Below are 57671 nucleotides of genomic sequence, written 5' to 3' on the forward strand. Positions count from 1 at the left end.
TTAACGAGTTGCCAATGCAAGTAAATTATGCATTTTCTGGAAAATCTTCGTTTTACTTCTATGCGATTTTACATCGTAAATTCAAACAGTTTTCAATTGTCGTTCAGACACTAATTAAAGAAACTTTCAATGGCATTGAACTGGTGAGTGGCCAGGCGTATCACAGAATCAAAACAGCTCGGTGAAATGCCGAGGCGGCCAAACGCCTGGTGGTCAAAATTTGGAACAAATCTTTCCCCACTGGTTCCAATTTCCAGGCTGTGGGCAATAATATCCGCCAGGTGAACAATGGTCGCATGTGCCTGGTTATTTGCACCTGAGGGATTGTGATGATAGAATACATTGTTTCCAATGGAAAGGGGAATCTTCCATTTTTTTAATAAATCTTTGCCGATATCTGTGTGTTTGCAGCCAAGGCCTTTCTTTTCTTGCGTATGAAGAAGTTCTTTTGAACTTTCAGCTCTGAATAATATTTGTTTAAACGGTTCAGGGTAATATTTATAAAGTACCAGCCTGCCAATATCATGCAGGAGTCCTGATACAAACAACTGTTCTGTTTGAGTTATATTTTTATATGCACATAAAACTCTGGAAATGATCGCGCATATCAGACTGTGTTTTAAAAAAAGATGCATGTCAATCATGTCTTGAGGAATATCTTTAAAAATAGAAATAACGCTGATTCCTAATGCAAGACCCGATATTTCCTGGGTCCCGATGAGTGTTACCGCCCGCGAAATGGTATCTACTCGGGTGGGAAAGGCATAGACTGGCGAATTGACTATTTTCAGCAGGATTGCTGTCAGGCTGGGGCTTTTGCTAACGACCCGGGCAATGTCGTCGGCAGAGGCCAAAGGGTTTGCAATAATTTCATTTAGCTCAAATACTGTTGAGGGGATCTCTGGAAGTTTAATTTTTTGGTAAGCAATATTATTACGCAGGTCAGTTATTAATTTTTCTTTAGCATCCGCTATTATCCCCATTTTTTTCTTTTCGGATATATAGGTATCTTGCTGAATCTTATATAAAACAGATAAGCGGAAAAGTTCTTGCATGGCCGGATGTTGAAGATCGACATGGCGGAATAGATGTTGTGTCCTTTTTTTTAATGTGTCCAGTGCTTCCGAGTCAATTTCCTTTGCGGGGGTCTCTGCAAAATCCGGTTCATCTGCCACTACCTTTACCTCGGCGATTCCCCACATTTTTAATATTCTAACATGCTTTGATTGTATTTTCAGGTTTTTTGCCAAAAGAAGTCTTGTGTTCAGATCTCTAACATCTTCTGCCAGCACCATATTTTCTTTTAAGCGATTTACGGGAATGGTACCCATTTTTTTACCTTAAGTATGATCGATTGATTAATAGAATAGAACAGCTGCCTTTCCTCTTACTGCATGCAAGTTTCATACCGAGCAAACTGATAACATAACCTGCTGATATGACATATAATAATCAACTAAAAAGAGTCATTTGTCAAAAATAGTGGCAGTTCGATCAGCCAAACGTCAAGAAATTGTCGTTTTTGGATGTTTTAAAACGCTTTGCTGCCGTACGTTCATTTCCAGATAAGATGGTCAATTCGGGTACCGGGCAAACAGGCCATTTCCCGGACGAACCTCAGGTTTCATGCATTGTTGTGCCCAGTCGGGCATTAAAATTTATAAAAGGCGATATAAACAATTATTGAAAAAGAAGAAGTGATTGAAAATGATAACGCAGAATATGACACCATAGACAGTCGGTGATTCATTGTTTTTGCTTTTTAAGCATTTTCATATGCTTTTCAGTGGTAAGCTTCATGGTATCATTCTTGACATAGTGGTTGGTATGGATATCCTCTTTTTTGGCAGTTTGAATTTCAAGCGCGTGTTTCCCAATAATAATAATATCGTTATTCTTTAAATCCTTTTTGGTAATCCTGACTTTATTAAGGTAGGTGCCGTTGGTACTGTTTAAATCTTCAATATAATATGCACCGCTCTGTTCAACAATCCTTGCATGAAGCTTGGAAACCGCCAAATTTTCAATAACGATATCATTTTCTGCACTTCTGCCGATCGTTATTTCATTTTTTTCGGACTCAATGGTCTTGAGAACTTTTTCATTAAATTTTAGCGATATTGACAGCATGACGTACCTCCTGATGTATGGTGATTATTTTAACCCAGTCCAGATAGAATTGTCAATCCAAACCGCATACAAGCCGCTCAATACCCATTTCTTTTACAAAAAAATAAACTGATCGGGGAATTTTAAAACGTTTAATCACATGAATCCATTGGCCTGACGAAAATATCTGACCGATAAGCCAAGAGCTTGAAATGGGGGTGGACAGTGACAGAATTCAGGGGTACAACACCTGAGTAGTAATAAAAAAGTGGCTGGTTATGATGGAGATGTCAGGCCCTTTCCTGCACGAGATTAAAATGGCTTCGGGCAGGAAAGGGGGTTTTTCAATATATATGAATTTATTTTGAACGGGAAAGGATGATTTCTATTCTTCTATTCTGGCTGCGTCCCTCTTCATCATCATTAGACGCTACAGGTTTAAAGTAACTGAAGCCGATGGCTGACAGTCTTTCAGGCGCTATACTGCCTTTTTCCTGAAGGAAACGTACCACGGTTGAAGCTCTGGCAGTTGACAATTCCCAGTTGCTGGGAAATTTACTCTTAAGCGCCGCTCCCACCCCGACATTATCCGTGTGACCTTCAACCAGTATATTATGATCCTCATCTTCTACGATTGATTCGGCAAAAGTAAGCAGAATTTCTTTTCCCTTTTGGTTGATTTTGGTGCTTCCGGAGTTGAAAAGTATCTTATCAATAAAAGTTAGCTTTAGTTTGCCCTCTATTTCTTCAATTTTTACCTGCTGATTTGCTATCTGCTCTTTTAGGCTTACTTCAATTTTATTTTTCGTGTCTTCAAGATGTGAAATGACCTTTGTCTTTTCTTCTACCAGTGCTTTTTCTTTTTGAAGTTTTAAATTTAAATCCCTGCTTGTTTGCACAAGATTTTGCTTTTCGTTTTCCAAGGCACTATGTTGGTTTTCCAGAGCCTTGTGTTTATCCTGCAGATCGGCCAGGTTCTTTTGGTTTTGTTCAAGCTTTTGTTGAGTATTTTGCAAGTCGGTTTCAAGTTCCAGATATTTGCCTTTTGAAACGCATGATAAAAACAACAGGCAAACAAAACACGAAATGTAAAATAAACGATTTTTTGACATGATAATTTCTCCTTTTTTAAGTTGTTTTACTACCCCTTTGCCCTAGTGGCATTAATTTATCTAGGTTTCCTTTTTAGCCCTAATGCCTTGTTAAAGCAGGGAGATAAACCCAACGGGAAGTTGCCTAATTTTTAAAAATATCACAAGGATATTGAACCTATAATACCTAGCAAAAATTGTTCCATAATAATTCTTTAATAAATATTAAAATGAATTCAAACAGTTAAGTTATATTGAATATATTAAACACCCACCCTAGGCAAAAATATGTCTAATTTAGTGCAAACATCCAGTACGTTTATGTGCAGTAAAAAGTACTAATATTTGTTTATGCGTTTTTTATAACCTTTTGCTTTAAGCCATCTCTTTGCATTTCCACTGCCAAGTTTGGCTGCCTTTTTTATATCCTTTAATCCCTTCTTTTTCTTTCCCATCTTTCTATAGGACAGGCCCCTTTGGAAATAAGCGTTTTTTGCTCTGGGCTTTATATTGATCGTTGCAGAAAAATCCTTTATTGCATTATGATATTGCTTTATTTTCATGTAAGCGATACCCCTTTGAAAGAAATGCATATACTTTGGATTTTGTTCTATCGACGTATCAAAAGCTGATATTGCTTTCTTATATTTACCCCGGTTAAGGAGATCCAGTCCGGTTTCAAATGATTCCCAGGAATTGATAATTTTAGCTGATTTGGTGAAATCACGGTTGATGATTATTAAGTTTTCCTGAACTCTGGCCAATTCCTTTTTCAATTCCTGAATTTTTTCTATTGATTTGTCATTAATTGTCTCCAGCTGTTTTATTTTTTCTTCACCTTTACCCGCTCGTTTTAGTTCATTAATGGCTTTGGCAACACCGTTCGGATCGGCTTCAATTCTCGCGGTAAGAGAATATGTTTTCCCATTCCATTTCTCCCGCAAAATTTCTGTTTTAACAATTCCTGCGCTCAAGGTGACAATCTCGTCCTTTGTTAGCTGATGATTCACAATTTCTGTTTTGGCTTCAAGATATGTACCCAGCCTTTCCAATAACAACCTTTTGACTTGCAATAATGAAATGGCTCGACAGGTAATTTTACTGTCTGCTTCGCTTGCATCATAAATATATTCTTCTTCAAAAGATAATATGCTTGCTTGGGTCACTACCGGAAAGAGAAAAATACATAAGTAAACCAGTAGATATTTTTTCATCTGGAACCTCCTTGAGGGGGAAAAATCATGTTATATTAAGTTATGGATGTAAGTGGGTTGTTTAGACTTCAGGTGGCAATCAAAGCAAATGGGCAAAATCGTTTTTTATCACATCCAGCAATTCTTCACCTATGGCGAGCCCAATATCTATAAACTGTGGGCCATATTTTTTTCCAGTCTTTGTCCGGAAGGTGGTTTTTATTTTAGCAAGCCCATCCATTCCTTTTGGATAGCGGTCAATAAATGTAGAGAGAGGGGGGTTGTAAAACAGTACCATATCCCAGACCGTATCCATAAAGTTATCCGGTCCCCACCTGAATTTATCCGCATCATACAAGCAGTCGGAGACAAGCGCACCATCAACGGTGTTTATGGCGGTATTTATTTTAAAGGCTTCATGATTATATATGGCATTGCATATATCATTCACCTCATCCGGCGAAACCGGATAGGTTTGAAGTAATTCCCTGGCAAAGATCGCTCCCTGTATGGCGTGATCTTTTCGTTTCCGCTTTATATCATGAAGGAGGCCGGCACATTGAACGATACACACTTTGCGGCGGATAAAATCTTCAGAATATTTTTCCAAAGCACCCTCAATGATCATCAAAACTCCGGAATCATGGGCGACCTTAATTGAATGTTTCATTCCATGACCAAAATCATCTTCAATATTCTCAGCGACATATGATTTCAGCCTGGTAATCAATGGGTCGGTCTTAAAATAATGGCGGGACAATTCGATTTCTCCGGTAAAATCTTTGTAAAAGTCCGGAGTTGGAAAACAGGAAACAATTTGACGGGCTCGTTTGCGAATACGAGCGTAGATAGGCACCATCTCTATGTGTCATTTATTTTAATCAAAGATAAAAAACTATACCGGGAGTGAAAAAGCTTTGCCGCATACTTTCCATACGCCATCTTCTTTTATGATATTTAACGTCTCATCGACTTCATAGGTTTCGCCAATAAAGAATAATTTACCCACAATGGTAAAAACCGGGTTTATTAAACGCTTTCTTTCACAGGTGATTCTTATTTTAGCCTCTGACTCATCTTGGCTTACGATTTCGGTTTTTACGTGGTACAACCTGCTTCTCATATAACTTAGCTTAAAACCAAGCAACTGGGCCTCTTGGGCAACCTGATTGATATATTTTTCCACAATATTTTCTTCTTCCATAAGTTCATTACAGATATATTCTGACATGGAGGCATCAAGGCTGAAATATGCTTTGGTAAATTCAACAGCCGTTTTGCCGGGAGTACTACTTTGGTCTGCCATACCCAGTATGAGTTGCAGGATTATTCCGAAAAACACCACCAGTATTACCCCTGTGATTCTGTTGTCTTTGGCCATCTATCCTTCCTCCTTTTAAAATCGGGTTCTGCATTACTCTTTAAGTCTTTGAGACCATTGCCAAACATCGCTTTTTTAAAGGTCTCTTTTTTACAAATGGTAAGGAAAAAAGCAACTGTGAAAATGCATAAATAGCATGGAAAAATATTTTAGACAAGGCCTTTTTCCGGTCTGAATTGCAGTTCAGACACCACAGCCGCGTATGTTGGCACGAAAGTGGTGGATTGGACCTTTGGGCAGATACGTAAACTTGTTTTCCCGCGGCCGACTTGATCATCAAACGGGTAGTACCGTAATCGGCCAGCACCGGCAAGTACTTCAGGTGTAAAAGAATGCTACACATACTGTTACGTATTGCATCAATTGCTTAACTTATTGATATTAAATAAATTATTGCTAAATCATTCTCTTCTGTTCTCCATGAGTGTAGCGATTTTAATCATATTTGTTTTTTTACCAGAAGCACGTTGAGAAACAACAGTATTCCCTTAATTTGTAAATTCAATAAAATCAACAGGATAAAGATTTGTCAATGTAAATCGTCGCTGTTGGTATCATGATTGCAATTAAATCAAAGCAAACAGACTGCCAATTTAAAAAGCGTGTTGGAAATTTAATCTTCGGTAAAAAGAAGGAAGGGAGGTATGTAAAATGAGACCTTATATCGAAAACTTAAAAAAGAATTATCATGGAAAATCCCGTCTATGTCTTCATAACATTGTCGGGCGTACAATTGCTCCTAAAATCTGTATACTGAACTACGAATGCAGTCATTGCGCCTTTGATCAGTGGCTGGATCATCTGGATAATACTGAACGGACTCCAATCACTAGAGAAAAAGACAGTTTAAGGGAGGGTCTACTTGCGGCTGCTTAAAAAGTATTGATCTGTTAAGTACGGTTTAGCATTTTTTTCTGGTTTGAGCCAGTTAAGGTCAACAAAGGGGGTATGCAATGAAACAAAATACAGAAAGTGAAAAAACAAGAAGAAAAAAGAAGGTGATCGGATTTCAGGTACTGGAAAATGAATGTATCTGGATGAAGGCAGGAGTGGTCAATTTTCGGATTTGTGATTGCGCCTATGACTGCAACAGCTGTGCCTTTGATAAAGGGATGCGGCGTGCAATGGGTTTAAAAGAGAGTTCTGGAGCGGAAAATGAATCACCGGCATGGGTGGAATACTTAAAAAAGAAATATCATGGTTCATCCCGGCCGTGCAGGCACGCCCTAACAGGACGTATCAATGCCCCGAAAATCTGTACGCTTAACTATGAATGCTACCATTGTTCCTTTGATCAAATGCTGGACGAAAGCGACCTTGTTCATCTGTCTGATACACCCGGCTACAAGCTGGCGTCGGGTTATAAACTGGCTGACGGTTATTATTACCATATGGGCCACAGCTGGGCACGTTTCGAGCATGGAGGACGGGTACGGGTTGGATTTGACGATTTCCTGGTAAAGCTTTTCGGTGCGTTTGGGTCGGTTGGTCTTCCGCCGTTGGGTGGGATTTTGAAACAGAATCAGGTAGGATGGACAGTCGGACGGGATTCAAATCAGGCTGCGGCCTTATCTCCTGTAACAGGTACGGTTCTAGCCGTAAATCGCAAGGCCGAGGAACATCCTGAAATTACCCATGAAGATCCTTATCACCAAGGGTGGCTTTTTATGATAGAACCCCATTTTCCCAAAAAGGATTTAAAGGGACTGTATTTTGGAAAAGAAAGTTTTGAATGGATGGAGCAAGAAGGCCAAAAGTTGATGGGGCTCATGGGGCCTGAATATGAAAAGCTGGCAGCGACAGGTGGTGAACCCATCGGTGACGTATTCGGTAATTTTCCGGAAATCGGATGGGAAAAATTGGTGGAAACATTTCTGAGGACAAAGAATATTTAAGCAGGGCAACACCAAATGGGAAGTTAATCTAAAAGGGCATCTTTGAAAAAAGCGGTGCAGTACCTGCAAAAGTAAAGAGGTGTTTCATCCAGCTCCTGGAGCCCTCCTGAAAAATGCATCAGGCAGCGTTTATCTTCGCAGTGGAAAAGATTATAAAGGTGGCCCAGTTCATGAAGGGCCACCTTTGCCGCCCGTTCATAAAAAATAGATGAAGCAGGAGCAGAACCGTCTGGATTTTTTTTTAGCCGGAACAATGACACCAGTGCGCATTTCCCCCCCTGTTTCGCCTCTCCGAAGACATAGGAAAAGATGGGAACAAAAAGATCGACGTCCACAATGCCGATCACCTTTTCATAACGGTTTAAATCACTTGCTTCAAGGTTCATAAGGATTGTCCCGGCATCATACTGAAGCCGTTTGTCGTCAAAAGCAAAGGCTGGATTTTTTGCCGGGGGGATCATTTTGGTCGAAAGGTTTAAATAGGCAATCATATTGCCCGCGATCACCTTGGAGACGATTTCAGGTATGTCTCCGAAGGGTAGGATCCCGACGGGTTTTGTTTTCGAGTCCATAGGAAAGAGCATTCTCCCCACACGCCTAAATCTTTTCTTTCAAATGATACCGCTTTATCTTTTTATGAAGAGTCACCCGGTTAATATTTAGGATCCCGGCAGCCTTGGTGACATTCCAGTCACATTCTTCCAGGATTTGACGGATGTGTTGTTGTTCCATTTCCACAAGTGATCGTGCCTTTGTAAAAGAAACCGAGGAGGGCTGGAGAAAAGAAAAGTCTTTGATTTCAAGCTTACGAGATTTGGAAAGGACCACCGCCCTTTCAATGGCGTTTTCCAGCTCTCTGACGTTTCCGGGCCAATCGTATTGTTTTAGTAGCTTAATCGTTGGGGGAGATACATGATCCACCCGCTTGGTAGTCTCCTGGCTGTATTTGTCCAGAAAATGTTGAATTAACAAAGGGATATCCTCTTTTCTTTCTCTTAAAGGAGGTATTTTGGTTTTGATTACGTTAATCCGATAAAAAAAATCCTCCCGGAAACTGCCAGCTGCAATCTTTTTTTCCAGATTCTCCCGGGTAGCTGAGATAAGCCGAAAGTCGACTTCGATGGGTTGACTGTTTCCAATCCTGGCAATTTTCTTTTCTTCCAAGACGCGCAGAAGATCGACCTGCATTTTTGGGCTGATCTCTCCGACTTCGTCAAGAAAGAGTGTTCCTCCGGAAACAACTTCCAGGTAACCTTTTCGTGAATGGGTGGCTCCAGTGAAAGCACCTTTTTGATGACCGAAAAGCTCGCTTTCCAGCAGGGAATCCGGCACTGCACCGCAGTTGATTGCAATAAAGGGGAGGTTGGCTCGGCGACTTTTTGCATGTATGGCCTTAGCGACAAGTTCTTTTCCTGTACCCGTTTCACCTGTAAGTAGAATGGAAGAGTTGCTTAAAGCAATATCCGGGATCAGTTTGAATATTTCCTCCATGGCGGGAGATTGACCGATAATGTTGTCAAAACGGGTGATTTGTTCCAGTCGTCCTTTAAGGTAATTATATCTGGTTGCAAGTTTCTTCTGGTATGCCACCTTTTCCATCACCAGGGAGAGTTGTTCCGGCTTAAACGGCTTGAGCAGGTAGTCGGCCGCACCCATTTTCATGGCTTTAACCGCTGTTTCAATAGAACCGTAAGCGGTAATAATAATGACGGTTGTATCGGGATAATCAGTTTTTACACGTTCCAGCAGTTCAATACCATCCATTCCCGGCATTTTTATATCGACAAATAAAACCTCAAAGGGAAACGTCTCCAGCTTTTCCAGAGCTTCCGCACCTGAAGATGCCGCACCCACCACATGACCGTATTTTTCAAACCAGTGAAGAAATGATTCCCGGATAATCATTTCATCGTCCACGATCATAATGCTTAATTTTTTGTCCATGGCTTTCCTCCAATGTCTTCCATGAAAACTAACAGGAAGGAAAATTCAATATAAAGGAACTCCCTTTGCCTGTATGGCTGCTTGCTTTAACAGTTCCCCCGTGATTTTTGGTGACCCCATAAACAATTGATAGTCCAAGACCGGTGCCTTCTCCCTGCGGTTTGGTGGTAAAAAATGGATCAAATATATGGCCCAGATTTTCTTCAGCAATTCCAAACCCTGTATCCTGGATCTCTATGCGAATATTTTTACCGGATTTGTTCTTTTTTGAAACGATTTGAAGGCGACCTCCATCCGGCATGGCTTCAATACTGTTGAAAATCAGGTTCAAAAAGCACTGCTTTAGGCTGCCGGCATCACCCATGGCCAGTAAAGGACTGGGAGACAGTTTAGTTATGAGGCGAATACTCTGCAGTTCCATCTTATGATGCGTCAATGAAATGACAGCCTGAAGAATATCATTAAGGTCGATGGTCGTTTTTGCAGGCGGGGGTTCCCTGGAAAAAGAAAGAAGTCCGGAAACTATATTTCCGCACCGCTCCAGCTCGTTTGACATGAGAGAAAGAAATTTATTAAACTTTTTCATATCCTCCCGGCTTGGCTTATCTTGTTGCAAAATATTTTGCATAAGGCTGGTGAAGGTGATTAATCCCTGGATAGGGTTATTGATCTCATGAACACAGCTGGCCACCAGCTTTCCCAGGGAGATCATTCGATCCTCCTGTACCAGTTTGTTTAAGTTCGATTTTATCTCTTTTTCCCTATGTTCCCATTTAAACGAAATCGCTTTGGTGATATCCCTGCATATTTCGATCACCCTTAGAATTTCTCCGGTGGAATCTTTTAAGGGATAGGTGGTCATGTTACAGTACTGGGGCTTCTTTATTGAATCGGTTCGTTCGTGAATCACGTGGGCGGATTTTCCGGTTTTCATGGTCTCTAAAAAGGGACACCCCAATTCAGGCTGCAAACTTGAGCAAGGGGCTTCCAGTCCACGGAAGATTTCATAACAGTGCGCCCCGGTGGCTTCCTCTTTCGTCTTTTTTACAATTTTTAAGTAGGCATCGTTGGCATCGGCAATGGTAAAGTCGGTATTCAAAACCACAATGGCAGCGTTACTTTGCTGTATAAGAAAGTCGGAAGACATCTTTTCAAGGGCCATCTGGCGCTGAGCATGTTTGAGTTGCAGATTGATCATAAAAAAGGTTCTCAGCAACCTGCCGATGTTATGCTCAAAAATGCCCACCCTTTTGGGACGCAGCCGAATAAGATCAAGAAGGACTTCCTTGCTGTTGGTTAATTCGATGATACCGTCCAGGTCTTTTATCTTAAAAAAGTCCAGGAAATTATCGGTAGTGTAAATTCCCATCTCTTTAGCAATGAGAAGACCTTCTGCCGTTGGTTCGATATCACAAACACCGACAATATTAACCTTTAGATAAGGGAAAGATTCCTCTTTAAGAAGATCTAAAAAGAATTTGCAAGCTCGGCCGCCGCCGACGATTGCCAAATTCAGGGACAACATGTCCGTCATACTTTCTTTGGTTTGATTATTTAGCTGCATGATTTATCCTCATAATGAGTGTGTGAAGCAAAAATCATGTTCAGGCAAAAGCCGAATATCATCCCGGCAACGCTGTGGATGTCAACTCAGGTCTAATTTTTCGACGGACATCCACTTGGTGATGTCTTGGGCGGCGAGCTGGGAAGAATTCTATCTATCACAACAATGGGGCAATGGTGGCTTGAAATGCAAAGTATTATGGCCTAAAAGCCTTGTAATGTCAATGAATTTTGGCTGCCATTTGAAATTCAAACGCGGCAGGTACATATTTTGGGCAGAAGGTGGCGGGTTGACCCTTGATGCATGTCATGAAGAATGTATGCAATCGATATTGCAGATAAAAACGCACTAGGCATCGTAAGTTATTACGCTTTCTATTGACCCATGGAAAAAAATGAACTATGTTCATTTCATAAAGCCTTTAACAATGGTGAAATAATGTTCAAATATTTTAAAAATCTTCGCAACAGCCTGGTTTCAAAACTTATTATCACTGTGGGTATCACCATGCTGCTGGGCATATCTATCTGGGCTTATTTTAGTATTAAATACCAGAAGGAAAAGATTACCGAAGGTGCAGTTTCAGGTGCCGACCGGTTAAGTACCACCATTAAACTCGGAACCCATTATGCCATGATGCTGAATTCAAGGGATGATATCAACCAGATCATACAGAATATAGGCAAACAAAAGGAAATTGAAAATATACGAATCTATAATAAAGAAGGTGAGATTAAATTTTCCAATAAAACGGACGAGGTCAATGAGAGGACAAATATCAAAGCCGAGGCGTGTGATATCTGCCACCGGTCCGAGCCCCCCACCGTCGATTTATCTCTGGATGAACGGATACGAATTTTCGATTCTAAAAAAGGCTATCGTCTGCTTGGAATTATCAGTCCCATTTATAATGAGACCGGCTGTTCAACCGGATGCCATGTTCATCCGGAAGATAAAAAAATCCTGGGAGCACTTGATTTGGTGGTCTCCCTTGAGGAATCTGATCGGGAGATTTATAACTTTGAAAAAGGAATCTTTGCCCTTAATGTATTTGTTTTTCTGCTGACCTCTGCAATCATATTTATTTTTGTGCTGAGATTCGTAAACCATCCCATAAAAAGGCTGATAAAAGGGACAAGGCTGATAGGAAAGGGAGATTATTCCACCCAGGTCATTGTGGACCAGGACGATGAAATGGGACAACTGGCTACCGCCATCAACAAGATGGGTTCTGAGATAAATGAAAAGCAGGTTGAGCTGAACAGACAGCGGGATGAATACCAGAATCTGTTTGAGCTTGTCCCCTGTCTGATTACGGTCCAGGATAAAAATTACAAGCTGCTCAAGTACAATCGGGAATTTTATGAAACATTCGGTCCTGAACCTGGAGACTTCTGTTATCATGCCTATAAGGGGCGGAATAAAAAATGCAAAAACTGTCCGGTTGAAGAAACATTTTTAACCGGCCGGTCATACTTCAGCGAAGAAACCGGTATTAATAAAGATGGGACCACCACTTATTGGTTTGTTAAATCTTCTCCCATCAGAAATGCACAAGGCGAAATTGTTGCCGCAATGGAAATAAGCCTGGATATTACATCCAGGAAACAGCTGGAAGAGAAATTAAAACAATCTGAAAAAAAATATCACGATATTTTCAGTAATATGCCTGATCCTGTTTTTGTCCTGGATGCCGATACCTTTAAAATTCTCGATTGCAACGACATGGTCGAGGATGTTTACGGGTATTCCAAGGATGAGATGCTGAATGAGTCCTTCCTTAGACTGTTTAAGGAAGAGGAAAAGGATCAATATGCAAGCAGATTAAAGACGTCTGCGGTGATAAACCGTGCAAAGTGTATGAATAAAAATGGCGGTACGCTTTTTATCAGCGTGAGGATTTCAGCCTCCGAGTCTGAGGGGCAAAAGGTTCTGCTTGTTACCACCCCTGATATAACCAAGCGGCTAGAAACCGAACAACAGTTAATCCAGGCCGGTAAGATGGCTACCTTGGGCGAGATGTCCACCGGCGTGGCACACGAACTCAACCAACCTCTATCGGTGATTAAAACAGCGAGTAGCTTTTTTATCAAAAAGATTAGGAAAAAGGAGCGTATCAAAGATGACATCCTTTTATCCCTGTCGGAAGAGATAGACAGCCATGTGGACCGGGCGGCAAAAATTATCAACCACATGAGAGAATTCGGCCGGAAGTCCGATATAAAGCTGGTAAAGGTACAGGTAAATGATGTGATTAAAAGATCTTTCGAAATGTTCAGCCAGCAGCTACGGGTCAGAGGAATCGACGTGGCCTGGGATATCAACGAAGATCTTCCCATGATAATGGCAAACCCGGACCGCCTTGAACAGGTGTTTATCAATCTTCTGGTTAATGCAAGGGATGCCATTGAAGAGAAATGGAAATTAAATTTACGCAAAAATGACAGCGGAAAAATAACTCTGATAACAAGAGCTGAAGAAAAAAGAGTGGTGACTGAGGTCTGTGATACGGGACTGGGAATTCCAGCAGCCATATCTGATAAGATATTTGAGCCTTTTTTCACCACCAAGGAAGTGGGTGAAGGCACAGGTCTGGGACTTTCCATCAGCTACGGCATTATAAAAGAATGTGGGGGGACCATAACGGTCGCTTCCAGCAAGGAAAAAGGCACATGCTTTACCATTGCGTTTCCCATACCGAAAGAAGAGAAACCAGAGGGCTGATATGGTGTTCTAATTATTATTGTTGAAATTTTGTTGAAAAGATGATAAGGCGCTTAGAATTTTCCAAAAAAATGGTCAATATACAAAAAGGAGAAGGTACATGGTAAATTCAGAGAGTTGGGATTGGGAAATCGGTGAAAAAAAGATTCCAACGGGCCATTGGAATGATAAATTTAAATGGGTTGAAGAACCTTATGCCAGTCCTGACGGAGAGAAGGTGGCTGCAATTGTTAACCTGGATGAAGGCGAATTCTCCGTATGTGTAAATGGAGAAATATGGAAAAGCGTTTTTGATAAAATCTGGTACCTTCGATTTTCGCCAGATGGCCGTTTAACCGCTCTGGTGTCGGAAATGGCTGAATGGACGGTTGCGGTGGATGGTATTGCCTGGGAAAATAAATTCGGCTACGCATGGGATACAGTTTTCAGTACGGACGGTAAAAATATTGCGGTTTCGGTTCAACAGGACATGCAGTATGGTATGGCAGTAAACGGTGTGGTTTGGGAAAAGATGTATCCCAATATGACCAATACAGCCTTAAGCCCGGATGGAAAAAGAACAGCTGCCGCAGTTCAAGTGGGAGAATTCGGCGAAGCTGAAATTCACAAATTTCAGGAAGGTGCATTCACTGCAACGATAGACGGTATAGCCTGGGACAAGAAGTTTGTCAATGTATGGAATATGGCCTTCAGTTCGGACAGCAAAAAGCTTTCTGCTGAAGTCAGGCTCAATTTGTACGATTACACCGTTGCTGTTGACGGCGTGGTTTGGGATAAAACTTTCAGTTGCATCTGGGAGCCGATTTTCAATCCCCGGGGAAATGGCGTTGTTGCCCCGATACGGGTGGACGGAAAATGGACCCTGGCAGAAAATGGCAACCTGATATGGGATCAAAGGTTTTTTCAGCTGTGGCACCAGATGTACAGTCCTGACGGAAAAAAACTGGCAGCCATTGTGGCTCCAAAATACGGAAGATGGACACTGGCCGTGGACAGCAAGCCCTGGTCGGTCACTTTCAAGGATTTTGTTACCGATGCGGTTTTCAGCCCGGACAGCCAAAGGCTGGCAACCCTTGCCAAGGATGGTGATTCATGGAAAGTTGCCGTGGATGGCTCACTATGGTCAAACACCTTTGACATGGCATGGAAACCTGTTTTCAGCCCGGACAGCAAACGGGTGGCCACAAAAGTGGAAAAGAACGGAAAATACACCATAGCGGTTAATGATAAGTTGTGGAATAAAGAATGTGGAAATGTGTGGGACCCGATCTTCAGCCCGGACAGCAGTAAGATTCTCCTCAGAACCATTGAAGATGGTGTATATTACAGACGTATTATTCCGGTCGGCGATATATGCTGATAAAGGAGGGAAAATGCACGATCTTTATAATTTTGTAACCGGCCCCCTCGCATGGGCAGCTTTCATCATCTTTATCGCAGGCGGCCTGTACCGACTGATAAACATGCTCTATCTTATTAATAAAAAAGAAAAATTCATTTATACTTACATGAGTTTCAAATACAGTCTGCGCTCTATTTTTCACTGGATCATACCTTTTGCCACCGTTAACTGGAAAAGGCACCCTGTGTTAACTATTGTGACCTTTGCTTTTCACCTGTGTCTTGTCATAACACCTGTTTTTCTTTTATCACACGCAATTCTTTGGGATGAATCCTGGAATATCCGCTTATGGACCCTTTCCGATGACGTGGCGGATATAATGACCCTTATCGTGGTCGGATCCTGCGTTTTTTTTCTCGTCCGCAGGCTGGTGTCCCCGGAGATTCAGTTCGTAACCACGGTGTCAGACTACGCAATACTGGCTGTTGTGGCCGCACCGTTTATCACGGGGTTTATCGCTTATCATCAGTGGTTTAATTACCCGCTATTCATGATTCTCCATATTGTATCCGGAGAAATCATGCTGATTGCAATTCCCTTTACCCGCTTGAGCCATATGTTGTTCTCACCTTTCACCAGGGCATATATGGGATCTGAATTCGGCAGTGTTAGAGGGGCAAAGGACTGGTAAGTCTAAGCAGTGATATGGATCACTCATTTTTTAATTGAAATTGGCTCATTGGGGAGATTATTAACATGGCAGAACCCGCAAAAATTGCAGAAAAAACGATCTCTGATATTGGGTTAGACGTAGGTAAGGCAAAACTTACCGATGACCGAATAGAAAAAGTGATAAACAGCGTAATCAAAAATGAAACCGGTGCACGCTTGAAGACTTATGTTGAAACATGCATCCATTGTGGTCTTTGCAGCGAAGCGTGTCATTATTATCTTTCCCATGATAACGATCCTTCTTTTTCACCGGTGGGGAAAGTAAAGCAAACCATGTGGGAAATGTTGCGGAAAAAGGGGAAAGTCAGCCCCGATTTTATCAAACGGGCCGCTGTGATTGCTCACACCGAATGTAATCTATGCAAGCGTTGCGCGCAGTATTGTCCATTCGGGATAGACATTGCTTACATAATGACGGTGGTCAGGCGGATTGTTCACCGACTGGGCTGCACCCCTCAGTATATTCAGGATACCGCCCACAGTCATTCAGTGACCCTGAATCAGATGTGGGTCAAGGGTGATGAATGGCCGGATACATTGCAGTGGCAGGAAGAGGAAGCCCAGGCCGAAATTCCGACCTTAAGGATCCCTCTGGAAAAAGAGGGGGCAGACATCATGTACTCCGTAATCGCTCCTGAACCGAAATTTCAAGCGCAACTGATTTACCAGGCTGCTGTCATCCTGGATGTTGCAGGTGTGAACTGGACCATGCCTGCTACAATGGGTTGGGACAACAGCGATATGGCCATGTTTACCGGTGATAATGAAATTATGGGACGAATTAAACGGGCTCACTATGAAACAGCGGCCAGGCTTAAGGTAAAGAGAATTGTTATGGGAGAGTGCGGTCACGCTTTTCGTTCGGTTTACGATATGGGGAATCGCTGGCTCGGATGGCAGATGCCCCCCATACCCATCGTCCATGCGATCGATTTCTACTATGAAATAATAAAAGAAGGTAAAATAAAGATTAAGAAAAAATATGAAACCCCTGTGACCCTCCACGATCCATGCAATGTGGTCAGGGGGGGAGGGCTTCATGAAAAGGCCCGTTATGTGGTAAACGCAATTTGTGAGAATTTGATTGAAATGCATCCCAACCGTGAACACAACTACTGCTGCTGTGCCGGTGGTGGGGTGATCAACTGTGGGCCTCCATATAAAATGACACGAATTGACGGCAACCGGGTAAAAGCAGAGCAGTTGTTTGCGGCAAAAGCAAAAGGAGCCCAGACCCTTATTGCACCCTGCCACAACTGCCACAGTGGTCTTGAAGATATTAATCATCATTACGGCGTCGGGCAGGAGATAAAGTTCATAGGTGATATCCTCTATGAAGTCATGGAGAAACCGGAAGTGGAAGAAGGAGAAAAAGAATGAAAAAAGCGGCCGTATTTATTTTCGCCATAACAGTGGGTACCGCATTTTTGTTTGTATCGGCATATTCTCAGGAAGAAATGACTTTCGTTGACAATAGTGTTTTTCCAAAACCGGAGAGAACCTCTTCTGTTTTTCGCCATGATGAGCATAATGAAAAAGCCGGAATTGAAGAATGCAACCAATGTCACCATGTATATGAGGACGGAAAGCTAATGCAAGACGAGTCTTCCGAGGACCGGCGGTGTTCAGACTGTCATGAATTGAAATCAACCGGCAGCGCACCGGATTTGATGAAAGCCTATCATATGAACTGTAAGGGATGCCATCTAAAACAAAAAAAAGGCCCGATCATGTGCGGTGAATGCCACCAAAAATGATTGCCGGAAATGATTCGATGAAGATATCTGCCTGTTGCTTCAATCCTACATCAACAACAAAGAGAGGTTTACCATGGCAAAAAAGATTTTAATAATCGACGATGATCCTGTGGTTGTTAAATATCTCCAAGCTGTTTTCAGCGATAACGGATACGAAACATGCAGTGCCGGCAGCACTTCGGAAGGCCTGGAAGTTGTCAGACAGGAAAAGCCGGACCTGATCACACTCGACATTCAGATGCCGGACCAGTGGGGACCGAGGTTTTACCGAAAATTAATTCAAGACAAAGAATTAAAGAAGATACCGGTCATTGTTATCAGTGGAATCGATGGTGACCATGCGATAAAAAATGCCGTGGCCTTTGTTAAAAAACCCTTTGATCCGGAAAAAGTGGTGGGGATAGTTAAAAACACAATCGGCTAACCCGGTCCTGTCAAACCGGCTTCCAGTATTTTACAAGCCGAAAATTTCCTCTGAATTCAATAAACGACTTTGCATGAACCTTATGCGGCAGAGCAAAGCGTTGTTCATAGACTTAAACCACCTGTTCTACTGGGGATGGGTGATTGTCGCCAGCCACACGATTACCCTCCGAATGGAATACTAAGATATGGAAAAAAAAATATTGCTTGTAGATGATGAAGAAGGCATCAGAAAGGTTCTTGGTATCACCCTATCCGATTCCGGATATCGGGTATTTCTGGCAGAAAATGGCCAGGAAGCTTTCCGTATTTTCAAAACCGAATCTCCCCCCATTGTCATGACCGATATAAAAATGCCGGGAATGGACGGTATAGAACTGCTTAAGAATATCAAACGGCTAAACCCAGACACTGAAGTCATCATGATTACCGGTCACGGAGATATGGATCTTGCGATCACCAGTCTGAAGCATAAGGCAACCGATTTTATCACTAAACCGATCAATGATGATATTATGGAAATTGCCCTTAAAAAAGCCCATGATAATATCATTGTCAGAAAGCAATTAAGAGAGTACACGCAAAACCTCGAAGCTCTCCTACATGAAAAGTCGGCTTTGCAGGACCGCCTGTCATCTTTGGGTCTCAGAATAAGTTCCATTTCCCACGGCATAAAAGGCATGTTGACCGGCCTGGATGGGGGGATGTATCTTCTGGACTCGGGTATTGCAAAAAACGATCAGGACCAGCTCAAAGAGGGCTGGGGGATTGTAAAGCAGATGGTTGATCGTATAAGGAAGATGGTTCTGGACATTCTTTTTTATGCCAAAGAACGGGAGCTGAAGACTGAAAAGGTTGATGTATTAAGCTTTACCAGGGATGTGGCTTCGATGGTTGAACCAAAAATAAAAGAAAAACAGATTGAATTTGTACAAAATTTTGAAAAATCACTCGGTGAGTTTGAGATAGACCCGGGTTTTGTTAGGTCAGCCATTATAAATATCCTGGAAAACGCTATAGATGCCTGCATAAAACAGTCATCAAAAAATTATCATAAAATTGTTTTTGAAGTAAAACAGGATAAAAATGATATCAGGTTTGATGTGCATGATACCGGAATTGGTATGGACAGTGACACCAAGAAAAAGGTGTTTGATCTTTTTTTCTCATCCAAGGGAAGTCAGGGAACGGGGTTGGGTCTTTTTATCGCAAGCAAGGTCATCGGTCAGCATGGAGGATCAATAGAAGTGGCTTCCACACCCGGCCACGGATCACATTTTTGCATTAGACTGCCGAAAAAATTGCCGGAATTTATAAAAACAGCGTCTTCAAAGCAAGCTAAATGAGGAGTCGGAGAGTTATTCAATCTCTGTTCTGTCCGCCTGGGGAATAGGCTAATCGCCCGTTGCAATCCTTAACATTATTATTGGGGGACCGACCTACGGCAGCTATCTCGCTTCGATTATACTGTTTCTCATAAATATATTCCGTTTTAAACGATGAAAAACTCGTATATAAGAAATCGTAAAGAAAGAACTCACGGTCTCTATTATAATTAATTTCAGTATGACAACGACTACCATAAATTAACCATATTGCACTTAAGTTCTTTCTTAACGACTTCTATAGTGGTTGTCAAAAAAACGTTCCGTTATCGAAACGTTTTTTTCTACAACCACTTATACCGCAATTCCATATTTCGGAACATATTTATGGCAAGCGGTATAATACACTCAGACAGTTTCCTCATTTAAAACGGAACATATTTATGAGAATTACTATAGATTTCAACCAGCCCCAGTAGACAGATCCCCACGGCGGCAATGATCGTCTCTGCCTGTATGAGTTTTATGCAATGGATAGGGGGCGGCTGCGGGGCATTGTAATCATTTGTTAAGGATTGCAACGGGCGATTAGCCTATTCCCCAGGCGGACAGATGAAAATCAGTAAAGCACTGACAGCTCACCAACAAGGCCTTTGGGGAGAAACCCCCCAACCCAATAGATAAGTAGTACCTGGTCACATTTCTTTAAGTTTTTTCCGAAAGTCTTTGGTAATGGCCAGGTTCAGATCAAGTCGCAGATCCTTTTCCGATAGACCAATGGCAAGCCCCAGCAATTGTGGAAGATAAAGAATTGTTATGGACAGAGTTTCCTGATACTTCTTGGAAATCTTCTGTTGATAAGCCTCTAGGTTCATTTGACACATGGGGCAAACCGTAACAATGACATCCGCCCCCACGGCACCATGTAAAATGGCATGAACGAGCTCCAGTCCGACCTCCATCTTGGTGTTCATGTGAGAGGCGCCGCAGCATTTTCCCCCCATCTCCCATGGATAAACCTTAGCACCTATTGCCTCAATGAGTGGTTCCATAGACTTGGGTTTTTCAGGATCATCAAAAACAGCATACGGTCGGAGACACTGGCATCCATAGTACGGTGCGATTTTAAGATCGGTCAAAGGCTTCTTTACCCGGTTCTTTATTTTACCCGGTCCTATATCTTGAGAAACAACGTCAAGAAGATGCCGGACGCGCAGTTTGCCCTGCAGACTGATTTTTTCCTCCTCCAGCACATCATTTAACTTTTGAAGAAGATCCGCATCCTTTTTGATTTTTTGTTCCACTTTTTTCAGGTTCAGGTAACAGGCACTGCATGGAACCATAATATCATTCGATCCGTCCATCTTTTCTGCCAGGGCTAAATTACGGGCCGGAAGTGCCAAAGATAAAAGATGACTGGTAGCCTCGGCTGCACTGGCTCCACAGCATGTCCAGTCGTCTATTTCCACAAGTTCTGCATCCACCGCATGCATGAAGGCTTGAGTAGAAATGTTATATTCAAGGGCCGTTCCCTCCAGAGAACAACCCGGATAGTATTGGTATTTCATGGCCTGTCCTCCAGTTCCTCTACCTTTCGAAATAATGGCTCTAACCGGCGTTTTCCTTTTGATGGAATCTCCACGGAAACTTTACCCTTACTCATCAGCTTCATCCCCAGTAGGGAAAAATTTAAAGGTAGAAAAGGATCCTTCATGGAAAAAAAATAAAGAGTCATGAACTCCATTTCCCTAACTCTGCCGTGACGGCGAACACTTTCCATAAAGCTTTTATAAAAGCGAACACTCTTCTTATAAAGCTTCAGGTTCTCCTTTGCAGCTATCTGCTTGAGTGCATCCATCGCTTCGGTTAGAAGAAGTCCTCGGGGGCATCGAAGCGTACAGTAATAACAGTCGGAACAAAGGGCAAAGGTTTTGCTTTGGAATATGGCATCTTTTTGCCCCATCATTACCATGCGCCAGAGCTTACGGGGTGTGGAATCCATGGCAAAGGCGTTCGGGCACGAGCCTGTGCAGGTTCCGCACTGTATGCATGACTGGACCATTTCTCTGACCGGAGCCAATGGATCGGAAACAACGGCAAAATCATTTTCTTGTGGTGCAGGTTGATTCATTAAAATTCCCTCTCTTAGTATAATGTCTCCACCAGGGCTGCGTCTATGACATCCAACATCCGATGGATGGGAAATCCTTCGAGAATTGAAGCGCTGCTGGGGCAGACCGCTGCACACGAACCGCAGCCCTGACACATCACCGGATTAACCAGCACCTGTTCAAGGTCCTTATCGATTGTTCGCGCACCATATGGACAGGCGTCAATACACAATTCGCACAGACTGCAGATACTATGACGTACTTTTGCCACCACTTTTCCTGCAGGCAGGTTCTTCTTTGAAAGAATTCTTAAAGCACGCTGTGCCGCGGCTTCAGCCGTTGCGATGGATTCAGCAATAGACCGCGGTGAATGCGCCAGACCACAGGCAAAAATGCCTTCTTTAAGCGAATCTACCGGTCTCCATTTTGATTCCGCTTCCTGGAAAAAACCGTCCTGATCGACGTTCGCCCCAAAGGACTGTACCAATTCGTCTGGTAGACTGGGAACAACACCGGTGGCCAGTACTGCAAGATCTGCGTTGATTTCGATATTTCGCCCCAGAATCGGGTCGAACGCACTTATCATAAGCGGCTTATCCGATCCGTCGACCACATTCATTTCAGGTTTTTTATCGATATTGTACTGGATAAAAATAATACCCGCTTTTCGTGCCTGGGTGTAATAGGTTTCGGTAAATCCGTAAGTCATCATATCCCGGTAAAAAATGTAAATAGCGATGTCGGGATTTTGCTCCTTTAATTTCAGGGCATTTTTTAATGCGGTTGCGCAGCATACACGGCTGCAATAGTTCCGCGGCTCCTGTCTTGAATCGACACACTGGATCATAACCACAGACTCGAGTTGGCCAGGATCGATCTTGTTTTCACTTAGCTTCATCTCCAGTTCCATTTGAGTCACTATGGCCTCGCTGGAACCATAGCCATAAGAGGTCGTACCGGCTTCCCTCCCTCCGGTGGCAAGGATGGTGATGCCATGTTCAAGCGTATTTACAGCTCCATCTTCATCTTCCATGGTGGTATAAAATCGACCCACCTGGCCATATGCGCCCGTCAACCGGATACCGGTATGCACCTGTATCATAGGATGCTTTTCCACCTTCAAAAGTGTTTCATTCAGAAGGGCCTGGGTTGAATGGCCGTCGAGTGTCTGTTTGAGCCAGTTGAGATTGCCGCCAAGCACTTCGCCTTGCTCCAGAATATCCACTTCAAATCCATGATCTGCCACAGCTAAAGCGGCTGTCATGCCAGCAATTCCCCCTCCTACCACCAGTGCCCGCTGGGAAACAGGAACTGTAGCTAAGGGAGACGGATCAAGATGTTTCACTCCTGCAATTCCCATTTCAATAGCTGAAAGGCAAAAGCCAAAAGGATCAAAGCCGCCCTGGTCCTCATTCTCTGAAATTTCATTTTTCAGCAATGTGTGTATGTCCACCACATCGATAAGGGAAGGATTAAGACCGACCTTATGGCCCAGTTCCCTGATTTTTCGTGCGTATACATAGGGAAGACAAGCCGCGATCAGAATCCTGTTGGGTTCATGTTTTTTCACCTGCTCAACAAGAGATTCCCATCCATCGGCAGTGCAGGTTTGCTCAACAAAGACCACCTGGTCTACTTCAGGGTCCGTCATGAGACGTGTGCTAAGCTGGTCAGTATCTATGCTTTTTAACAGCACATCACCACAGGTACAGACCGCCACCATGACCTTTGGTATGTCCATTGAAACATCAGTAAAGACCGTATCTGGTGGGGAATCAGACGAAAGGCTGCCACCTGCGGCATGGATGACGCGGGATGCAGCCAACGACGCTGAAGAAGCCTGTATGACCGATTCGCTTATGTCCTTAAGTCCGGAAAAACTACCGCCAATCACGATACCTTCCTTAACCGTTCTTGAGTATGAAAATGGTTCTACTTGGCAAAATCCCCATTCATTGAGATCAATCCCCAACGTTTCTGACAACTCTGCCGTACCGGAGGAAGGTCTTTGGCCAACGGCGAGTACTGCCATGTCAAATTTTTCATCATGGACTTTGCCGCCCATATCCATATATCGAAGTATTAAATCACCACTGGGTTTGTCCTGCGTATTGTCCGCTATCACCGAGTGGACACGCCCCCGTTTAAAACATACACCGTGATCAGTCTCCGCCCTGTCGCGATATCGTTGGAAAGATTTACCAAAGGTTCGCATGTCCATATAGAAAATGGTAGCTTCAAGCTTGTGGTTTGTCTTTTCTTTGGCAACCAGAGCTTCCTTGATGGCGTACATGCAACATATATTGGAGCAAAAATCTGCATCGGTCTGCATGTCTCGTGATCCCACACACTGAATCCATGCCACCTTTTTAATCGGTTTACCGTCACCTGGACGAACCAGTTTTCCCTGATACGGCCCGGTTCCGCTCATGATTCTTTCGAACTCCAGACTTGTCACCACATTGGGATACATCCCGTATCCGAAGGTGTCCTTTCCGGTGGCAGGATCAAAATAGTCGGTTCCTCCGCAAAGGACGATGGCTCCGACCTGAAGTTCACGTCCACGGGTGGCCTCTAATTTTTCATATATACCCAGTATTTTGGGGATAAGAGTATCCGGCTCAAACGGCTTAATCAGGTAATCAAGAGCGCCGATTTTCATTGCTTCAACGGCGGTCTCAACAGTCGCATATGCCGTCATCATCACCACGTTCAGATCGGGGAAAGACTCTTTGGCCTTCTTAAGAACTTCAACGCCATCCATTCCCGGCATTTTTATATCCAGCAGCATGATATTATAGGTCGATTTTTCCAGCTGCTCAAGGGCTTCCGGTCCTGATCCTGCCGTGTCCACCGTGAAACCTTCCTCATCATCAAGCCAGGCTTTAAGCGAGTCGCGAAGAATTAACTCATCGTCAACCACCAGAATGCGAAATTTTTTACGTTCCTGCTGGGATAAACGTATGGCCTGTGTGGGACAAACCTCTTCACAGGCTCCACAACGGGTACAGGCAGTTACATCAATCACGTAAGAATTTGGGATGGAGTGGGGGACAGGAAGATAGATCGCCTTTCGAGAAGCCAGACCGGTATTGAAAAGATCCGGGACTTCCACCGGGCATACCTGAACACAGGCTCCGCACCCGGTACAGAGTTCCTGATCCACCCAGGCTGGTTTTTGATCCAGCATCACCGCAAAGTTACCAGGCTCTCCTTCCACGGATGCAATTTGGGTGGAAAGCAGAATTTCTATGTTTCGATGGAAAAGCCCTTTACGAAGGCAATACTGGGAAGATGCATCCCTGTCCACCAGGGGAAGCATTTTACACATACCGCATCGATCGGTGGGGAACTGATAATCGAGTTGGCTTAAGATTCCACCCAGGTGCGGTGCACGGTCTATGAGAGTGACACCATAACCGGTTTCAGCCAGATCGAGGGCAGCCCGAATACCGCTGATTCCTGCCCCAACCACCAATGCCTTGCCGATCTTTTTGTTCATAATGACCTCCAAATATATTCAGCGACTCATCTGTTTGTTATGATATTCCCACCACATCGGCAAGCTCATTTTCCATAAACACAGACAGGGGTGGATCTTCCTCGATACTTCTTCCCGCCTCATACTCAAATGCTTTTTGGGTTTGCTGAGATATCGTACGGAACAGCTCCATGACCGGAATGTCGTTGGGACAAGCATTGGAGCATTGCCCGCATCCAATACAGGCGGTACTCATATGAGCCAGACGTGTAATGTGATAAAAAACAGTATCTGTGGGCATCTTTATCGCCCCTTTTCTCTTGGCCCACTTCAGATACTGGGATGGCTCATGGTTAAAGACATCCGTAACAAACACACACTCCTTGCAGTAACAAACCGGACAGGCCACCCTGCAGTTGTAGCAGTTAATACAATTGGCAAGATATTGGGTCAGCTTTTCCAGGGTGTTGGTTGCCGAGGTGGTTTCCGCAAACATTTTATCGCGATAGTCCATGTGCTGGGTGATAAGTGATTCAACGGCATCTCTTCGAGCCTGGGGTTCTTCCATTCTGGAAAGATCCAGTCTGTTTAATATTTCTTCTCCCCTGGAATTTTTGGCCTGAACCAGAAGCTGATTATTTGTATCCAGACCAAAAAGCCCGATAATAATATCAGCGCTTTCGGGAACAGGGTGTTCACATGCTTTGCAGGCTGTTGCAATGTCAACGCCATCAATGGCTGGTTCTCCTCCGGAGAGTACATTTTGGTAAAACTTTTTAGTCGATTCGGTACCGTCCTCTCCGACAAATTTAAAATAATCTCTGTTTTTATAAGCGCCAAGGCAATCGATTCCTATGATTACCAGTTCATCCAGGTAACCCTGCTTGAGTTTCACCAGTTCGATGAACGCGCGTATCTCGCATGAACGCAACACCACCGCTACCTTTCCTCCTGCCGGTTTGCGTGTGAGTTTGGAAACAAGCTTGGCTGTATTTGCAGGGAACATCGGTGCTAAGGGGTCAACACCGTCCAGACGTTCAGGGTCTGTGATAAGGGTGGGCATGACAACATTCTTCATGGGAAGGTGTTGTGGGACCAGAATTGCGCTGACATCTTCCAGTTGGAGGATGGATCGGAAAAAATCCTTAAGTGATGTTAAAAGATTCTGGTCTGTTACGTTAAGTTTTGCACTGATCGCCATAGTGTCCTCCAAAATTAGCTGTTAAGCTGGTTGGCAGATAATCCAGCTTACTAAATAACCATCTTTAACTTGGCATCGTTTGGGCCGAGGGTTTTGATCTGAGTAACCAGATCCCGCATTGTTTCAGCGAATTGGATTCCATCGCTTGCTCCAATCCAGGTTAATCTCAGCCGTTTATCGTCAAAACCGAATTGAGGAAGGATCTCCTTTAAAAGCTTGATCCTTCTTCGAGCCTTATAATTTCCATTGATATAATGACAGTCACCGGGGTGGCATCCGCTGACAAGGACGCCATCAGCTCCTTCTAAAAATGCCTTGATCACATATTGGGGGTCGACCATTCCGGTACACATCACCCGAATCAGTCTGACATTTTTTGGATAGCTCAATCTGGAAGTTCCGGCCAGATCGGCGGCAGTGTATGTACACCAGTTACAAACAAAAGCGATGATGGTTGGTTCAAAATCTTCCATGATCTCCTCCAAGACTATTAAAATTCGGGTAAGCTTTCACAGGCACCGCATCTGAACGTGCTCAGGGCAACCAGCATAGCAGACTATAGCTGGTCGCCCTGAGCACGCACATCTGCAGCACCGGTGAAGGCTTACAGAACTGAAATTATGCGACCTTTTTTTCCGAATGGGCATATTCGGTAACATTTTAGCCGCATTCAGACTATTGGCCTACCGCATGCAGGGCATCCATGATACCATCCAGTTCTGCAAAAATTTGCTTTTCTTTAAAATGTCTGACCTGCGCAGCGCCACTTGGGCAAAATCCACTGCAACTTCCGCAACCTTTGCAGATAGCCTCATTTACCACCGACACCCCTCTACGCTCATCAAACTCAATGGCAGTATAAGGGCAAAGGTTGATACATGTTTGGCAACCGGCGCAAACATCCGGATCTATCCAGGAAATGGTTGAAGGGACCTGGACATATCCCTTTGTCGCTAAAGCAAGAGCTTTTGCGGCCGCCCCTGATGCCTGGGCGACTGCATCAGGTATATCTTTAGGGGACTGGCAGGCTCCGGCGAGAAATACTCCGTCCGTAGCCGTATTGAGTGGCCCCAGTTTTGGATGCTCTTCCAGAAAAAAACCGTCTGCGCCAATATTGACTCCAAAAACCCTTCCCACATCGATGGCATCTTTTCTAGCCTCCATGGCCACACACAGGATAACCATATCCACCGGAACGCGTAAACGGCTGGCCAGCAGCGTATCTTCAGCAATGGCGATAAGTTTGCCCTCTTCTTCAGGCGTTGTGGCCTGATCGGAAATTTCAGCCACTTTGCCTCTTATGAAATTAGTGCCTTCCTTCTGGCACCTTTCGTAAAATTCTTCGTACCCTTTACCGAAGCAACGCATATCAATGTAAAAATCATAAACTTTTGTATCGTGCCCAACCTTTTCTTTTATCAGGTGAGTATATTTTAGGGCGTACATACAGCAGACCCTCGAACAATAATCATGATAATTCACATCTCGGCTTCCGATACAATGAAGCAGCGCAACACTTTTTGGGGCTTTAGTCAATTCCCCGTTTTCATCTCTAATCAGAATCTGTCCGCCGGTGGGGCCGGTGGCATTGCTCAAACGTTCGAACTCAAGGCTGGTAAAAACATTCGGATATGTGCCGTAGCCGAACTGTTTCATTGGTGTAGGATCCATTACATCATATCCTGTCGCCAGGATGATGCTGCCCACCTGAACCTCTATTTCTTCTTCCTTCATGGTGTGGTCTATGGCCTGTGCCTCGCAGACTTTGACACATTCCATACACTCACAGCATATACCGCAGTTCAAACAGCGCAAAGCTTCCATCCGGGCTTCTTCTTCAGAAAATCCGAGGTCCACCTCCTCAAAGGAATGGATCCTTTCCTGCGGGTCTTTAAACTGTGACCGGACCCTTACACCTGTTGAAATGTCTTTTCCAATTTCCTTCCAGTCCTGGCCCGGAGGATTCTCCGCCTCCATTTGTTCCGCATACAGTTGAAGATCTTCGCCTTCGATGAACTGGCAAATAGCCTCAACAGCTTTATGTCCTGATGCAACTGCTTCAATAACCGTTGCGGGACCGGTAACCGAATCACCACAGGCGAACACATGGGGGATTGAGGTCTGCATCGTATAAGGCTTTACCTCAATCGTGTTCCGCGAAGTCCATTTCAATTCAGGTTCCTTGTCCATCCAGGACGAATCTATTCTCTGGCCAATGGCCGGAATGATCGCATTACAGTCAATAATAAACTCAGAGCCTTCCACAGGGACTGGTCGACGTCGTCCACTGACATCAGGCTTTCCCAGTTTCGTCTTTATGCACTCAAATCCTGTGACCTTCCCGTCTTTTTCCACTATTCTGACCGGAGCGGTGAGATAGTGAAAATTTATCCCTTCCTCTACTGCACCGTGAACTTCTTCTTCATAAGCCGGCATTTCACGTTCTGAGCGTCGATAAACCAATGAAACGGCCTGTGCGCCTAGGCGTTTTGCAACACGGGCCGCATCAATGGCGACATTTCCACCACCAACGATCACCACTTTATCTCCAGGACATTTTTTATTGCCCAGATTTACATCCCGGAGAAAACTAACCGCATCAATGACGCCAATAGTCTCATCTTCACCGGAAACACGCATTTTCATGGAACCGTGAGCCCCAATTCCAAGGAAAACGGCGGAAAATCCTTGGTCCTCAAGATCCTTAAGAGTAAAGTCCGAGCCGAATCTAACATCGGTCTGGGCTTCTACACCCAAGCTGAGAATATGGTTTATCTCCTTATCCAGAATTTCCGGAGGCAGACGGTAATCAGGAATGCCCACGCGAAGCATGCCGCCCAAAATAGGCAGGGCTTCAAAAATGGCTACCTGAAAACCTTTCAACCGCAAATAATAGGCCACAGTCAAGCCTGCCGGACCTGAACCTACCACAGCCACTTTTTCAGGGCGATCCTTTATTTCAGGCACGGTCAAGTCATCCGGGTTTACCTGATCTGCAGCGAAACGCTTTAAATCTCTGATGGCAATCGCGGTGTCGACCTCCATCCTGCGGCACTGAAATTCACAGGGATGAGGGCAAACCCGACCAAGCACACCGGGAAGCGGAAGTCGTTCCATGATCAGCTGAACAGCCTCAAGATATTTACCTTGGCCGATCAGCTGAACATATCCATGCACATTGATACCGGCCGGGCAGGTAATCACACAGGGTGCCCGATCTTTTTTTTCTATACAAAATGTAATGGGAACCGCCTGGGGAAAGGATCGGTAAATAGCATTTCTATCTCCAAGCCCTTCGTCCCATGCGCTCGGTACAGTCACCGGACAGACCTTGGTACATTCACCACATCCTGTGCACACACCTTCTTTTATATATCGGGGTTTTCGACGGATCTTGACCGTGTAGTTGCCGATATAACCGGATACTTCCTGTACTTCGCTGTAAGAGAGCAGTTCAATGTTCGGGTTCTGGGCGACATCAACCATTTTAGGGGTGCCAATACAGGCCGCGCAGTCGAGAGTGGGAAAGGTCTTGTCAAACTGGAGCATATGTCCCCCGATGGTGGTTTCTTTCTCCACCAGATATACTTTATGACCTGAGTTGCCGATATCCAGCGCCGCCTGCATTCCGGATATGCCTCCACCCACCACCATGATGTCCGGCAGAACATTCACTTCACGGGTTTCAAGACTGTAGTGATGCTTCACGCGGTTGATGGCTGCGGCTGCCAGTGTCTTTGCCTTCCTTGTTGCTTCATCCTCGTCTTCCGTCACCCATGAAACCTGTTCCCGCACCGAAGCCATCTGGAAAAAATAGGCGTTCAGCCCGGCCCGCTGGCAGGCCCCCTGGAAGGTCTTTTCATGCAATCTTGGTGAACAGGAAGCGACCACAACTCTATTCAGACCATATTCTTGAATATCTTTTTCAATCATCTCCTGTCCGGGATCGGAGCACATGAACTTATAATCCCGAGAGACTACCACATCGTTAAGTTTACGGGCAAAGTCCGCCACTTCCTCCACCCGGACTTTATAGGCGATGTTTATCCCGCAGTGGCAAATGTAAAAGCCTATTTTGATAGACATTTATGCCCCCTTTTGAGTTGAAACCATTGATTTTTTAAGTTGTGTGAGTCTACGAACATAATGGAGAAGCTCCTCGGCATCCGGATAATTTTACAGAAAGGTCTGGACTCTTACCATGAATGCCTCGGCTGGATGCGTTGTATCTTCTGGTATTGAAAAAAAATTTTGATAGCTGGTAGCACCAATATATCAATAAAATTCTGTATCATATCCTAAATGAACTTACAAGGAAATTATTTTACCGTTGGAATTCGTTGGTGGCTTAAAGGGCTTTTATGCCGGCTATTTTCGGTCATCATCGCATGTATAATCATGCGGGTGGGATTCATTTTACTACCATTTCATACAGGAAGCTGTATGGTAAATATGGCTCCTTTACCTGGGGGGCTTTCCGCCGTTACGGTTCCCTTGTGATGTTCTATGATGCCATAAACGGTAGAAAGACCCAAACCGACTCCATATCCCTCATCCTTTGTGGTAAAAAAAGGTTCAAAAAGGTGAGGAATATCTTCTTTGCGGATTCCCGGTCCCGTATCGCTTACCTTTAGTATAACAAGATTTTTTTTGGAATCGTAACTTCCTTCAAGGTAAAGAGACCCGCCTTCAGCCATGGCATCAATGGCATTGAAAATCAGGTTAATGATACATTGCTGCAACTGGTTGGCATCTCCTTTAACCAGGGGGATATCCGGCTCGATACGAGGCTCGAGGCGAATATTGCTCAGTTCGAGTTTATGCTGACACAGGAGAATACTCCGCTGTAACAGATCTCCCACATTGACCTGATCGAAGGAAATCGGTGCTTTGCGGGAAAAGGTCAAAAGATTTGAAACAATCTGGGAGCACCGGCTGGTCTCGCTTTCCACAAGGTCGAGATATTTACGGAACTTTTCCCGCTGGTCTTCCGCCAAAGCGCCACGCCCTAATACTCGAACCATCAGGCGGATATAATTGAGGATCCCGGCAAGGGGATTGTTGATTTCGTGGACCACGCTTGCCGCCAGCCTTCCCAGAGACATCATTTTATCCTGATGGAGTATCCTGGCCTGATCCGCAACCTCTCGTTCCAGTCTTCGAATTTCCTGAAGATCCCTAAAAAAACATACCAGCCCGGTTTTCCGATCTCCCTCAAACAGAACGGAAGCTGAAAGCTGAACCGGAATTTTACGACCGGATGGCCGCAACAGGGTGGTTTCGTATAAAAAAAGAAAGTTTTTTCCTCCATATCCTGGGCCATTTAGCTTTTCCTTAAGCCGTTTTTCTTCTCCTGGAGGAAAGAATTGCCCCAGGTTCATTTGGCTGAGAACCTCTTTCTTGGAGTACCCGAGCATATGCTCCATGCTTCTGTTATAGGTAACTATATGGTCGTTTTCATCACATCCTATAATTCCGTCCATGGAGCTTTGGATTAGATTTTCTTGAAAGGAAAAGGTCCTGATCAGTTCCTGGGTGGTTTGTGCCCAGCCCATTTCAAGGAGGGTGGTATGATCTCTGAGCTGTTTTCTGGCAGTGAAGCGCTCCTGAGCACGGTTTAAGGCAAGAAAAAGAATTTCATCGTTTATCGGCTTTATGATAAAATCAGAAGCGTCAAGCTGGAGCGCCCGTATGGCAAGATCGATCTCTCCGAATGCGGTGGCAACGATCACTTCGATATCCGAATTGAGCTTTTTAACCGCTTCCAGAACCTGAATTCCGTCCATCTTAGGCATTCGGACATCGGTGATGACGATATGCGGCGACACCTCTTTACACAATCGCACCCCGTTTTCGCCATCGTGTGCGGTCGCAACTTCATATCCTGCGTCTTCCAGGGTTACGCGCATGACCTTGCGGATACCCTCTTCATCATCTATAAAAAGGATTTTCCAGTCAAAAGAAGGCGCCATTATATAACCCGATGAAGTTTCACTTAAAATCTAACAAATAAGCGGTGATGAAAATAAAAAAAGGGAATTTATTGCTCAATCCGGCTTCCAAAATACAATCGCTGTTTATAATTGAACATAAATATTAGATTTTTGTAAAGTTTTTTTTGGTGATGGAACAATAAAGATGTTTGATCGATCATCTGATAATACAGGTTTGAACCCATGGTTGGGCAATCGATTTAAAACTCAAAAGTTCATCATGGTCATAAGATTTTTCGTTTTCCTGAAAAAATTCGGGGTGGAGTACATCCGTATTTTGAAATTGCTGAAGGGCATACAGCATCGCTCCTTTGATGCGGCGGGAAATATTCTCAATCACGGTTTTATTTACAATCGGTTTGATACAGGTGGTTTTGAATTCATAGGGCGAATCTGCTTCCATAATGAGTTGAATGCTTGAAATAATGTTATCCGGATTACAGTTCTTTTTGATTAACGGAGAGTAATTAAAAGGATCTGTTTTGATATCCATGGCAATATAATCGACAAGCCCGTGGTCTATAAGCTGCTTTATCACCCGGGGTTTGCTTCCGTTGGTGTCTATTTTTACCGGGTAACCCATATTCTTTATTTTTTCGCAAAGTAAAACAAGATCTTTTTGCAAAGTAGGTTCGCCACCGGAAATGACCACACCGTCTAAAAATCCCTTTCGACTGTCAAGAAAGTCATACACCCCATTCTCCGTTGAAAATGGAGGATACTTTGCACAGCCGGTTGCGAGATCAGGATTATGGCAATACGGGCAGTCAAAATTACATCCTGAAGTAAACAGGACGCAGCTTATTTTTCCTGGGAAATCTATCAGCGAATTTTTCTGCAATCCACCCCATACCATTTTATCTTATCTCATCCATGTGTTATGCACGCAATTCTTCAGCTCTTTCTTTAAAGCCGCAGGGTTTATCTTTAGCTACAGCGCACGTTGTGTCCACGGCAGCAGGTGTATCTTCATCAATATTGTCCTGCTTAATATCGAATGTCTCCCTCATGCCAAATTCGGCCTGCTTGCCGTCATTCCACTGCTTGACAGGTCTTAAATATCCCACCACCCTTGAATAGACTTCTGTTTCCTGCTGGCAGACAGAACACTTTTTCTGTTCACCGTTAAGATAACCATGGGTGGGGCATACACTGAAAGTCGGTGATATGGTAAAATAGGGAAGCCGGTAGTTATTGGCAATCTTTTGGATCAGTCTTTTGAGTGCCGTGGTGTCACTTACCAGCTCTCCAAGGAAAATATGCAGTACCGTTCCACCGGTATATTTTGTCTGCAGATTATCCTGCAGCATAAGGGTTTCAAAAATATCGTCGGTATAGTTTACCGGAAGCTGAGTGGAATTGGTATAATACGGTGCTCCTCCTTTTTGGTAGTCATCTTCATTGGCACAGATAATGTTGGGGTACATTTTTTTATCAAGCAGGGCCAGGCGATAGGTGGTCCCTTCCGCTGGTGTGGCCTCGAGGTTAAAAATGTCCCCGGTTTCTTCCTGCAGCTGTGAAATCATGTCACGCATGAAATCCATCACCTTAAGTGAGAAGGCCTGACCAGACGGACTGGTAATATCCGTTCCTAGAAAATTGAGGCATGCTTCGTTCATGCCGATAATACCGATAGTGGAAAAATGGTTTTTCCAGTAAAGACCGCTGTTACTTTTAATTTCTCTTAGATAAAACTTTGAGTAAGGATAAAGGTTCTTGTCGGTAAATTTTTCCAGGACTTTACGTTTGATGGCAAGGCTTTTAACGGATAAAAGCACTTTTTCTTTTAAGTGGCTAAAAAAATCTGCTTCATTTTTTGAAACATAACCGATTCGCGGAAGGTTGATGGTGACCACACCGATGGACCCGGTGAGGGGGTTTGCCCCAAAAAGCCCGCCGCCTCTTTTTAAAAGTTCCCTGTTGTCCAAGCGGAGACGGCAGCACATGGATCTGGCATCGTCTGGAGACATGTCTGAATTCACAAAGTTGGAAAAATAAGGAATTCCGTACTTTCCGGTCATCTTCCAGATCATTTCAAGGTTTGGATTTTCCCAGTCAAAGTCGGCGGTAATATTATAGGTGGGAATGGGGAAGGTAAAAACTCTTCCTTTTGCATCCCCTTCCATCATCACTTCGGCAAAAGCCTTATTGATCATGTCCATTTCCCGCTGGAATTCGGCATAGGTTTCCTCTTTCTCAACCCCGCCGATGATTATGGGATTGTCCTTGAGAATCACCGGTACATAAAGGTCCATGGTGATGTTGGTAAAAGGGGTCTGAAACCCAACACGGGTAGGAATATTGATATTAAAAACAAATTCCTGCAGTGCCTGCTTCACCTCCTTGTATGTCAGGTGATCATGGCGTACAAATGGAGCAAGAAGTGTGTCAAAGTTGGAAATAGCCTGAGCACCCGCCGCTTCACCCTGCAAGGTGTAGAAAAAATTAACGATCTGTCCCAAAGCGGATCTGAGGTGCTTGGGAGGGGCGCTTTCAACTTTTCCCTCAACGCCCTTAAATCCACTTTTAAGCAAATCCTGCAGGTCCCACCCGACGCAATATACGGAAAGGAGACTTAAATCGTGCACATGAAGATCACCTTTTTTATGTGCACGTCGAATTTCAGGGGGATATATTTGCCCAAGCCAGTATTCGGTGGTTACATCTGAAGATATATAGTTGTTAAGCCCCTGGAGCGAATAGCACATATTGCTGTTTTCTTTTATTTTCCAGTCCAGCTTTTTAATATAGTGTTCCACCAGGTCGATATGGGCCTTGGTTTCTATTTTTCTTATCTGGGCATGCTGTTCCCGGTATAAAATATATGCCTTGGCGGTTTTGTAAAACGGGGAGTCCAGCAGCACCCTTTCCACCACATCCTGAATTTCTTCCACCTCAAGAATGTTACCCATGCAGGTTTCATGGGCCAGAGTAAGAGCACGAAGTGTCAGCTTTTTGGCTTCTCTTTCCTCAAATTCCCCGGTTGCGTTTCCAGCCTTGGCAATGGCGGCTGTAATCTTGGATGAGTCAAATTTTACGATTCTTTCATCTCGTTTTTTAATCTCTTGAAACAATTGTACGACCTCCTCTGCTGTGAAAGAATTCCATTTTGGGCCACTTTAATTGTTAAAATGAGTGGCTTTTTATGGGATCATTTGTTTGAAAATCAGCCCGGTGAAGTTAGTGCGACTTTGGTTTACTTAAAAACGGGCCTTTTCCTATCACAACATATTGTAGTGTGTCAATAAGAAAAATCAATATATTGTGTTAATAAGTGGGTGTGATTCTAGTGATGGTTTAGCAAAAAGGCGAAATTGCCACAGAATATACGGAGCTCATCGAGATAACTAATGAATAAAACATGATGTTTTGTGTGCTATGGGCGGATTCAACGGAAAAATGGATTCTTTTCAAGTGTCTCAATATGAGCCAAAGTGTCTCAGTATGATACAAGAAGAGAGAGGTTCGGTAGGCGCTTCGCGTCGATTGAAAAAGATCTTAGGACCAACCTTTGGTTGGGTTGTTAAGGTGTGACCCAGATGTAGTCGGCATATGAAAGCTCAACTTCGGACCCTTGGGGGGCCGGATAAATGGTCTTAAAAGGCGCCTTGATCCTGGAAAAAACCCGATTGGGAATGCCGAATTTACGAATGATATGACCATTTCCGGTGAGAACAATCATCTTGTCGTTTTTTATACCACGGGTGATTGACTGGGCCATAATTTCTTCCCATACGCACTGGGCCTCATAAAAATATTCAAAACTTTTTCTTATTTTATGAGGGTGGCGTTTATATACAGATTCAACATAATTCCGATGCGCTGTGTTTGAAGTATTTATTTTGTCGGGGAGGTGCTGTTTATCATTGCTGGATAGGCTTTTAATACCGCCCACGCGGATTCTTGATTGAATATAAAAAGGTATATTAAGCCCAACCAGCCTTATTTTTTTTTCCTGTATAAAATCGAGAATATTTTTATACAAAGCAAAATCATACCTCCAGTTGGCATACCAGTGAGTCTTTTCTACAAATTCTTTTTGGTCAAGCTTGCCGTCAGACCACTGATCCAGCACATCCTGGTAAGTGTAATCAAACATTTCCATGCCTACGGCAAGACCCGGATTGGTTTTAAAAAGTTGTTTGATTACCTTCAGCTGAATTTCATGGTGGACCGGGTCTGTGTGTTTTTCACCAACAAATACAACCCGGGCAGTGTTCAGGTCAGCCAAAAGTGCATCGAATGGAACAGGTGACCGGGTTTTGGCAGAAATGATGGTCCCTTGCTCAAAAGATCTTTTAAGGTCTTTAATGAATAGTTTCTTTGGAGTCACTGCACAGCCTGCAATCATGCCGGTAAGAACGATAGAAAAAACAAGCTGACCCAAACACTTTGGATTAAGAAATATTTTTTGGGTGGTTATCATTTTCCCTAGCTTGATTTTTTTTTAATACCCAAGTAAGATGCCGACATGCGTTATGATGAAAAACCGATATATCGGAGACTGATTGTTCCCTGGTATGACTCATTGTCTGCCTGCTGTATCGTCCTGATCTTCATGATTATCGTCTTTTTGTTTGCCCTCACAGGACTGTATGTGGCATGCGAGAAAGATGAACATATCGCGCACATATGGGTTCCTTCCCTTCTTATGCTGATGAGCACATGGGTTTTCGTGTTAACCTCAATCCGGCTGATCAAACGATACAAGCGCCAGGCTTCCAAATATTTTGTTTGAAAAACCTGAGCCCGTTGTCAAACGTTTTAATCCTGCTTCTTTTCCCCCATGTCCTCTTGGATTGCTTTCAGAATTTTTATAAATATATCAGGTGGGATATAACCTTTGCGGCGCCCGATTCTATCGCCGTTTTTAAAAAGAAACCAGTTATCCGGGATGGCGGTCACACCGTACTTATATGATATTTTTGTTTCTTTTTCCGTATCGACCTTTATGGAAATAAAATGCTCATTCAGATACGCAATCACCGCAGGATTTGTAAATGTCTTCTTTTCCATATATTTGCAGGGACCGCACCAGTCGGCATGGAAATTGATATATATTTTTTTCCCTTCCGAATATCCATTGGCCACTCCTTCATCATGGGAGTACCATTTAATGCTTTTGGAAAAGGCAAAGGTATCCGGCAGTAACGCCATCAGAATAACCGCCGAAATGGCAAAGCCAATCAGTTTTTGTTTCATATGTCATATCTCGTAAATAAAAGTTTATTTTTTTAATCCTTGTTAAAGTTTTTCATCATCATTTCGCCCAGTTCTTTGGATCGAGTGGTTGCGGCTTCCACTGCATTGATGAGGGTGGTACGAAGTCCGCCCTTTTCTAAAGTATGAATGCCTGCAATTGCCGTGCCACCGGGTGAGGTGACTCTGTCTTTTAATTGTCCTGGATGCTCTTTGGTTTCCATTAATAGTTTGGCCGCTCCCAGAACGGTTTGGGATGAAAGAAAAAGAGCATCTTTTCGGGAAAGACCCATCTTTACTCCCGCATCGGCAAGCGCATCGACAATTAAGAAAATATATGCCGGCCCGCTGCCGCTTAACCCGGTGATGGCATCCATCAGAATATTTTCTTCGATAAAAACGCTCTTACCCACAGAGTCGAAGATGGCCTCGGCCAGTTTGATATCATCCTTGTGGGTGTGCGTCCCTGCAGCAATGGCAGTGGCACCTTCTTTCACAAAAGCAGCGATATTCGGCATCACCCGAACAAGACGCAGTTCTTTATTTACACAAGATGCGATGGCTGCCAGGGGAACACCCGCAGCAATTGAAATGACCAGTTTGGACATATCCAGACAGGAAGCCGTTTCTTTTAATACCGAAGACAGAATCTGGGGTTTCACGGAATAAATTATAATCTCAGACTGTTTGATCGCCTCCGGGTTGTCAGTGGTGGTCATAACCCCGTATTTGCCCCTGATGGACTCCAGAGAGTCTTCTCGAACATCCGTACAGATAATATTCTGAGGACTTGATTTTTGGGAAGACACAAGACCGCTTACCAAGGCTTCCCCCATATTTCCAGTACCGATAATGGCTATTTTTTTGTCTTTCAGCATGTCTTGAATTCTCCTTAAATTTATGATTTAATTTTTATCTTTCGGTGCAAGAAGCCAAAATTACCTCTTTCCTTGTCTAAGGCTCGTTTCAGTGAACGGGAAGGGGAAATCAGATTTTTTGCAAGATCATCCGCACCTTAGAGTTTGATTTTTTTTTAGTCAAGTAAAAACAAAAACATATCTGCTTGATCCGTTACCAGGAGCTTTATTTTTTAACCCTTTTCTTTTTTCACCGGGAATGATATTCAGTAACTACCCGTCTATTTCAAAACAAAACGCAGGAGTGAAATTATGACAGAATTAAAATTTAAAGAGGTTAAAACCACAAACTATAAAAGACCGGACATTGAAAAAGGATATTCAAATCAGACGCTGCATATTGATATCTCTGATGGTGCTGTTTCAATTAAGCCGGTTGGCAAAAAAATGAAAGACGTGTTTATCGGAGGGAAAGGCTTTGACCTTTGGCTGTTGTGGAATGCAGTTAAGCCGGATACCAAATGGAATTCAGCGGAAAATGAGATATGTATCGCATCCGGTCCTCTGGGCGGAACCCCCGTTTACCCGGGTTCAGGGAAAAGTATCGTCACCACCATTTCTCCAACCACCGGATCTGTGATGGATTCCAACGTGGGGGGATATTTCGGCCCTTATCTTAAATTCGCCGGATTCGATGCGCTGGAAGTTCAGGGCAAAACTTCCGGGAATGTGGTCATTTTCATAGACGGCATAGAGGAGAAAATTCAAATTTTACAGGCCGACGGACTGCCTGAAGATGCCTATGAGACATCATCCATTTTGACCAAACACTTTGGAAAGGAAAAACCCCGCAATATTTCCGTGGTTTCCACCGGGCCCGGAGCAAAACACACCCTTATCGGATGCCTGAACTTTTCATGGCACGACGCAAAGCGTAAACAGACAAGATATAAGCAGGCAGGACGCGGCGGAATAGGAACCGTCTTTGCTGATAAGGGAATAAAGGCTATTGTGGCAAGATGGGATACCGTAACCGTGGATACAAACAATCCGTCGGATAAAGCGGCATTAAAAGAAGTTGGAAGAATGCATTCCCGTGAGATCGTGGAACTGGATCCAAAACAAAATGAAATGGCTAAAATCGGAACCACACACCTGGTTACGATTATGAATGACCATGATCTGCTTCCCACTAATAATTTCAGATATGGTCGGCATCCGCAAGCGATCAACCTGGGGCAGGAGGTGTACCGGCATATTTTTCACAAGGGGTTTGACGGGTGTTGGATGGGATGCACGGTGGCATGCTCACACGGTGTTAAAGATTTCGTGCCCCTCACCGGACCTTACCAGGGAAAGAAAGTCTTTGTGGATGGGCCCGAGTACGAAACCATTGCAGGTTGTGGATCAAACCTGGGAATTTTCGATCCGCATTTTGTAATCGAAATGAATTTTTATTGCGACGCCTACGGCCTTGATACCATTTCAGTGGGAACCGGAATTGCTTTTGCCATGGAATGTTTTGAATCCGGTATGATTAATGAGTCTCATACCGGGGGTTTGGATCTTTCATTTGGAAATCGACCGGCAGCTCTCACTTTGGTGCACCAAATGGCCGAAGGAAAAGGTTTTGGTCGAATTGTCGGCCAGGGTATTCGTAATATGAAGCGGATTTTCAATAAAGACTACGGTGCCGATAAAACTGAAATGGAAGACATCGGCATGGAAGCCAAGGGGCTTGAGTTTTCCGAGTATATGACCAAAGAATCGCTTGCCCAGCAGGGAGGCTATGGCCTTGCCCTGAAAGGCCCGCAGCATGATGAAGCCTGGCTGATCTTTCTTGACATGGTGCATAATTTTATGCCGACCTTTGAGAAAAAGGCGGAAGCCCTGCACTGGTTTCCCATGTTTCGTACGTGGTTTGGCCTGTGCGGCCTTTGCAAGCTTCCGTGGAACGATATTGTGCCGGAAGACAATAAAGACACACCGGAGCCCGCAAAAGTGATGAAACATGTGAAGTGGTATGCAGACTATTTTGCTGCGGTGACCGGCAGACCGACGGAGCCGGACGATATAATACCCATGAGTGAAGCCGTATATAACTTCCAGCGAATTTTTAACTTAAAGATGGGTTTTGGCCGGCGCAGCCATGACAAAATTCCATACCGTGCCGTGGGACCGGTCACAGAGGGTGAGTATGAGTCACGCATGGAGCGGTATGACAAGCAATTGACGGAGCAACACCAGGTCGAAATCTCAGACAAATCCACCAAACAAAAAGTGGCCCTGTTGCGGGAGATACGCGAAAAACAGTATGAAAAATTAACAGATTCAGTTTACCAGCGCAGGGGATGGACCAAAGACGGTATTCCGAGTGTTGAAACCGTAAAGCGTCTGGGTATCGATTTTCCCGAGGTATTGGATTTGCTCAAATCTCACGAGGCATAAACAGTGGTCAGTGTGGGAGGAAAAAACATTCCCTGGTACGAAAATATGACGATCGCAGATCTGCTAAATGACATAAACGATCCATATGAGTATGTCGTTGTTCGCATAAACCAAAAATATATTTCTCGACCCGATTTTAGTAAAACCCTGGTACCTGACGATTCAACCGTGTTTCTTATCCCGATGATTTCCGGCGGGTAGCTTGCTCATCAATTGTTGCTTTCGCACGAAATATCTTGACTTATGTTAAATAATATAATTTAATTACATGGTTAAATAAGATGAACCTCTAAAAAGTGAATGTAAGGTTTTTATCTAGATGTATATTGTCGGTTATTTTTTAATGGCTGTGGCAAACGTTCTTAACTTTGTGTTGCTTTTTTTTATGTGGATCGTTATTGCGCGGGCGGTTTTATCCTGGGTGAATCCTGATCCCTATAATCCCATCGTACGTTTTATTCATAATGTCACAGAACCTGTTTTGTACCAGGTGCGAAAAAGAATACCAATTAATTTCGGCGGGATAGATTTTTCTCCCATTATCGTTATTCTGGTCATTTACTTTTTACGGGATTTTGCGGTAAACAGCCTGGTTCGGTTTTCACAATCTTTACTATAAACATAAGAAACCGACCCATTTATTAATCACAGAAGACAGGGAAAAATTATGAAAATTACACCTCTTGATATTCAACAGCAAAAATTTAAAACCAGATTCAGGGGCTTTGATGTCCAGGAAGTGGATATCTTTCTGGAACAGATGGCTGACGCATTTGCGTTTCTGCTGCGGGAAAACGAAAATCTGAAGGAAGATATCCGGCGGCTTCGAGTCGAAAGTGACGGATATAAGAACCGTGAAGATACGTTTAAACGCGCCTTGCTCAATTCTCAGAAAGTTCTGGAACAGATGAAGGAAAATGCCCGAAAGTCGGCGGAGCTGGTCGTTGCAGAAGCGGAAGTTAAAGCGGAAAAAATCTTAAGCAAAGCCCACAACAGACTTTCACAATTGCACGAAGATATCTCGGAACTTAAACGCCAGCGCATGCAGATCGAAGTGCAAATCGGATCTGTCATCGAAGCCCATACCAAACTGCTGAAGATCGGAAAAGAGGCGATGAGAGCAACGGATGAAGAAGATTCGAAGTTAAAACTTCTGCAGCAGTCAAAGTAAGTTAAGGGCCTAGACTAATTTACTAATCCCCGGAGCTGATAATGGCAAGAATAGATGCTTTTTTTAAATTAATGAATGAACAGGGCGCATCTGACCTACATCTTATTTCAGGACAACCCCCTGCCCTTAGAATAAGGGGTGATATTGAACGGGTAAAGTATAAAGTTCTGGATGATGATGACTTAAGAAGTATGCTCTATGAAATTTCACCTGAAGAGAAAGTAAAAATATTTGAAGAATCAGGTGATGTTGATTTTGGTTACGAGATACCCGGACTGGCCAGATATCGCGCCAATTTCTTTATGCAGAAAAATGGTATTGGAGCTGTTTTCCGGGAAATTCCCAGTACAATCATGACGGTGGAACAGCTGGGCCTTCCTTCTGTCGTATCCAAACTGGCAACGCTTCCAAGAGGGTTGGTTCTGGTGACCGGGCCAACAGGAAGCGGCAAATCCACAACCTTGGCGGCAATCATAGATGTGGCAAACCGCAGCCGTAAAGACCATATCATTACTATCGAAGACCCCATAGAATTTGTTCACCAGAGTCAAAGTTGTATTGTGAATCACCGCGAAGTGGGAATCCATACAAATACATTTGCCGCCGCCCTGCGTGGTGCACTTCGTGAGGATCCCGACATAATCCTGGTTGGAGAAATGAGAGACCTTGAAACCATCGCCCTGGCCATAGAAGCGGCATCCACCGGACACCTTGTTTTCGGCACTCTCCATACCACCAGTGCACCAAAAACCGTGGACAGAGCAATCGAAGTTTTTCCTTCGAGCGAACAAGCGCAGATTCGTTCCACCTTAGCCGATGGACTCAGGGCCATTATCGCCCAGGTGCTTTTTAAACGCATTGATATCAAAGCCCGCTGTGTGGCACTTGAAATACTGATTGCCAATGCAGCTGTGCGAAATCTGGTTAGAGAAGGAAAAACCCATCAGATTCCATCCATGATTCAAACGGGGAAGAAATACGGGATGCAGCTTTTAGATGACGCAATAATGGAGCTGTATAATAAGGGGTGGATCAGTGCAGATGAAGCTTATATGAAGGCAAATGAAAAGCCCAAATTCCGACCGCTGTTAACTGCACCACCTGCGGACTTTACTGAAGTATAGCATTCGATAGTTGAAAACTGGCGGATAGAATAAGTGAGCCCTAGAGATCATTGATAAAAGCACCCAAACGATACGGTTTGAGGCAAAGCTTCGATAGGATCTATTATGAAAAAACAGGAAATTGACCTTATTCTTACCAGGATGCTTGATGCCCATAAAAGCGTTTCCGATCTTAATCTTACGGTTGGAAAGTCCTTTCAGGTGGAGAGTGACGGAGAACTGGTCGCCGTTAAGATGAGACCCAGTTTTAAGGAGCTGACACCGTTTCAAACAGAGATTTTTGCACTTAACCTGATTAATAACGATCGCCGTCTGAGCGAGAACCTTTTATCCCAGGGATCATGCGATTTGTCATACAGCCTTCCCGGTAAAGCACGATTCAGGGTTAATATTTTTTCCCAGTCCGGATATCACTCCATAGTCCTGCGAAAACTTGAATCTAAAATACCGACCATTGAAGAGTTGAACCTTCCGGATGCCATGTACAAGATTGCCCAGGAAAGAAATGGCATTGTTTTTATTACCGGTGCCACCGGATCAGGGAAAACGACCTCTCTTGCCGCCATCTTAAATGAAATAAATGAAAATAAATCCGTTCATGTGGTCACCCTTGAAGATCCTGTTGAATACCAACATCCCCATAAAAAATCCACATTCAATCAAAGAGAACTCGGTATCGATTTTGATACCTATGCCAATGGACTCAGAGCCGCACTCAGGCAGGCACCAAAGGTAATTTTGGTGGGTGAAATGCGTGACAGGGAGACAGTGGAAATCGGACTGAACGCTGCTGAGACAGGGCATCTGGTGTTGACCACCCTTCATACCATTGATGCCGGATCAACCATTAATCGTATTCTGGGTATGTTTCACATTGAAGAGGAGCACCAAGTGAGAATTCGTCTTGCCGATTCTGTCAGGTGGGCTGTGAGCCAGCGGTTACTCCCCAAAATTGGCGGCGGTCGTGTCGCAACGTTTGAAGTCATGGGGGCAAACCTGCGTGTTCAGGATGTTATTCTTAATGGCGAGTCTGAAGGAAAGACTTTTTACAATATTATGAAGGACGGCACCGCTTTTGGCATGACCACATTCGACAATCATATCATCGGCTTGTATGAGCAGGGGCTTATCACTCGGGATATGGCCATATCCTTTTCCTCCCGTAAGGGAGTGGTGGGACGCGGGATTGATCTAATAGATAGTGCCCGTGGTAAATCCACCACGATGGAAAAACCTAAAGTGGACTGGAATTATTCAAGGAAGGCACACAACTAAATAAAAAAGGGGGCTTGCGGTCATCTCTTATGGATATCATATGCGAGAAATGCAAAAGTAAGTTTACCATACCTGATGAAAAGATACCGGACGGCAAAGTCCTATCCACACCATGCCCCAAATGTAAAAATGTTCTTTACATAGATTCTACTGAGAAGCAAGGGGCTCCGGCCGGTGGAGAATTTTACCCGGATCCTTCCGGTAATGCTGAAAAATCCTTTGATTTTATTGAGGAAGAAGGTAATACCGCCCTTGTATGCGAACAGGACTCCGATATCAGAAAAAAGGTAATCGACACGCTTGATATAATGGAATACCATGTCACTGTTGCGGAAAGCGGCAGAGATGCATTAAAAAAGATGCGATACCATCTTTATGATCTGATTGTAATTAACGAAACCTTTAACTCCGACAAACCTGACTCAAACATGGTGATGTTATACCTTGAGCGTCTTCCCATGTCCGTGCGTCGAAATACTTTTGTGATAATGATAAGCTCCAGATTTCACACCATGGATCGAATGCTGGCCTTCAGGTACAGTGTCCACATTATATTAAATTCAAAAAACATTGATGATTTCGGTAAGATCGTAAGCCGGGGATTAACAGACAATGAGCTGTTTTACCAGGTGTTCAATGAATCTCTTAAGGCCGTAAATCGTATGTGACTATTATTTTGCGGTGATAGCACATGGAAAATATACAAACATATACATGCCACCAATATAGACAGGAAATGATGCTTTTGAGCCTTAAAAATCGCTTATCCGCTGGAAATCTGTCTGATGAAGAAAAGCAAAACCTTATCCAAGAGATTAAAAAACTGGAAGCGGTTATGTGTATGGATTAAACCTGACAATCTGGTAAATATTGAACGACCAAAGGCTTTAACAGGTACAGTTGTTGGATGCAAACATTACCCATGTTTCAAACGACCTTTTTCTTATCACCCTTACTCCGCCGATACCGGGATTTGATGATTTTATCGGATGCTGGCTGTACAGGGGAAATACATCATTTATTGTCGATCCCGGACCTTCGGTAACTTCAAAGGCGTTGGCAAGCGCTTTACAACAGCTTAAAATCAGCCGTCTCGATTATATTTTCCTTACCCATATTCATATCGATCATGCAGGCGGTGTGGGAAATATTGCCGCACTTTTCCCTGAATCCCCCGTTATCTGTCATAAAAGCGGAATTCCGCACCTGGCCGATCCTTCTCGCTTATGGGAAGGATCAATAAAAACCCTTGGAGACACGGCAAAAGCCTATGGCCCGATTAAACCGGTCTCTTGCAACCGTTTGATACCGGCCGATGAATTCAAGTCTGACCTTATCACACCGGTCTTTACTCCAGGGCATTCCCCCCACCATGTCAGCTACCTGACAGAAAAATATCTGTTTGCCGGTGAAGCCGGGGGGGTATTCCTGTCCCTTGATTCCGGCAGCGAATATCTGCGCCCGGCAACTCCCCCCAGATTTTTTCTTGAAATATCTACTGACAGTATTGATACCCTCATAGAAAAAAAGCCCCGGAATATATGTTACGGCCACTATGGGATCAAAGAAAATGCTGTGGAAATGCTAACCAAACATCGAAAGCAGCTTTTGCGGTGGGAAAAAATTATCAGAAGAGAAATTCAAAATAGCAGTAACGACTTTCGGACGTCCTGCTTTAACATACTTTTAAAAGAAGATCCCCTCCTGGCCGGTTTTTCCCATATGAGTCAATCTGTGCAAAAAAGAGAGCGGAGATTTATTCTAAACAGCATCAAAGGATATGAGGGGTATTTTAAATCTATGGAAAAGCAGCGTTAATATGAATTGCAAAATAAACCGAGGGTAGGTTTTTAAAAATTTTTCCTATCTACATGATGAAAACCATCCAGCCCTTGTTGACCCGGTTCTTTATGATGTGTAGGCATTAAAAGTGGCCCTGTTTTTTGTTAACATTTCCCCTGTCAGAAGATCTTCCAGTGCATCATCGTAATTTTCTTTTTTTACGCCAGGAATGAGCCTGTGCTTTGCCACCGTTCCCAACAGAGCCATATTCTGCATCCTTGAATCTTCCACTGCTTGGGTATCTACCTTGATGTCGGTTACAAAAACGGTTTTGCATGCATTTTTAATATCATTTGCAGCAATCTCACTGTTAAGATCCAGACGAACCGGAAGAGGTTGCCAGGAGACATCCAGATAGACCAGGGTGCCCCCGGTTTTTAGTGCCAGATCCAGTCCCCGCATGGCTTCATGAACCTCCATAGCCAGAACAAGATCCGCACTATTTTTCATGATTAAGGGGGAATGGACCTGCTCTCCACACCGAATCCTTGAAACCACGGTGCCCCCTCTCTGGGCCAGTCCGTGGGTGTCTACGGCAATGGCATTAATTCCGGCATGATCTATTCCTCGTAACAAAGCCTGGCTTAACAATCCAATACCCTGACCGCCAACACCTGTGATATAAATATTAAACGCCTTCATTTTACTCCTTTATCAAAACCGATGGCCTGTTCCGGACACGAGGGCCTGCATGATCCATCCCCGATACATAGATCAAGATTGATATCAACACTCCCATCCGGTTGTCGCATAAATGTCGGGCAGCCGAACTGCTCCACACAGACATGGGTTCTGGCACAGGTTTCCTGGTCAATGGCAATATGCTTTTGCACATACCCGGGCTTTTTTCGTTGAAGCCTTGTAAGCTTCAGCATACAGGGGTGTCTGGCAATGACCACACTGATGCCTTTGATTTTCATGGATGATTTCACCAGATCCGTTAATTTGGCTTGGCTGTATGTATCACATGAAAAGACATTTTCAATGCCCAACCCCTTTAAAAGATTCTCGATGGGAATTTTGATGCCCGCATGATCCTGGTGCCCGGTCATGGCGGTGGTGCCGTTGTCCATAATAATCAGAGTAATATTGTGGTTATTAAATATGGTATTGATTAATCCCGGCAGACCGGCGTGAAAAAAGGTTGAATCGCCTAAAAAAGCCACCACCCTTTTGTTATCATTAAACAGTGAGAGCCCGGAAGCCATAGCGGAAGAAGCACCCATGCACATTAAAACCTCGCCCAAATTATAAGGCGGCATGTATCCCAATGTGTGACAGCCGATATCCGCGACTGTAACATCTTCTTTTTTCAAAGCTTTTTTGATGGCAAAAAAGGCGCTTCTGTGGCCGCAACCGGGGCATAGCTGGGCGGGTCTCGTAGGGACTTGAAATGGCGGCACCAAAGCGTCGGTTTCACCGCCTATGATGTCCGGCCATACGGCTGCAAGTTTGTCCTTTACTTTATCCGGGGTATACTCACCCACATAATCTTCATCATCCGCTTTTCCGATCAATCTGGTATTCAGTTGGGAATCATAGGCCAGGGCTTTTATCTGAATTTCAAGAATGTCATCCAGTTCCTCCAGAATCAGAACCTCGTTATGAGCCCTTAAAAACGAGAGAATACCGTCTTTCGCAAGTGGATTAATAGCACCCAGCTTTAAGATATCCGGTTTGTAATGGGTCTTTTCCAGCACATCCAGTAATGATAAATAGGTCAATCCGGAGGTAATAACCCCCTTTCCCCGATGGCTATTCGAGTTTAATTCTCTATTTAAACCGGTATCTTTAATATACTGTTTGGATCGATGGAGTTTTTTAATTGATTTTCGTTTCATCTCCAGCGCCAATGTAGTCAAGGCGATATATGGACCATTTTCCGAGTTAAAATTCGCTAAATAAGGGGTGGTATTTTTATAGCTGGCGAATGATATTTTTTGTCTTGCATGGCAGACATGGGTGGTCAGCCTTAATACCACGATGGTTTGCTGTTTTACTGCAAGCGCTGCTGCATGTTTATAATATGCATAGGCTTCTGTTGGGGAAGCTGGTTCAAAAACCGCTACCCTGGACATTTTATAGACATTCCTGTTGTCCTGCTCATTCTGGGACGAGTTCGCTCCCGGATCATCTCCTACAACAACTACCATACCGCCGATGATATTCATCAATCCCAGCTGAACAAAGGTATCAAGGGCCACATTCAACCCCACGCTCTTAAAAAATACGCAGGACAGGTTACCGTTTAGCGCCGCCCCGAAGGCCACTTCGGTGGCAACTTTTTCATTGACTGAAAATTCAAAATAAAAGGGGAGTTTATCACTGGGGATGCTTTGGATGGCGGTTGCGATCTCAGGGGTGGGTGAACCGGGATAAGATGTTACCACCTTTGTTCCTGTTTCCACCATTGCCCGGACAACCGCCTCATTCCCCATTAAAATTTCTTCAAATGAATTTTCACCGATAAGGATATCACCTAATTTTTTCATATGCTTTTCCAGGGAAAATGTTGAAGTTTAATCACTACCATACCATAAAGTTAGTTGATAAACACTAAAATAGTTTTAAGCCAAGGATCATTTTTCAGGGACTGCCGGACTGGTGTCGTTGAATCGGTTGCATATTTCTTCATGCTTTTTTCAGCTGCTTTAGGGGCCCGGTCAGGTTGTTAACGAGGGGTTTGGTTGGTATATCCTTTCATAAAGCCCAAAAGCTTCAGCAGCAGCAATGAGCCGGAGAGAATACCGGCAAAAACAAGCACTGTCAGTCCGACACTCCATTCCCACCACAACGGCGCATTTACCAGAAGTGTGCACCCGCCGACAATGGGAAGGACAAATATATTCATCACTGCGATCTCAAATGCCACCGGGGTTTTGAATTCAGGATCTACCATTCGAAGGAGTAACAGACCACAGGATACCGTTCCGGTTACCGTACCAAATATGGCCGCCGAACGCTCCAGCCCGAAGGCATCCAGCTTTTTACCGAAGTGGAAAACGAGAAGCGTTGTCAGCACCCCGTTGGTGATTGCGATCAGACCGATGGGCAGTATGTAATCCCAGATGACCTGGAGTTGAATGGCGGCAACGGTGGCAACAATAAGATAATCCACCGACCAGCCCGTAATTCTTCTCTGGATACCCGGATCGGCCAGGTAATCGGTACCGGTCAACTTCATCAGCCATTTTACGATCAAAGCGATTCCCAATCCGAAAAAAAAGAAAAACCCCCACAGGATCGTTGCCACGTCAGGCGAAAACATCGTACCGAGGATTGTTATAAACGCATAGGTCATTCCGTAGACCACTCCCACCAGGGCTGCCTGGAACGCAAGGGTATCCGCATTGCCGGTGTGAATCGTCAGACGGCCGGCTGTCTCATTTTGGCTGCCTTTCGGTAAAAGGCCGATCATAAAATCTCTGGAAAGCTTCCCTGAGCCGCAAGTTGCGTGACCTTTGCGAATGCCGAAATTGACCATAGGGACCCCCACGAAAAAGGCGATAAAATAACCCACCGCAGCGAAGGTAAGCCCGATGGTGGCTGCGTTGGTAAACCCCAACAATTCCCAGGTCTTGCCGATTGAGAGTGCCTGGCCGGGACCTTCGTTGAATCCAAGGGGCACCAAAAATCCAAAAGTGGGAAACAGCTCAAGCCCGACAATCCCGAAGGCAATGACAAAAAGCCCTCCCACCATGGCCTGCATCGGAAAGGTCAGGCCCTGTATCAGGGCCATCCAGGCCGGTCCTTTGAGCTTCTGCATGCCGGATACCGGGTGAATCGGGTCGTCGTTTCGGGAAAGTCCCACGGAAATAAAAGAGATATTAAAAAAATGATAGGCAAAGGTCTCAATGTTGGAGACCTTAATATCTATCACTCCGGTGTGGATAAAAACCAATCCCAACACTCCTCCGATCAGGCAACTGGGGAAAAGGAACTTCTGTAAAAATCCTACCTTTGCGCGTAGGCCAACTCCCACCACCAGCAGGCAGGATAAAAATACGAATACCAGCATTGAATCAAATGGAAACGGGCTGTTCATGTTGATCTCCAAAAATTAGTGGTAAACGGTGATTGAACCGTTATATAAAATGATTTCAGTGAACCCAATCATTGCACAAATAAATCATTGACGTAGCTGACCAGGATTTTTTCCCGGGCTTCAGCCGGGAGTTCATCCAGCACGCCGTTGATATCCGCCATACGTTCGGGCAATCCCTGGCCTTCAAGACCGGCCATGGCCAGCAGGGCCTTAATATCGGCATCCGAGATATTTGACAGGTCTACTTCCTCCAGCCCGGTTCTGACCATCTTCACGAGGTTGCCCTCCGGAAGCCCGGCAGCAGTTTCAACAGACGCTGCAAGGTCGCTCAGAAACTCGTCTTCCCAACCGATGTTGGAGGCAGTAATGGACAGGTGGATGTGAGCCGGGGAATTGTCATAGGACAAAGCCGGCTGTATGTACCACCCGCGGGTGTTCATTTCATCTATAATATGAAATACATTGATCGTATCAGAAGTAAAGGCCACCAGGCTCATCTGTGGCTCGGCCAGAATCCGGATGCCGTCAATCTTCTCTATGCCGGCCGCAATCTTTTTAACAGCCGTCAGCTTTTTGCGTGCGATTTCCAGGTACCCTTGGTCGCCCAGGTAATTTAACACCGCCCATGCGGCTGCCATGGGTCCACCCGATTTACTGCTCTGAACGGCGTTGTTGATAATCGTGTAGCCTATCCAGCCGGAGCATGCAAATATCTGATGTCTGCGGAGCTCCTTGTTCCGGTACAACACCAGTGAAGCCCCCTTGGGGGAGTATGCATACTTGTGTAGATCCATAGAGATGGAAGATACTCCGGGCAGCCTGAAATCAAAATCCGGTACCGGCTCTCCCAGCCTTCTAAAGTAGGGCAACAGAAAACCGCCCATGCAGGCATCGGTGTGCAACCACAAATCTTTTTCCAGAGCGATGTCACTCAGCTCCGCGATGGGGTCGATGATACCCAGGGCGTAGGACGGCGCGGAACCCACCAGCATGATGGTGTTCTCCGTTATGGCCCGTTTTACCTTGTCCGTATGAACTTTGAAGGTCTGAGGGTCTACCCCGACCGTGACCACTTTTACGTCAAGGTAATGCGCCGCTTTGTGAAACGCAGCATGGGCGGTGGTGGGCAATATCATTTCCGGCTTTTTGACCGCCGGTCTTTTTTCACGATAATAGTCCCGGGCTGCTTTCACGGCCAGGATGATGCTTTCCGTACCGCCGCTGGTAAAATTTCCCACCACGTTTTGATCACCCCTCAGGTGCTGTGCTCCCGCAGCCGCAAGGTCTTTCTCCAGTCTTTGCAAACTTTGAAATACGGTAAAATCGAGCCCGTTTTCGGAAAGAAAGGCGCTGTAGGCTTTTTTGCCCACCGCCATCACATCCTTGCCGGGATCAAACACGTACCCGAATGCCCGGCCTTCCTGCCATTTTAAATCATTTTTCCTGAATACTTCCAGTTGTGCAAGTACTTCTTCCTCTGTCATTCCCTTTGCTGAAATCTTCACCATTTTCTCCTTGGAGTCATAATCCGTTGTTTTTTTTAGTTCAAATCCCAGGCCGGTTATCATTTTTATATTTGGGCACGATACCATTAACTGCGTTTATTTCAAAACAAATTTTTATTATACAGAAGCACTGCCTAGGATTAAACTTTTTTATCAGTAAGTACAAACAGAGAAAAACAGTTCTTTCGCATCTGTTCTGGTATAGGTTCATGTGAAATTTAAAAATCAACTTTTGTTTATTCCGGGAGTGTCTGTTTTATAAATAGTATTTCTTTGCCATTTATGCTATACTTATTTTTAAAAGAAATATTAATATTTATATAATATAATCAGGTGAATATGACATGAAAACAATGAAGGCGCTTGTAAAAGCAAAACCTGAAGAAGGCTTATGGCTTCAGGATGTTCCAATCCCTGATATCAGTTATAATGACGTGCTGATAAAAATCATTAAAACGGCAATTTGCGGAACGGATGTCCATATCTATAACTGGGACAAATGGTCGCAGGAAACCATCCCCGTTCCCATGCACATCGGGCATGAATTTGTGGGAACAATTGAAAAAGTCGGTTCCCATGTGGTCGATTTTAAACCGGGAGACCTGGTTTCCGGCGAAGGCCACCTGGTTTGTGGTCGCTGCAGAAACTGCCTGGCCGGGCGACGTCACTTATGTATGAACACAAAAGGGGTAGGGGTAAACAGACCGGGTGCCTTTGCCGAATACCTTGCCATACCGGTCACCAATGTCTGGTATTGTGATAAAAAAATCCCCCTGGACGTGATTGCCTGTTTTGACCCCCTTGGTAATGCGACGCACACGGCGCTTTCCTTTGATGTTCTAGGCGAAGATGTTCTGATTACCGGTGCCGGTCCCATCGGGTGTATGGCCACCGCCATCGCCAAACATGCCGGTGCCCGGTATGTGGTGGTGACAGATGTCAATCCATACAGACTTGATTTAGCTAAAAAGGCGGGTGCCACCTTAACCCTTGATATTAGAAAACAGAAAATTGAGCAGGCCCAGAAAGACCTCGGCATGAAAGAGGGGTTTGATGTGGCCATGGAAATGTCAGGCAACCCTTCCGCCTTACAGTCAATGATTGATAACCTGTGTCATGGTGGAAAAGTTGCTCTTTTGGGGATCATGCCTGAAAATGCTGAAATTGACTGGAACAAAGTGGTGTTTAACATGCTGACCATTAAGGGCATCTATGGCAGGGAAATGTATGAGACCTGGTATAAAATGACCAGCATGATTCAAACCGGACTTGATATTTCTCCATTAATTACCCACCAATTCCATTACACGGAGTTTGAAAAAGGATTTGAGGTAATGAGGTCCGGTAAATCAGGAAAAGTCATACTTGACTGGAGTTAATCCCGAAGGTTTATGGTATCATGAGCCGGATTGAAGAAAAAGTACAGGTCAATATCCCCTTTAGCATGCTTTGGGATTCCTATATTGAGCTGTTTATCAAAAACAGGCTGAATCCTGAAATAGGACTTGATGCCATTTCGCTGAAGCAGTTTTCTAAAGATGATTTCAAGAAAATTGCCCGTCGACTTCATAGACAGGGTTTGACCATCACATTGCATGCGCCCTTTATCGATCTTTCTCCCGGATCTTTGGATCCGGATGTGATGGAATTAACCCGGTATCGTTTTAAGCAACTGGTTGAACTGGTTCCACTTTTCAAGCCAAAAACGGTGGTCTGCCATGCCGGCTATGACTGGAAAAGGTATGGCTATTTTAAAGAAGAGTGGGTTGAAAAAAGCCTTCAAACATGGTCCTGGTTGGGTTCGCTTATCGCAGGCGAAGGCGGGCAGTTGATGCTGGAAAATGTGTATGAGCACTCACCGGAGGATATTCGTGTACTGTTTGAAAATCTGGAAAACCAGCATGTCGGGTTTTGCCTGGACACCGGCCATCAATACGCTTTCAGCCGGACTTCCCTTAAAGGATGGCTTGACTCACTTGGGCCCTATCTTGGCCAGCTTCATCTACACGACAACAACGGAAAATTTGATGACCATCTGGCCATGGGAAATGGCAAGATAAACTTTGAGGCATTTTTCAGCGCCTTAAAAGAAATTAAAAAAACCCCTCCGGTGATTACCCTTGAGCCACACCAGGATAAAGCCCTGTGGCCCAGCCTCGAATTTCTTGAAAAAGCCTGGCCGTGGTAAGGATGTTGATTCTCAAGGAAATTTATACACCTTACAACAATCCGTCAGCCTGCGTGATAGAAAATGAATGGAATCAGAAACAAAGGGTCAACCGTGGCCTTGGCCCCATTTTCTTTCCAGTTCTTTAAGATTATAATCATCGCCTCAATGCCGCCTTGGAAAAAAGGTGCTTTGGGATGGGGACGTTGAATTCAATGGATTCGGTGACAAATTCTGTTCCCTCGCCGGTTTTGAGGACATCCTTGAAAATCATGCGCAAGGGAAACCAGCGATGGCCTATCCGTGAGAAATCCTTTAAATCGACTTTCTTCAGCAATTTTCCGCTCTTGGCGTACAGTTCTTCTTTGAGTGGAACATAGCGCTCCCGGTCGACCCACATGGTTCGTGAGTGGTAGGCCACATCGGTTTTCTTTGCCACCAGCCGGACCACCCAGCATGAACGGTTGTCGATGATTTCCGTTCCGGTTAAGTTCGCGTCATAGACTTCCAACAAACGGGGGTTTTCCATCATGTCTTCATAGGACAGGTCGGAACCCATTACCGACTGCCGGAGCATATGCCCGGATATTTTTATGATCCTGTCGGTGGCGGGAGAATATATCCAGAGCCGATCCTCCAACTTCAACATTTTTGTGCCCTGTTCCCGCGCTGGAGCAAGATACTCGGTAAACGCCCTTCGGTCGCCCTGGGTCCATGATTTGGACTGTACAGTTCTCGTATTGCGGCGGTTATGGATGATCATTTTTGAAGTGACCACGCGGGTTTCGGAGGATATATTTTCGTCCACCTTCTTAATAATCATCGCCCCGGAAGGAGTTTCCGCCTGCGCGGTCGCATTCAACAGCAAAAACGCGATACATAATAATTTTTTCATGTTTCCAGTTCCTTGAAAAGTTGCGCAGTCTGCCGCCTATAGATGCCAATGCCGGATAAGGCGGCACCCAGAACGGTGGAGAACATACCAGGTATAAAACCGATGTAAAATGATACATGGGTGATTTCGGCGCGTACGGTATTCGACATCATCATGGTTGAGTTCTTCATCATGGAACCGATATCCACGCCGTGGACCTGAAGATACCAGGCCGACGCGAGGCCGAGGGCAGTTCCAATAATGGAACCGGTAATGCCGACGAACAGGGCTTCAATAACAAGGGATCCATACACATGGCGTTTATCCTCACCAATTGCCAATCGAAGGCCCATTTCACCGTAACGGCGCAGACCGCCGATCAACCCCACGTTCCATAACACGATGGACATAGCAGCGACGAAAATGCCGGATGCGATGAACGAAAAATAATTGGCCATATCCATATATTCGCCCAGACCATTCTGATCCCGCAAGGCGTGCATCACCGGCGCATAAATATCGTCGGAGGCAGCGAATTGTTTATTAAACACCTGTGCGACCTGAATGGCCGCTGCATCATGGTAAAGCCCGTCTCTAAAATAACCGAGCAGCTCACCGGCTGCATTTTTCATATCCAGTGCGCGGCGGATATCGGCAATATCTATCACAAGGGCGCCTCTATCCATTGCAGCTACACCGAAGCGAATCGTGCCGGCGATGGTGAAATTCTGCATACTCATGCTGCCATTCATGGTGGTGCTCAGCAACGTGGTTGTATCACCGGGATTTACCTTGAGCTTGTCGGCGAATTCCTCACCGATAAGTATCTCGCCGGATTTGACGGGCAGCCGCCCGCGTACAATGGACTTTCCAATATTCAAGGTTTCAATTTCCGGGCTTTGGGTCGACAGCAAATCTACCGCAAGACCGGCGGCCGGGCCTTGCGCGCGGGTTTGACCCTGTTCATCCGGTATGTCCAGCAGACCGCCAAAGCGGATGCGGTCGACCCATACCATGTCAGAGTGGGTGTCGCGCAAGGTGAATAGCAGTTCCTCGACGCCCATTAGCGCCAGGTCGTTGGGTATTTGGGATTTATTTTCCGCGTAGGCCTTGCTCATGATTTTCACATGTCCGGTGGAAAAGCCGGCATTGGAACGCACCACATCGCCCATCGCCCCTTTTAGCCAGGTTTGCAGAAAGACGGTCAGCATCACGCCGATGCTTACGATCAATACCGGAAACAGGCTCCGGGAAGGGTCACGTAACAGGCCTTTGAATAGAAACCGTATCATGCCAGCTTCCCCTTTATGGCATCGGTGGGGTTCAGTTTGGTGATTCTGCGTGTGGGCATAAAGCTTACAATGGTAACGGCAATCAGCACGATGAGTGTGGTACCGATGACCAGGCCTGCGCTGTAGACGGGGTATATCCTTTCGGCAATGGCAAGGCCGAAGCTGTCCGCTGCCTCCGGCATGGCAAAACCTCTGACCGTCTGTAGGCTTAATAATGGAATTCCATACACTGCCGCAAATATGGCGGCAAGAATACCGTGCATGGCTCCCTCGAAGGTAAACAGACGGATCACCGCACCGCGGGTCATGCCCAGGGCAATCAGCGTACCGATTTCCCTGCTGCGGCGGAAAATCGCCAGCACCTGTGTATCGAAAATGGCCAGTAATGCTAAAGAGAGCAAAACGATGTAAAAAATATAGCCGCCGGCTTTTTTCATCCGAATCATATCGGCGAGGTCCTGCGATAGAAAATTACGATCGCGAAATATCCAGCCTGGCAGCAGATCTGTTTTTTTTGCCGCTTTACTCGTGACGATGATGGTGGCCTCACCGGGCATCTGCATCATCTTTTGCAGACGTTTTATCGGCAGCCATAGCTGGCCCTGTTCAACCGTTGCTACAGTCGTTTTCATGATGCGCACGACTTTTGCCTCGGCAGCATCAAAGGTACCATTCGCATCTCGCCAGCGGACGGTGAATCGATCGCCCATGTTCAGATTGGCGCTTTTTGCCATTCGGGTGCCGATGAGCACAGGAATTTCAGAGATATCAGTTTTTAGATCTGCCGTTGGTAGCTTAAGCACCGTTTGACCGGGTTCGATCCCCTTGAGAAGGCAGCTTTGCATGCGTCCCTGCGGGTAAATGGTCGCCTGGGCAATGAGAATGGGTGCAACGGGTTGACCGGTGTGGAATCCGGTCAACGATGCAGGCACGGTTGCATGGCTTTCTTCAATGGAAAAACTGTCATACGGATCATACTGCTGGTGCCAGTATTGCCCGCTGCCAATTTCCCATTCGATCATGTCGCGTAACGCCTGCCGGTTCCACCCGTCCAGAAAGCCCTGCTGCCAGATGATAATCACGTAGGCCATGGACAGAACGATGATGTTCAGCCAGGTGCGCAACTTTGCACCCATCAGGTTACGGTAAGCCAGCTTGGGAGCAATCATGTGTGACCTCCCCCGGCTGTCGATGGCAGATTTGCCAGGTGCACCGGATGCTCGACGAGTTCGTCACTAACGGCCTTGCCGTCGTTTAACGTGATCTTGCGACGCAGATAACCGATCACCTTCTCGTCGTGGCTGGCAAAGATAAAGGTGGTGTTAAACGCTTGGTTCAGTTTTACCATGGTCTGCAAGATGTGATGCGAATTCTTGGCATCGAGGTTGGCGGTGGGCTCGTCGGCCAGAACGATTTTCGGCGATTTGACCATCGCACGTGCGATGGCGACACGCTGACTTTCACCACCGGACAGTTGGGCGGGACGTGATTGGACCTTGTCGGTTAATCCAACGGCGTCCAGGGCATCCAATACCGCTTTACGCCTTTCTGTTGCAGGCATCTTGAGCAGCAGCAGGGGAAATTCGACGTTTTCAAAAACCGTATA

General features: G+C 44.7%; 49 protein-coding genes (1 of these 49 running past the window's edge). 20 read left to right on the top strand and 29 right to left on the bottom strand.

From position 1 onward, the window contains the following. Window positions 1-110: 110 nt before the first annotated feature. From SWH54_14485 to SWH54_14510, 6 genes are all read right to left on the bottom strand, one after another. Window positions 111-1331: an HDOD domain-containing protein gene (locus SWH54_14485; GenBank protein MDY6792466.1), complete on the bottom strand. Its 1221-nt coding sequence runs from the start codon at window positions 1329-1331 to the stop codon at window positions 111-113. A 415-nt stretch (window positions 1332-1746) separates the two neighbouring features. After that, window positions 1747-2130 (bottom strand): FHA domain-containing protein, encoded by a 384-nt coding sequence (locus tag SWH54_14490; GenBank protein ID MDY6792467.1) that lies wholly within the window; start codon window positions 2128-2130, stop codon window positions 1747-1749. Window positions 2131-2468: 338 nt separating this feature from the next. Continuing rightward, window positions 2469-3221, bottom strand: a complete 753-nt coding sequence (locus SWH54_14495; protein ID MDY6792468.1) for an OmpA family protein — start codon at window positions 3219-3221, stop codon at window positions 2469-2471. Window positions 3222-3538: 317 nt separating this feature from the next. Continuing rightward, window positions 3539-4414, bottom strand: a complete 876-nt coding sequence (locus SWH54_14500) for a hypothetical protein (protein MDY6792469.1) — start codon at window positions 4412-4414, stop codon at window positions 3539-3541. Between the two features lie 79 nt (window positions 4415-4493). Beyond that, complete coding sequence (locus tag SWH54_14505; GenBank protein ID MDY6792470.1) at window positions 4494-5252, bottom strand: HD domain-containing protein; 759 nt, start codon at window positions 5250-5252, stop codon at window positions 4494-4496. Window positions 5253-5288: 36 nt separating this feature from the next. Then, window positions 5289-5774, bottom strand: coding sequence for a hypothetical protein (locus SWH54_14510; protein ID MDY6792471.1), 486 nt, complete (start codon window positions 5772-5774; stop codon window positions 5289-5291). Window positions 5775-6727: 953 nt separating this feature from the next. Between SWH54_14510 and SWH54_14515 the strand changes: the two genes are divergently transcribed. Beyond that, window positions 6728-7669, top strand: a complete 942-nt coding sequence (locus SWH54_14515) for a glycine cleavage system protein H (protein MDY6792472.1) — start codon at window positions 6728-6730, stop codon at window positions 7667-7669. A gap of 23 nt (window positions 7670-7692) precedes the next feature. Here the strand turns inward: SWH54_14515 and SWH54_14520 are convergent, their stop codons facing one another. Genes SWH54_14520 through SWH54_14530 form a run of 3 tightly spaced genes read right to left on the bottom strand, consistent with a single transcriptional unit; the run spans window position 7693 to window position 11177 of the window. Next, window positions 7693-8241 (bottom strand): archaemetzincin family Zn-dependent metalloprotease, encoded by a 549-nt coding sequence (locus SWH54_14520; protein ID MDY6792473.1) that lies wholly within the window; start codon window positions 8239-8241, stop codon window positions 7693-7695. A gap of 25 nt (window positions 8242-8266) precedes the next feature. Next, the gene (locus SWH54_14525) at window positions 8267-9613 is read right to left on the bottom strand and encodes a sigma-54 dependent transcriptional regulator (protein ID MDY6792474.1); all 1347 of its coding nucleotides are present in this window, start codon (window positions 9611-9613) and stop codon (window positions 8267-8269) included. A gap of 28 nt (window positions 9614-9641) precedes the next feature. Continuing rightward, complete coding sequence (locus SWH54_14530; GenBank protein ID MDY6792475.1) at window positions 9642-11177, bottom strand: ATP-binding protein; 1536 nt, start codon at window positions 11175-11177, stop codon at window positions 9642-9644. 438 nt (window positions 11178-11615) lie between these two features. Here SWH54_14530 and SWH54_14535 point away from each other — a divergent pair, with 438 nt between their 5' ends. From SWH54_14535 to SWH54_14565, 7 genes are all read left to right on the top strand, one after another. Then, window positions 11616-13901 carry a PAS domain S-box protein gene (locus SWH54_14535; GenBank protein ID MDY6792476.1) on the top strand — a complete coding sequence of 762 codons (2286 nt, stop codon included), beginning with the start codon at window positions 11616-11618 and terminating at the stop codon, window positions 13899-13901. Between the two features lie 100 nt (window positions 13902-14001). Then, the gene (locus SWH54_14540; protein MDY6792477.1) at window positions 14002-15261 is read left to right on the top strand and encodes a WD40 repeat domain-containing protein; all 1260 of its coding nucleotides are present in this window, start codon (window positions 14002-14004) and stop codon (window positions 15259-15261) included. Window positions 15262-15274: 13 nt separating this feature from the next. Further along, a complete protein-coding gene (locus SWH54_14545) occupies window positions 15275-15934 on the top strand; it encodes a nitrate reductase (GenBank protein MDY6792478.1) in 660 nt (219 codons plus the stop codon). 65 nt (window positions 15935-15999) lie between these two features. Then, window positions 16000-17355, top strand: coding sequence for a 4Fe-4S dicluster domain-containing protein (locus SWH54_14550; GenBank protein MDY6792479.1), 1356 nt, complete (start codon window positions 16000-16002; stop codon window positions 17353-17355). After that, a complete protein-coding gene (locus tag SWH54_14555) occupies window positions 17352-17732 on the top strand; it encodes a cytochrome c3 family protein (protein MDY6792480.1) in 381 nt (126 codons plus the stop codon). Before SWH54_14550 ends, SWH54_14555 begins: the two co-directional genes overlap by 4 nt. A gap of 73 nt (window positions 17733-17805) precedes the next feature. After that, window positions 17806-18156: a response regulator gene (locus SWH54_14560; protein ID MDY6792481.1), complete on the top strand. Its 351-nt coding sequence runs from the start codon at window positions 17806-17808 to the stop codon at window positions 18154-18156. Between the two features lie 187 nt (window positions 18157-18343). Next, complete coding sequence (locus SWH54_14565; GenBank protein ID MDY6792482.1) at window positions 18344-19501, top strand: hybrid sensor histidine kinase/response regulator; 1158 nt, start codon at window positions 18344-18346, stop codon at window positions 19499-19501. Window positions 19502-20175: 674 nt separating this feature from the next. Here the strand turns inward: SWH54_14565 and SWH54_14570 are convergent. From SWH54_14570 to SWH54_14615, 10 genes are all read right to left on the bottom strand, one after another. Continuing rightward, window positions 20176-21048, bottom strand: coding sequence for a CoB--CoM heterodisulfide reductase iron-sulfur subunit B family protein (locus SWH54_14570; protein ID MDY6792483.1), 873 nt, complete (start codon window positions 21046-21048; stop codon window positions 20176-20178). Continuing rightward, complete coding sequence (locus SWH54_14575; GenBank protein ID MDY6792484.1) at window positions 21045-21611, bottom strand: 4Fe-4S dicluster domain-containing protein; 567 nt, start codon at window positions 21609-21611, stop codon at window positions 21045-21047. Before SWH54_14575 ends, SWH54_14570 begins: the two co-directional genes overlap by 4 nt. Before the next feature lie 14 nt (window positions 21612-21625). After that, window positions 21626-25093: an FAD-dependent oxidoreductase gene (locus SWH54_14580; GenBank protein ID MDY6792485.1), complete on the bottom strand. Its 3468-nt coding sequence runs from the start codon at window positions 25091-25093 to the stop codon at window positions 21626-21628. Window positions 25094-25130: 37 nt separating this feature from the next. Beyond that, entirely contained in the window at window positions 25131-26273 is a 1143-nt protein-coding gene (locus tag SWH54_14585; GenBank protein MDY6792486.1) for a Coenzyme F420 hydrogenase/dehydrogenase, beta subunit C-terminal domain, read from the bottom strand. A 50-nt stretch (window positions 26274-26323) separates the two neighbouring features. Next, the gene (locus SWH54_14590) at window positions 26324-26746 is read right to left on the bottom strand and encodes a hydrogenase iron-sulfur subunit (GenBank protein ID MDY6792487.1); all 423 of its coding nucleotides are present in this window, start codon (window positions 26744-26746) and stop codon (window positions 26324-26326) included. Between the two features lie 202 nt (window positions 26747-26948). Beyond that, entirely contained in the window at window positions 26949-30359 is a 3411-nt protein-coding gene (locus SWH54_14595) for an FAD-dependent oxidoreductase (GenBank protein MDY6792488.1), read from the bottom strand. Between the two features lie 341 nt (window positions 30360-30700). Further along, window positions 30701-32245 carry a response regulator gene (locus SWH54_14600; GenBank protein MDY6792489.1) on the bottom strand — a complete coding sequence of 515 codons (1545 nt, stop codon included), beginning with the start codon at window positions 32243-32245 and terminating at the stop codon, window positions 30701-30703. Window positions 32246-32423: 178 nt separating this feature from the next. After that, entirely contained in the window at window positions 32424-33122 is a 699-nt protein-coding gene (locus tag SWH54_14605) for an anaerobic ribonucleoside-triphosphate reductase activating protein (GenBank protein MDY6792490.1), read from the bottom strand. 22 nt (window positions 33123-33144) lie between these two features. Then, a complete protein-coding gene (locus SWH54_14610) occupies window positions 33145-35340 on the bottom strand; it encodes a ribonucleoside triphosphate reductase (GenBank protein MDY6792491.1) in 2196 nt (731 codons plus the stop codon). A gap of 449 nt (window positions 35341-35789) precedes the next feature. Next, window positions 35790-36692 (bottom strand): ChaN family lipoprotein, encoded by a 903-nt coding sequence (locus SWH54_14615; protein ID MDY6792492.1) that lies wholly within the window; start codon window positions 36690-36692, stop codon window positions 35790-35792. A 45-nt stretch (window positions 36693-36737) separates the two neighbouring features. Here SWH54_14615 and SWH54_14620 point away from each other — a divergent pair, with 45 nt between their 5' ends. Beyond that, on the top strand, window positions 36738-37004 hold the full coding sequence (locus tag SWH54_14620; GenBank protein ID MDY6792493.1) for a hypothetical protein: 267 nt from the start codon (window positions 36738-36740) through the stop codon (window positions 37002-37004). A 26-nt stretch (window positions 37005-37030) separates the two neighbouring features. Here the strand turns inward: SWH54_14620 and SWH54_14625 are convergent, their stop codons facing one another. Beyond that, window positions 37031-37468, bottom strand: a complete 438-nt coding sequence (locus tag SWH54_14625; GenBank protein MDY6792494.1) for a thioredoxin family protein — start codon at window positions 37466-37468, stop codon at window positions 37031-37033. Window positions 37469-37500: 32 nt separating this feature from the next. Further along, window positions 37501-38343, bottom strand: coding sequence for a pyrroline-5-carboxylate reductase (proC, locus tag SWH54_14630; GenBank protein ID MDY6792495.1), 843 nt, complete (start codon window positions 38341-38343; stop codon window positions 37501-37503). A gap of 291 nt (window positions 38344-38634) precedes the next feature. Between proC and SWH54_14635 the strand changes: the two genes are divergently transcribed. The 9 genes from SWH54_14635 to SWH54_14675 all read left to right on the top strand — a co-directional run bounded on the left by SWH54_14635 (window position 38635) and on the right by SWH54_14675 (window position 46158). Beyond that, window positions 38635-40770, top strand: coding sequence for an aldehyde ferredoxin oxidoreductase C-terminal domain-containing protein (locus tag SWH54_14635; GenBank protein MDY6792496.1), 2136 nt, complete (start codon window positions 38635-38637; stop codon window positions 40768-40770). Window positions 40771-40773: 3 nt separating this feature from the next. Continuing rightward, window positions 40774-40971: a MoaD/ThiS family protein gene (locus SWH54_14640; protein MDY6792497.1), complete on the top strand. Its 198-nt coding sequence runs from the start codon at window positions 40774-40776 to the stop codon at window positions 40969-40971. Window positions 40972-41089: 118 nt separating this feature from the next. Continuing rightward, window positions 41090-41389 (top strand): YggT family protein, encoded by a 300-nt coding sequence (locus tag SWH54_14645; protein ID MDY6792498.1) that lies wholly within the window; start codon window positions 41090-41092, stop codon window positions 41387-41389. A 48-nt stretch (window positions 41390-41437) separates the two neighbouring features. Further along, complete coding sequence (locus tag SWH54_14650) at window positions 41438-41941, top strand: DivIVA domain-containing protein (protein ID MDY6792499.1); 504 nt, start codon at window positions 41438-41440, stop codon at window positions 41939-41941. A 41-nt stretch (window positions 41942-41982) separates the two neighbouring features. Beyond that, window positions 41983-43065 (top strand): type IV pilus twitching motility protein PilT, encoded by a 1083-nt coding sequence (locus SWH54_14655; protein ID MDY6792500.1) that lies wholly within the window; start codon window positions 41983-41985, stop codon window positions 43063-43065. 105 nt (window positions 43066-43170) lie between these two features. After that, entirely contained in the window at window positions 43171-44340 is a 1170-nt protein-coding gene (locus SWH54_14660; GenBank protein MDY6792501.1) for a PilT/PilU family type 4a pilus ATPase, read from the top strand. 29 nt (window positions 44341-44369) lie between these two features. Continuing rightward, a complete protein-coding gene (locus SWH54_14665) occupies window positions 44370-45008 on the top strand; it encodes a zinc-ribbon domain-containing protein (GenBank protein ID MDY6792502.1) in 639 nt (212 codons plus the stop codon). A gap of 23 nt (window positions 45009-45031) precedes the next feature. After that, the gene (locus tag SWH54_14670) at window positions 45032-45190 is read left to right on the top strand and encodes a hypothetical protein (protein MDY6792503.1); all 159 of its coding nucleotides are present in this window, start codon (window positions 45032-45034) and stop codon (window positions 45188-45190) included. A 53-nt stretch (window positions 45191-45243) separates the two neighbouring features. After that, window positions 45244-46158 (top strand): MBL fold metallo-hydrolase, encoded by a 915-nt coding sequence (locus SWH54_14675; GenBank protein ID MDY6792504.1) that lies wholly within the window; start codon window positions 45244-45246, stop codon window positions 46156-46158. Window positions 46159-46248: 90 nt separating this feature from the next. On the opposite strand, the gene SWH54_14680 is transcribed toward SWH54_14675, so the two are convergent. The 4 genes from SWH54_14680 to SWH54_14695 form a co-directional block, all read right to left on the bottom strand. Continuing rightward, window positions 46249-46824, bottom strand: a complete 576-nt coding sequence (locus SWH54_14680) for a 2-oxoacid:acceptor oxidoreductase family protein (protein ID MDY6792505.1) — start codon at window positions 46822-46824, stop codon at window positions 46249-46251. After that, window positions 46821-48674: an indolepyruvate ferredoxin oxidoreductase subunit alpha gene (locus SWH54_14685; protein ID MDY6792506.1), complete on the bottom strand. Its 1854-nt coding sequence runs from the start codon at window positions 48672-48674 to the stop codon at window positions 46821-46823. The genes SWH54_14680 and SWH54_14685 overlap by 4 nt, the downstream gene beginning before the upstream one ends. Before the next feature lie 179 nt (window positions 48675-48853). After that, entirely contained in the window at window positions 48854-50227 is a 1374-nt protein-coding gene (locus SWH54_14690; protein ID MDY6792507.1) for a hypothetical protein, read from the bottom strand. A gap of 68 nt (window positions 50228-50295) precedes the next feature. Then, a complete protein-coding gene (locus SWH54_14695; protein ID MDY6792508.1) occupies window positions 50296-51735 on the bottom strand; it encodes an aspartate aminotransferase family protein in 1440 nt (479 codons plus the stop codon). Between the two features lie 350 nt (window positions 51736-52085). On the opposite strand from SWH54_14695, the gene tdh reads away from it, so the two are divergent. Together tdh and SWH54_14705 are read left to right on the top strand one after the other, a co-directional pair. After that, window positions 52086-53111, top strand: coding sequence for an L-threonine 3-dehydrogenase (tdh, locus tag SWH54_14700; protein MDY6792509.1), 1026 nt, complete (start codon window positions 52086-52088; stop codon window positions 53109-53111). A gap of 20 nt (window positions 53112-53131) precedes the next feature. Next, a complete protein-coding gene (locus SWH54_14705; GenBank protein ID MDY6792510.1) occupies window positions 53132-53920 on the top strand; it encodes a sugar phosphate isomerase/epimerase family protein in 789 nt (262 codons plus the stop codon). A 136-nt stretch (window positions 53921-54056) separates the two neighbouring features. On the opposite strand, the gene SWH54_14710 is transcribed toward SWH54_14705, so the two are convergent. The 4 genes in view from SWH54_14710 to SWH54_14725 are tightly spaced (each overlapping or abutting the next) and all read right to left on the bottom strand, a layout consistent with a single transcriptional unit that may run on beyond the window. Next, complete coding sequence (locus SWH54_14710) at window positions 54057-54794, bottom strand: outer membrane lipoprotein-sorting protein (GenBank protein MDY6792511.1); 738 nt, start codon at window positions 54792-54794, stop codon at window positions 54057-54059. Further along, window positions 54791-56065, bottom strand: coding sequence for an FtsX-like permease family protein (locus tag SWH54_14715; GenBank protein ID MDY6792512.1), 1275 nt, complete (start codon window positions 56063-56065; stop codon window positions 54791-54793). Before SWH54_14715 ends, SWH54_14710 begins: the two co-directional genes overlap by 4 nt. Then, the gene (locus SWH54_14720) at window positions 56062-57234 is read right to left on the bottom strand and encodes an FtsX-like permease family protein (protein ID MDY6792513.1); all 1173 of its coding nucleotides are present in this window, start codon (window positions 57232-57234) and stop codon (window positions 56062-56064) included. Before SWH54_14720 ends, SWH54_14715 begins: the two co-directional genes overlap by 4 nt. Beyond that, a protein-coding gene (locus SWH54_14725) for an ABC transporter ATP-binding protein (protein MDY6792514.1) crosses the window boundary here: on the bottom strand, window positions 57231-57671 show its 3' portion. Its footprint extends 306 nt past the window's final position; 441 of the gene's 747 nt are visible here — the last part of the coding sequence; the start codon falls outside the window, past its right edge; the stop codon is at window positions 57231-57233. The genes SWH54_14720 and SWH54_14725 overlap by 4 nt, the downstream gene beginning before the upstream one ends.

The sequence above is a fragment of the Thermodesulfobacteriota bacterium genome, assembly GCA_034189135.1.
Taxonomy (GTDB): domain Bacteria; phylum Desulfobacterota; class Desulfobacteria; order Desulfobacterales; family JAUWMJ01; genus JAUWMJ01.

What these genes read in the sequence shown, in the direction of transcription:
- SWH54_14505 (MDY6792470.1), bottom strand. Translation starts at nt 5,252, where the DNA reads ATGGTGCCTATCTACGCTCGTATTCGCAAACGAGCCCGTCAAATTGTT.
- SWH54_14545 (MDY6792478.1), top strand. Translation starts at nt 15,275, where the DNA reads ATGCACGATCTTTATAATTTTGTAACCGGCCCCCTCGCATGGGCAGCT.
- SWH54_14595 (MDY6792488.1), bottom strand. Translation starts at nt 30,359, where the DNA reads ATGTCTATCAAAATAGGCTTTTACATTTGCCACTGCGGGATAAACATC.
- SWH54_14575 (MDY6792484.1), bottom strand. Translation starts at nt 21,611, where the DNA reads ATGAATCAACCTGCACCACAAGAAAATGATTTTGCCGTTGTTTCCGAT.
- SWH54_14570 (MDY6792483.1), bottom strand. Translation starts at nt 21,048, where the DNA reads ATGAAATACCAATACTATCCGGGTTGTTCTCTGGAGGGAACGGCCCTT.
- SWH54_14710 (MDY6792511.1), bottom strand. Translation starts at nt 54,794, where the DNA reads ATGAAAAAATTATTATGTATCGCGTTTTTGCTGTTGAATGCGACCGCG.
- SWH54_14530 (MDY6792475.1), bottom strand. Translation starts at nt 11,177, where the DNA reads ATGCAGCTAAATAATCAAACCAAAGAAAGTATGACGGACATGTTGTCC.
- SWH54_14615 (MDY6792492.1), bottom strand. Translation starts at nt 36,692, where the DNA reads ATGATAACCACCCAAAAAATATTTCTTAATCCAAAGTGTTTGGGTCAG.
- SWH54_14560 (MDY6792481.1), top strand. Translation starts at nt 17,806, where the DNA reads ATGGCAAAAAAGATTTTAATAATCGACGATGATCCTGTGGTTGTTAAA.
- SWH54_14650 (MDY6792499.1), top strand. Translation starts at nt 41,438, where the DNA reads ATGAAAATTACACCTCTTGATATTCAACAGCAAAAATTTAAAACCAGA.
- tdh (MDY6792509.1), top strand. Translation starts at nt 52,086, where the DNA reads ATGAAGGCGCTTGTAAAAGCAAAACCTGAAGAAGGCTTATGGCTTCAG.
- SWH54_14515 (MDY6792472.1), top strand. Translation starts at nt 6,728, where the DNA reads ATGAAACAAAATACAGAAAGTGAAAAAACAAGAAGAAAAAAGAAGGTG.
- SWH54_14705 (MDY6792510.1), top strand. Translation starts at nt 53,132, where the DNA reads ATGAGCCGGATTGAAGAAAAAGTACAGGTCAATATCCCCTTTAGCATG.
- SWH54_14590 (MDY6792487.1), bottom strand. Translation starts at nt 26,746, where the DNA reads ATGGAAGATTTTGAACCAACCATCATCGCTTTTGTTTGTAACTGGTGT.
- SWH54_14720 (MDY6792513.1), bottom strand. Translation starts at nt 57,234, where the DNA reads ATGATTGCTCCCAAGCTGGCTTACCGTAACCTGATGGGTGCAAAGTTG.
- SWH54_14665 (MDY6792502.1), top strand. Translation starts at nt 44,370, where the DNA reads ATGGATATCATATGCGAGAAATGCAAAAGTAAGTTTACCATACCTGAT.
- SWH54_14485 (MDY6792466.1), bottom strand. Translation starts at nt 1,331, where the DNA reads ATGGGTACCATTCCCGTAAATCGCTTAAAAGAAAATATGGTGCTGGCA.
- SWH54_14555 (MDY6792480.1), top strand. Translation starts at nt 17,352, where the DNA reads ATGAAAAAAGCGGCCGTATTTATTTTCGCCATAACAGTGGGTACCGCA.
- SWH54_14585 (MDY6792486.1), bottom strand. Translation starts at nt 26,273, where the DNA reads ATGGCGATCAGTGCAAAACTTAACGTAACAGACCAGAATCTTTTAACA.
- SWH54_14565 (MDY6792482.1), top strand. Translation starts at nt 18,344, where the DNA reads ATGGAAAAAAAAATATTGCTTGTAGATGATGAAGAAGGCATCAGAAAG.
- SWH54_14635 (MDY6792496.1), top strand. Translation starts at nt 38,635, where the DNA reads ATGACAGAATTAAAATTTAAAGAGGTTAAAACCACAAACTATAAAAGA.
- SWH54_14580 (MDY6792485.1), bottom strand. Translation starts at nt 25,093, where the DNA reads ATGAACAAAAAGATCGGCAAGGCATTGGTGGTTGGGGCAGGAATCAGC.
- SWH54_14690 (MDY6792507.1), bottom strand. Translation starts at nt 50,227, where the DNA reads ATGAACAGCCCGTTTCCATTTGATTCAATGCTGGTATTCGTATTTTTA.
- SWH54_14540 (MDY6792477.1), top strand. Translation starts at nt 14,002, where the DNA reads ATGGTAAATTCAGAGAGTTGGGATTGGGAAATCGGTGAAAAAAAGATT.
- SWH54_14605 (MDY6792490.1), bottom strand. Translation starts at nt 33,122, where the DNA reads ATGGTATGGGGTGGATTGCAGAAAAATTCGCTGATAGATTTCCCAGGA.
- proC (MDY6792495.1), bottom strand. Translation starts at nt 38,343, where the DNA reads ATGCTGAAAGACAAAAAAATAGCCATTATCGGTACTGGAAATATGGGG.
- SWH54_14670 (MDY6792503.1), top strand. Translation starts at nt 45,032, where the DNA reads ATGGAAAATATACAAACATATACATGCCACCAATATAGACAGGAAATG.
- SWH54_14550 (MDY6792479.1), top strand. Translation starts at nt 16,000, where the DNA reads ATGGCAGAACCCGCAAAAATTGCAGAAAAAACGATCTCTGATATTGGG.
- SWH54_14535 (MDY6792476.1), top strand. Translation starts at nt 11,616, where the DNA reads ATGTTCAAATATTTTAAAAATCTTCGCAACAGCCTGGTTTCAAAACTT.
- SWH54_14695 (MDY6792508.1), bottom strand. Translation starts at nt 51,735, where the DNA reads ATGGTGAAGATTTCAGCAAAGGGAATGACAGAGGAAGAAGTACTTGCA.
- SWH54_14645 (MDY6792498.1), top strand. Translation starts at nt 41,090, where the DNA reads ATGTATATTGTCGGTTATTTTTTAATGGCTGTGGCAAACGTTCTTAAC.
- SWH54_14680 (MDY6792505.1), bottom strand. Translation starts at nt 46,824, where the DNA reads ATGAAGGCGTTTAATATTTATATCACAGGTGTTGGCGGTCAGGGTATT.
- SWH54_14655 (MDY6792500.1), top strand. Translation starts at nt 41,983, where the DNA reads ATGGCAAGAATAGATGCTTTTTTTAAATTAATGAATGAACAGGGCGCA.
- SWH54_14495 (MDY6792468.1), bottom strand. Translation starts at nt 3,221, where the DNA reads ATGTCAAAAAATCGTTTATTTTACATTTCGTGTTTTGTTTGCCTGTTG.
- SWH54_14660 (MDY6792501.1), top strand. Translation starts at nt 43,171, where the DNA reads ATGAAAAAACAGGAAATTGACCTTATTCTTACCAGGATGCTTGATGCC.
- SWH54_14520 (MDY6792473.1), bottom strand. Translation starts at nt 8,241, where the DNA reads ATGGACTCGAAAACAAAACCCGTCGGGATCCTACCCTTCGGAGACATA.
- SWH54_14525 (MDY6792474.1), bottom strand. Translation starts at nt 9,613, where the DNA reads ATGGACAAAAAATTAAGCATTATGATCGTGGACGATGAAATGATTATC.
- SWH54_14715 (MDY6792512.1), bottom strand. Translation starts at nt 56,065, where the DNA reads ATGATACGGTTTCTATTCAAAGGCCTGTTACGTGACCCTTCCCGGAGC.
- SWH54_14510 (MDY6792471.1), bottom strand. Translation starts at nt 5,774, where the DNA reads ATGGCCAAAGACAACAGAATCACAGGGGTAATACTGGTGGTGTTTTTC.
- SWH54_14500 (MDY6792469.1), bottom strand. Translation starts at nt 4,414, where the DNA reads ATGAAAAAATATCTACTGGTTTACTTATGTATTTTTCTCTTTCCGGTA.
- SWH54_14490 (MDY6792467.1), bottom strand. Translation starts at nt 2,130, where the DNA reads ATGCTGTCAATATCGCTAAAATTTAATGAAAAAGTTCTCAAGACCATT.
- SWH54_14620 (MDY6792493.1), top strand. Translation starts at nt 36,738, where the DNA reads ATGCGTTATGATGAAAAACCGATATATCGGAGACTGATTGTTCCCTGG.
- SWH54_14600 (MDY6792489.1), bottom strand. Translation starts at nt 32,245, where the DNA reads ATGGCGCCTTCTTTTGACTGGAAAATCCTTTTTATAGATGATGAAGAG.
- SWH54_14685 (MDY6792506.1), bottom strand. Translation starts at nt 48,674, where the DNA reads ATGAAAAAATTAGGTGATATCCTTATCGGTGAAAATTCATTTGAAGAA.
- SWH54_14625 (MDY6792494.1), bottom strand. Translation starts at nt 37,468, where the DNA reads ATGAAACAAAAACTGATTGGCTTTGCCATTTCGGCGGTTATTCTGATG.